Annotated in this window: 39 protein-coding genes and 1 pseudogene; 24 read left to right on the top strand and 16 right to left on the bottom strand. The window is 70.1% G+C overall.

Annotated features, from left to right (window positions below; all coding sequences use genetic code 11):
* From EJK15_RS36650 to EJK15_RS36695, 10 genes are all read left to right on the top strand, one after another.
* Window positions 1-365: hypothetical protein (locus tag EJK15_RS36650; RefSeq protein WP_138715069.1), on the top strand; the 365-nt coding region annotated here is incomplete at its 5' end.
* 184 nt (window positions 366-549) lie between these two features.
* Window positions 550-1,332, top strand: coding sequence for a hypothetical protein (locus tag EJK15_RS36655; RefSeq protein ID WP_138715070.1), 783 nt, complete (start codon window positions 550-552; stop codon window positions 1,330-1,332).
* 24 nt (window positions 1,333-1,356) lie between these two features.
* Window positions 1,357-2,034 carry a GntR family transcriptional regulator gene (locus tag EJK15_RS36660; protein WP_138715071.1) on the top strand — a complete coding sequence of 226 codons (678 nt, stop codon included), beginning with the start codon at window positions 1,357-1,359 and terminating at the stop codon, window positions 2,032-2,034.
* A 91-nt stretch (window positions 2,035-2,125) separates the two neighbouring features.
* A complete protein-coding gene (locus tag EJK15_RS36665; RefSeq protein ID WP_138715072.1) occupies window positions 2,126-3,745 on the top strand; it encodes an ABC transporter substrate-binding protein in 1,620 nt (539 codons plus the stop codon).
* Window positions 3,745-4,704, top strand: a complete 960-nt coding sequence (locus tag EJK15_RS36670) for an ABC transporter permease (RefSeq protein WP_138715073.1) — start codon at window positions 3,745-3,747, stop codon at window positions 4,702-4,704. Before EJK15_RS36665 ends, EJK15_RS36670 begins: the two co-directional genes overlap by 1 nt.
* On the top strand, window positions 4,697-5,554 hold the full coding sequence (locus EJK15_RS36675) for an ABC transporter permease (RefSeq protein ID WP_206061322.1): 858 nt from the start codon (window positions 4,697-4,699) through the stop codon (window positions 5,552-5,554). The genes EJK15_RS36670 and EJK15_RS36675 overlap by 8 nt, the downstream gene beginning before the upstream one ends.
* Entirely contained in the window at window positions 5,551-6,516 is a 966-nt protein-coding gene (locus tag EJK15_RS75055) for an ABC transporter ATP-binding protein (RefSeq protein ID WP_138715074.1), read from the top strand. Before EJK15_RS36675 ends, EJK15_RS75055 begins: the two co-directional genes overlap by 4 nt.
* Complete coding sequence (locus EJK15_RS75060) at window positions 6,513-7,481, top strand: ABC transporter ATP-binding protein (RefSeq protein ID WP_240777446.1); 969 nt, start codon at window positions 6,513-6,515, stop codon at window positions 7,479-7,481. Before EJK15_RS75055 ends, EJK15_RS75060 begins: the two co-directional genes overlap by 4 nt.
* 49 nt (window positions 7,482-7,530) lie before the next feature.
* The gene (locus tag EJK15_RS36690; RefSeq protein WP_206061323.1) at window positions 7,531-9,315 is read left to right on the top strand and encodes a gamma-glutamyltransferase family protein; all 1,785 of its coding nucleotides are present in this window, start codon (window positions 7,531-7,533) and stop codon (window positions 9,313-9,315) included.
* The gene (locus EJK15_RS36695) at window positions 9,312-10,055 is read left to right on the top strand and encodes a sulfite exporter TauE/SafE family protein (protein WP_138715076.1); all 744 of its coding nucleotides are present in this window, start codon (window positions 9,312-9,314) and stop codon (window positions 10,053-10,055) included. The genes EJK15_RS36690 and EJK15_RS36695 overlap by 4 nt, the downstream gene beginning before the upstream one ends.
* A 37-nt stretch (window positions 10,056-10,092) precedes the next feature.
* Here EJK15_RS36695 and EJK15_RS36700 read toward each other — a convergent pair whose 3' ends face one another.
* The 3 genes from EJK15_RS36700 to EJK15_RS36710 form a co-directional block, all read right to left on the bottom strand.
* Complete coding sequence (locus tag EJK15_RS36700) at window positions 10,093-11,178, bottom strand: carboxylate-amine ligase (RefSeq protein WP_138715077.1); 1,086 nt, start codon at window positions 11,176-11,178, stop codon at window positions 10,093-10,095.
* Window positions 11,179-11,266: 88 nt separating this feature from the next.
* Complete coding sequence (locus tag EJK15_RS36705; protein ID WP_138715078.1) at window positions 11,267-11,929, bottom strand: M15 family metallopeptidase; 663 nt, start codon at window positions 11,927-11,929, stop codon at window positions 11,267-11,269.
* Between the two features lie 12 nt (window positions 11,930-11,941).
* The gene (locus EJK15_RS36710) at window positions 11,942-13,090 is read right to left on the bottom strand and encodes an ROK family transcriptional regulator (RefSeq protein ID WP_138715079.1); all 1,149 of its coding nucleotides are present in this window, start codon (window positions 13,088-13,090) and stop codon (window positions 11,942-11,944) included.
* A gap of 136 nt (window positions 13,091-13,226) precedes the next feature.
* Between EJK15_RS36710 and EJK15_RS36715 the strand changes: the two genes are divergently transcribed.
* From EJK15_RS36715 to EJK15_RS36730, 4 genes are all read left to right on the top strand, one after another.
* A complete protein-coding gene (locus EJK15_RS36715) occupies window positions 13,227-14,543 on the top strand; it encodes an extracellular solute-binding protein (protein ID WP_138715080.1) in 1,317 nt (438 codons plus the stop codon).
* Window positions 14,544-14,545: 2 nt separating this feature from the next.
* The gene (locus tag EJK15_RS36720; protein WP_138715081.1) at window positions 14,546-15,559 is read left to right on the top strand and encodes a carbohydrate ABC transporter permease; all 1,014 of its coding nucleotides are present in this window, start codon (window positions 14,546-14,548) and stop codon (window positions 15,557-15,559) included.
* Window positions 15,556-16,407: a carbohydrate ABC transporter permease gene (locus EJK15_RS36725; RefSeq protein ID WP_138715082.1), complete on the top strand. Its 852-nt coding sequence runs from the start codon at window positions 15,556-15,558 to the stop codon at window positions 16,405-16,407. The genes EJK15_RS36720 and EJK15_RS36725 overlap by 4 nt, the downstream gene beginning before the upstream one ends.
* 69 nt (window positions 16,408-16,476) lie before the next feature.
* A complete protein-coding gene (locus EJK15_RS36730) occupies window positions 16,477-17,916 on the top strand; it encodes a glycoside hydrolase family 3 protein (protein ID WP_138715083.1) in 1,440 nt (479 codons plus the stop codon).
* 22 nt (window positions 17,917-17,938) lie between these two features.
* Here the strand turns inward: EJK15_RS36730 and EJK15_RS36735 are convergent, their stop codons facing one another.
* Window positions 17,939-19,120 (bottom strand): ROK family transcriptional regulator, encoded by a 1,182-nt coding sequence (locus EJK15_RS36735; RefSeq protein WP_138715084.1) that lies wholly within the window; start codon window positions 19,118-19,120, stop codon window positions 17,939-17,941.
* 224 nt (window positions 19,121-19,344) lie between these two features.
* On the opposite strand from EJK15_RS36735, the gene EJK15_RS36740 reads away from it, so the two are divergent.
* Window positions 19,345-19,794: an RrF2 family transcriptional regulator gene (locus tag EJK15_RS36740; RefSeq protein WP_138715085.1), complete on the top strand. Its 450-nt coding sequence runs from the start codon at window positions 19,345-19,347 to the stop codon at window positions 19,792-19,794.
* Between the two features lie 45 nt (window positions 19,795-19,839).
* Window positions 19,840-20,619, top strand: coding sequence for a DNA-formamidopyrimidine glycosylase family protein (locus EJK15_RS36745; protein WP_138715086.1), 780 nt, complete (start codon window positions 19,840-19,842; stop codon window positions 20,617-20,619).
* Here the strand turns inward: EJK15_RS36745 and EJK15_RS36750 are convergent.
* From EJK15_RS36750 to EJK15_RS36785, 8 genes are all read right to left on the bottom strand, one after another.
* Entirely contained in the window at window positions 20,616-20,972 is a 357-nt protein-coding gene (locus EJK15_RS36750) for a helix-turn-helix domain-containing protein (RefSeq protein WP_138715105.1), read from the bottom strand. The genes EJK15_RS36745 and EJK15_RS36750 overlap by 4 nt on opposite strands.
* Before the next feature lie 286 nt (window positions 20,973-21,258).
* Window positions 21,259-21,750 carry a CinA family protein gene (locus tag EJK15_RS36755; RefSeq protein ID WP_138715087.1) on the bottom strand — a complete coding sequence of 164 codons (492 nt, stop codon included), beginning with the start codon at window positions 21,748-21,750 and terminating at the stop codon, window positions 21,259-21,261.
* 3 nt (window positions 21,751-21,753) lie between these two features.
* Window positions 21,754-22,326, bottom strand: a complete 573-nt coding sequence (gene pgsA / locus EJK15_RS36760; RefSeq protein WP_138715088.1) for a CDP-diacylglycerol--glycerol-3-phosphate 3-phosphatidyltransferase — start codon at window positions 22,324-22,326, stop codon at window positions 21,754-21,756.
* The gene (gene rimO / locus EJK15_RS36765; RefSeq protein ID WP_138715089.1) at window positions 22,323-23,732 is read right to left on the bottom strand and encodes a 30S ribosomal protein S12 methylthiotransferase RimO; all 1,410 of its coding nucleotides are present in this window, start codon (window positions 23,730-23,732) and stop codon (window positions 22,323-22,325) included. The genes pgsA and rimO overlap by 4 nt, the downstream gene beginning before the upstream one ends.
* Before the next feature lie 300 nt (window positions 23,733-24,032).
* Window positions 24,033-24,839 (bottom strand): helix-turn-helix domain-containing protein, encoded by an 807-nt coding sequence (locus tag EJK15_RS36770; RefSeq protein WP_138715090.1) that lies wholly within the window; start codon window positions 24,837-24,839, stop codon window positions 24,033-24,035.
* A 60-nt stretch (window positions 24,840-24,899) separates the two neighbouring features.
* Window positions 24,900-27,410, bottom strand: a complete 2,511-nt coding sequence (locus EJK15_RS36775; RefSeq protein WP_138715091.1) for a DNA translocase FtsK — start codon at window positions 27,408-27,410, stop codon at window positions 24,900-24,902.
* A 56-nt stretch (window positions 27,411-27,466) separates the two neighbouring features.
* Window positions 27,467-28,108 (bottom strand): response regulator, encoded by a 642-nt coding sequence (locus tag EJK15_RS36780; protein WP_138715092.1) that lies wholly within the window; start codon window positions 28,106-28,108, stop codon window positions 27,467-27,469.
* The gene (locus EJK15_RS36785; RefSeq protein ID WP_171074725.1) at window positions 28,105-31,572 is read right to left on the bottom strand and encodes a HAMP domain-containing protein; all 3,468 of its coding nucleotides are present in this window, start codon (window positions 31,570-31,572) and stop codon (window positions 28,105-28,107) included. Before EJK15_RS36785 ends, EJK15_RS36780 begins: the two co-directional genes overlap by 4 nt.
* Before the next feature lie 314 nt (window positions 31,573-31,886).
* Between EJK15_RS36785 and EJK15_RS36790 the strand changes: the two genes are divergently transcribed.
* Window positions 31,887-34,340: a SpoIIE family protein phosphatase gene (locus EJK15_RS36790; protein WP_171074726.1), complete on the top strand. Its 2,454-nt coding sequence runs from the start codon at window positions 31,887-31,889 to the stop codon at window positions 34,338-34,340.
* On the opposite strand, the gene EJK15_RS36795 is transcribed toward EJK15_RS36790, so the two are convergent.
* From EJK15_RS36795 to EJK15_RS36805, 3 genes are all read right to left on the bottom strand, one after another.
* Complete coding sequence (locus tag EJK15_RS36795; protein ID WP_138715094.1) at window positions 34,330-35,265, bottom strand: aldose epimerase family protein; 936 nt, start codon at window positions 35,263-35,265, stop codon at window positions 34,330-34,332. The genes EJK15_RS36790 and EJK15_RS36795 overlap by 11 nt on opposite strands.
* A gap of 12 nt (window positions 35,266-35,277) precedes the next feature.
* Window positions 35,278-36,237 carry a LacI family DNA-binding transcriptional regulator gene (locus tag EJK15_RS36800; RefSeq protein WP_138715095.1) on the bottom strand — a complete coding sequence of 320 codons (960 nt, stop codon included), beginning with the start codon at window positions 36,235-36,237 and terminating at the stop codon, window positions 35,278-35,280.
* A 219-nt stretch (window positions 36,238-36,456) separates the two neighbouring features.
* Complete coding sequence (locus EJK15_RS36805) at window positions 36,457-37,251, bottom strand: NAD-dependent epimerase/dehydratase family protein (protein WP_240777448.1); 795 nt, start codon at window positions 37,249-37,251, stop codon at window positions 36,457-36,459.
* A gap of 231 nt (window positions 37,252-37,482) precedes the next feature.
* On the opposite strand from EJK15_RS36805, the gene EJK15_RS36810 reads away from it, so the two are divergent.
* From EJK15_RS36810 to EJK15_RS36830, 5 genes are all read left to right on the top strand, one after another.
* Window positions 37,483-38,697, top strand: coding sequence for an ABC transporter substrate-binding protein (locus tag EJK15_RS36810; protein WP_240777449.1), 1,215 nt, complete (start codon window positions 37,483-37,485; stop codon window positions 38,695-38,697).
* Window positions 38,694-39,620, top strand: a complete 927-nt coding sequence (locus EJK15_RS36815) for a carbohydrate ABC transporter permease (protein ID WP_138715097.1) — start codon at window positions 38,694-38,696, stop codon at window positions 39,618-39,620. The genes EJK15_RS36810 and EJK15_RS36815 overlap by 4 nt, the downstream gene beginning before the upstream one ends.
* On the top strand, window positions 39,617-40,477 hold the full coding sequence (locus tag EJK15_RS36820) for a carbohydrate ABC transporter permease (protein ID WP_138715098.1): 861 nt from the start codon (window positions 39,617-39,619) through the stop codon (window positions 40,475-40,477). The genes EJK15_RS36815 and EJK15_RS36820 overlap by 4 nt, the downstream gene beginning before the upstream one ends.
* A gap of 73 nt (window positions 40,478-40,550) precedes the next feature.
* Window positions 40,551-41,312 (top strand): IclR family transcriptional regulator, encoded by a 762-nt coding sequence (locus EJK15_RS36825; protein ID WP_138715099.1) that lies wholly within the window; start codon window positions 40,551-40,553, stop codon window positions 41,310-41,312.
* A gap of 12 nt (window positions 41,313-41,324) precedes the next feature.
* Window positions 41,325-42,230 (top strand): 5-dehydro-4-deoxyglucarate dehydratase, encoded by a 906-nt coding sequence (locus EJK15_RS36830; protein ID WP_138715100.1) that lies wholly within the window; start codon window positions 41,325-41,327, stop codon window positions 42,228-42,230.
* Between the two features lie 78 nt (window positions 42,231-42,308).
* Here the strand turns inward: EJK15_RS36830 and EJK15_RS36835 are convergent, their stop codons facing one another.
* Window positions 42,309-43,790, bottom strand: coding sequence for an aldehyde dehydrogenase (NADP(+)) (locus EJK15_RS36835; protein WP_138715101.1), 1,482 nt, complete (start codon window positions 43,788-43,790; stop codon window positions 42,309-42,311).
* Between the two features lie 104 nt (window positions 43,791-43,894).
* On the opposite strand from EJK15_RS36835, the gene EJK15_RS36840 reads away from it, so the two are divergent.
* Together EJK15_RS36840 and EJK15_RS36845 are read left to right on the top strand one after the other, a co-directional pair.
* Complete coding sequence (locus tag EJK15_RS36840) at window positions 43,895-45,151, top strand: glucarate dehydratase family protein (protein ID WP_138715102.1); 1,257 nt, start codon at window positions 43,895-43,897, stop codon at window positions 45,149-45,151.
* Between the two features lie 144 nt (window positions 45,152-45,295).
* Window positions 45,296-45,527, top strand: a pseudogene (locus EJK15_RS36845) (hypothetical protein); the annotation flags it as partial.

A 45,527-nucleotide genomic window follows, 5' to 3' on the forward strand; every position in this document is an offset into this window, starting at 1 on the left:
GGCGGGCCGTGGTGCTGGCCGCGGCCGACCCGGCCAACCCGTACGGCGCCGCACTCCCGTGGCCGCAGCACCCCGGTGACGTCGGCCACAAGCCGGGCAGGAAGGCCGGATCGCTGGTCGTGCTGGTCGACGGCCATCTGGTGCTCTACGTCGAACGGGGCGGCAAGACGCTGCTGTCGTTCGCCGACGACGAGCGGCTGCAGCCGGCCGTGGACGCGCTGGCCCTCGCCGTACGAGACGGAGCACTCGGAAAGCTGACCGTGGAGCGGGCCGACGGCGCTTCGATCATCGAGTCGCCCCTGGCGGCGGCTCTGGAGGCGGCCGGGTTCCATCCGACCCCCCGGGGCTTGCGCCTGCGGGCCTGACCAGCGCCTTCCCCAGTCGGTGCCGCGGATGAGGCCGCCGCCCACGACGTGAAGCGCGGCCACGTTGTCCCGGAGGCGCCCGGGCGCCTCCGCCCGTGGTGAATGCGGCAGGTGGAGGGGCCTCGGCCGTGTCCGGACGCGGTGGGTCGTGTACAGCTCCGGAGGGGGTGGAGACTTGAGTGCCATGGGGCCTCTGCAGCGCTTACGCGCCGACTTCAGCACCGGCAAGAATCTCGAGATCTATCTGACCGCGCTCATCGCGCTGGCGGTGGGCGTGCTCGGCGTCTTCGGCACCGTGGACTCGAAGGTCGTGGGCGCCGCCACGCTCGCCACTCTGGCCCTGGTTGCCGTGAACGCGCTCGGCCCCAGGCACCAGGTCGCCGACCTCGAGTCGCGGGTCGCCGCCCTCAACCGCCTGGTGGAGGAGAGGCTCGCCGGTGAGGCCTTCCTGACCACCGTGAAGAAGGGGCTCGACGAGCGCGTCGCCCGGGCCGACGACATCCGCTTCGCCGGGGTGACGCTGAGCCGCACGGTCCGCGCCCATGTCGACGACCTGCGGAAGAGCCTCGGGCGCGGGGCCTCGGTCAAGGTGTTGCTGATCGATCCGAACGGCACGGTGCCGGAAGAGGCCGCGAGGAGGAGCACGATCCCCGGCCACTCCGACGTTTTCGAGCACCGGGTCAAGTCCACGATCTACTTCTTGCGGGATCTGGAGGGCTCCATCGAGGTGCGGTTCCTGCCGTTCGTCCCCGCGTTCGGGCTGGTCCTGCTGGATGCCGGCGACGACGACGGCGTGATCCACGTCGAGCTGGGCACACACCGCTCGGCGGGCCGGGACCCGGTCTTCACCGTCACCCCGGGCCGCGACCACTTCTGGTTCGAGCACTTCAAGGCGGAGTTCGACCGCATGTGGGAGGTCGGCAGGGAGCCGACCGAGGCCGACTGGTATCCCGACCGGAAGAGCTGACCTCTCTGTATACGATTGCCCGATATGACTGATGTGACGCTGGGCGCGGCCCATCGGACCTTGCGCGACGAGGTCACCAGGGAGCTGCGGCGCCGCATCCTCTCCGGCGAGCTGGCCCAGGGCGAGCGGCTGGTGGAGGACCGGCTGGCCGCGCTGCTCGGCGTTTCGCGCAACCCGGTGCGCGAGTCCATCCGGGTGCTGGCCGCCGAGGGGTTCATCGAGGTCGTCCCCCGCCTGGGCGCCACGGTCGCGCGGCTGTCCGCCGAGGAGGGCGAGGAGCTCTTCGACGTGCGCATGGCGATCGAGGGGCTCGCGGCCCGGCTGGCCGCGCGCAAGCGGACCCCGGCCTCGGCCGAGCGGTTGCGGCGGGTGCTGGAGCAGGCCAAGGAGGCGGTGGAGGACGGGCGGCTGGCAGAGGTGGCCGACCTCAACACCGCCTTCCACTTGGCGGTGGGCGAGGCGACGGGCAACTCGTACCTCAGCCTGATGATGAAGCCGATGCTGCAGCGGGCGCAGTGGATCTTCAGTCAGACGGCCTCCGCACGCGGCCCGCACTCCTGGTCGGAGCACCTCAGCCTGTGCGAGGCGATCGCGGCGGGAGACGAGGACGAGGCGCAGGCCAGGGCCGTCGCGCACGTGGCGGCGGCCAGGCGGTCGTTCCTGGCGGCGGTCGGCCGCACAGCAAAACACCCGAACGATTAGAAAAAGCCTAGATAACAACACAGTGTCATGAAACACCACTGAAATGTAAGGTCTTGTATACAGTCTCCTAACCCTTTTCACGGAGGCCCCCATGAGACCGTCCCCCAGGCTCGTCGCGGCACTCGCCGCCCTCCCCCTGGCCTTGGTGGCCTGCGGTGGAGGCGGCGGCGGGAGCAGCACGCCCGCGGCGCCTCCCTCGATAGCCGACGCCTCGGCCGACAACCGGCCGGTCAAGGGCGGCGGCACGCTGAACGTGGCGCTCAACGCCGACCCCGACGCGCTCGACCCGAGCACCGCGACCACGCTGGTGGGCCGCGAGGTGTTCGCGAACATGTGCGAGAAGCTCTACGACATCGACGCGACGGCCACCCTGATCCCGCAGCTGGCCAGTGCCCTGCCTGAGGTCTCCGGAGACGGCAAGGAGGTGACGATCAAGCTCCGCGAGGGCGTGAAGTTCAACGACGGCACGGCGTTCGACGCCGAGGCGGTCAAGAAGTCGCTGGACCGCCATCGCACCTGGGAGAAGTCCGCGCGCCAGGCTGACCTGGCGGCGGTGTCCAAGGTCACCGTGGTCGACCCCTCGACCGTGAGGCTCACGCTGACGCAGGCGTTCACCCCGTTGACCGCGCAGCTCGCCGACCGCGCCGGGATGATCATGTCGCCCAAGGCGCTGGACGCCAACGAAGACAACTTCGGGGCGAGCCCGGTGTGCGTCGGGCCGTTCACGTTCGTGAGCCGCACCTCGGGCAGCCAGATCGTGCTGGAGAGGTCCGCGGACTACTACGACGCGGCCAAGGTCAAGCTCGACCAGCTCGTATACAAAATCATCGTGGACCCGAACGTACGGGCCGCGAACCTGAAGTCCGGCGACGTGCAAGTGGCCGACCAGCTCGCCACGACCACGGTCAAGGGCGTGCAGGCCGACCCGAACCTCACCGTCGTCGCCGGAGGCGGCCTCGGCTACTACGGCATCACGATCAACATCGCGAACGCCGAGGGCTCCACCGAGCAGCCCGGCGCGGTCAGCACGGCGCTCGGCAAGAGCCCCCAGCTGCGCGAGGCGTTCGAGCTGGCGCTCGACCGCGACCTCATCAACAAGACCGTCTACAACGGCCTGTACGAGCCGGACTGCTTCCCCGCGCCCCTGGACAGTCCCTTCCGGGCCAAGGACCTGCAGTGCCCGAAGCGCGACGTGGCCAAGGCCAAGCAGCTCGTGCAGGCCAGCGGCGTGCCGACGCCGATCCCTGTCACGCTCACCAGCCCCAACGACGCCACCAACGTACGCCTGGCGCAGGTCATCCAGCAGATGACCAAGGAGGCGGGCTTCAACGTGAGCGTGCAGACCGCCGAGTTCGTCAGCACGCTGGAGCAGGGCAAGTCCGGCAAGTTCGACGCCCTGCTGAACGGCTGGTCGGGCCGCGTGGACCTGGACGGCAACCTGACGAACCTCGTCACCAGCCGCGGCAGCAACAACTACAGCGGCATGTCCGACCCGGGCATCGACGACCCGATCAAGCAGGCCGCCGCCGAGTCCGACCCCGCCAAGCGCGCCGAACTCTACGCCGCCGCCATGAAGAAGGCCGCCGAGCTGCGCGGCGTCGTGTACCTGTACCACAGCAAGTACTACCTGGGCATGAGCAAGACCGTCGCCGGCGTCCAGTACTTCCAGGACGGCCTGCCGCGCTTCGTCACCGCCGGGATCGCCGCCTGATGCTCTGGTTCATCCTCCGGCGCTGCGGCTCGGCGGTGATCGTGCTGTTCCTGGCCAGCGTCCTGATCTTCCTGGGGATCAGGGCGCTGCCCGGCGACCCGGCCACGGTCATGGCGGGCGAGGAGGCCTCGCCCGCCGTCGTCGCGGCCATCCGGCACGAGTTCGGCCTGGACAAGCCGCTGCCCGCCCAGTACGTCGACTATGTCGCCCAGACCCTCACCGGCAACCTCGGCCGCTCGACGCAGGACCAGCTCCCGGTGCTCGACATCATCGTCGAGCGGCTGCCCGTGACGCTGGAGCTGTCGGCGCTGGCCATGCTCGTCGCCATCGTCGTCGGCGTGGGCGCCGGCATCGTGGCGGCCGTCCGCCGCGGCCGGATCGCCGACTACGTGGCCACCGGATTCGGCCTGGCCGGGCTGTCGGTGCCGCACTTCTGGCTGGGCCTGCTCGGCATCCTGCTGTTCGCGGTCACCTGGCGGGTGCTGCCCGCCTCCGGATACGTCCCGTTCACCCAGGACCCCGCCGCGAACCTGCAGCGCATGATCCTGCCCGCGCTCGTCCTCGGCACCGGCTTCGCGGCGATCCTGATGCGGCAGACCCGCTCGGCCATGCTGGGCGCGCTGTCCGCCGACTACGTCAGGACCGCCAGGTCGAAGGGCCTGTCCGAGGTCAAGGTCGTGGGCGCGCACGCGCTGCGCAACAGCCTGACGACCGTGGTCACCGTGCTCGGCCTGCAGCTCGGCGCGCTGATCAGCGGCGCCGTCGTGACCGAGCAGATCTTCGTGATCCCCGGGTTCGGCAAGCTGACCGTGGACGCGGTGCTGACCAGGAACTACCCGGTCATCCAGGCCGTCGTGCTGATCACCGTACTCGGGTACGTCCTGGTCAACCTGCTGGTCGACATCGCCTACGCGTTCCTCAACCCCCGGATCAGGCTGTCGGGAGCCCGCCATGACTGACACGCTCGCGGTGTCCATGAGGCGCGGCCGGATGTGGCGGCGCTTCCGTCGGCGGCCGATGCCGATGGCCGGACTGGTGCTGGTGGCCGCGTTCATCCTGCTGGCGCTCGTGGGCCCGTTGGTGACCGGCGATCCGGCCGCGCAGGACTACCTGGCCACGCTGGCGCCGCCGTCGGCCGCGCACCCGATGGGCACCGACGACCTGGGCAGGGACGCCTTCGCCAGGATCACGCACGGCGCCCAGGTGTCGCTGCAGGCCGGCGTGCTGTCCACGCTGCTGGCGATGGTCGCGGGCATCCCGATCGGGCTGGTCGCCGGGTTCTACCGGCGCTGGCTGGATCCGGTCGTGATGCGGCTGGTGGACGTGACGCTGGCGTTCCCGTTCCTCGTGTTCGCCGTGGGACTGGCGGCGATCATCGGGCCGTCGCTGAAGGGCGTGGTGCTGGCGCTGGGCTTCGCGCAACTCCCGGCCGTCATCCGGATCACCCGCGGCGAGGTGCTGGCGGTCAGGGAGATGGACTACGTGGCCGCGGCCATCGCCGACGGCGCGAGCGACGCGTACCTCATCTTCCGTTACGTGCTCCCGAACTGCGCCAGCCCGCTCATCGTGCAGGCCACGGTGGCGATCCCGGCGGCGATCATCGGCGAGTCCACCCTGTCGTTCCTGGGGCTCGGCGTGCAGCCGCCGACGGCGTCGTGGGGCGTGATGCTGACGACCGCGCAGCAATACCTGGGCGATGCGCCCTGGCTGGCCATCTGGCCCGGGCTGATGATCGCGCTGGCCACACTCGGCTTCAACCTGCTCGGCGACGGGCTGCGCGACGTCCTGGACCCGAGGAGCGGCCGATGAGCCTGCTGGAGATCACCGACCTGACCGTCGGCTTCGACACCGAGGACGGCCTGGTGCAGGCGGTCAGGGACATCTCGCTGACCCTGGACGAGGGCGAGATCCTGGCGCTGTGCGGCGAGTCCGGCTGCGGCAAGTCGGTCACCGCGATGTCGGTGCCCCGGCTGCTGCCGCCCGACACGACCCGGCTCTCCGGATCGGTCACGCTGGACGGGCGCGAGCTGACCACGCTGCCCGAGGCCGACATGCGGCACGTGCGCGGCAAGGAGGTCTCCGTCGTCTTCCAGGAGCCGATGACCTCGCTCAACCCGTCGTTCGCCGTCGGATACCAGATCGCCGAGGTGCTGCGCAGGCACGAGCGCCTCTCACGCCGGGCGGCCCGGAGCCGGGCCGTCGAACTGCTGGAACTCGTCGGCATTCCGGCGCCCCTGCGCAGGATGAAGGAGTACCCGCACCAGCTGTCCGGCGGCATGCGGCAGCGCGTGATGATCGCGATCGCGGTGGCCTGCTCGCCCCGGGTGCTGATCGCCGACGAGCCCACGACGGCGCTCGACGTGACGATCCAGGCGGGGGTGCTGGACGTGTTCCGCGACCTGCGCGACCGGCTCGGCACGGCGATCATCCTGATCACGCACGACCTGGGCGTGGTGGCCGACATCGCCGACCGGGCCGTGGTCATGTACGCCGGCCGCGCCGTCGAGCAGGCCCCGGTGACCGAGCTGTTCGCGAACCCGCGGCACCCGTACACGCTGGGGCTGATGAAGGCCCTGCCGTCCGCCGCCGTCAACGGCCGCCTGTCGGAGATCCCCGGCATGGTGCCCTCGCCGCTGACCGACCCGGACGAGTGCACCTTCCAGGCCCGCTGCCCGCGCGCGCAGGCCGACTGCCGCACGCTGAGGCCCCCGCTCGAACGGCACGCGCCCGATCATCTGGCGGCCTGTTTCCACCCTGGAGGCGAGCAGTGATCCTGCGGATCGACAACCTGGTCAAGCACTACGGCCCCGTGCGCGCCGTGGACGGCCTGTCGCTGGAGATCGGCCAGGGCGAGGTGCTCGGGCTGGTCGGCGAGTCGGGCAGCGGCAAGTCCACGGTCGGCAAGTGCGTGCTGCGGCTGACCGAGCCCACCGGCGGCAGGATCGAACTGGACGGGCGCGACATCACGCACCTGTCACGCCGGGCCATGCGCCCGCTGCGCAAGGACGTCCACATGGTCTTCCAGGACCCGTACTCCTCGCTCAACCCGCGCTTCACCATCGAGCGGATCGTCGGCGAGCCGCTGCTCAGGCACAAGGTCGCCGACCGCCGCGAGACCTCCGGGCGCGTGGCGGCCATGCTGGAGAAGGTCGGGCTACGCGCGGAGATGCGCTCGCGGTTCCCGCACGAGCTGTCCGGCGGGCAGCGGCAGCGGGTGGGGCTGGCCAGGGCGCTGATCCTGGAGCCCAAGCTGGTGGTGGCCGACGAGCCGGTGTCGGCGCTGGACGTGTCGGTGCAGGCATCGGTGCTCAACCTGATCACGGATCTGCAGCGGGACATGGGGTTTTCGTGCCTGTTCATCACGCATGACCTGTCGGTCGTGGAGTTCCTGGCCGACCGGGTCGCCGTCATGTATCTGGGCAAGATCGTGGAGTCAGGGCCGACGGCGGAGATCTTCGCCGGGGCGCGGCACCCGTACACGCAGGCGCTGCTGTCGGCGGCCCCGGTGGCCGACCCGGTCAGGCAGCGGGAACGGCACAGGATCGTGCTCGGCGGGGACGTGCCGAGCCCGGTCGATCCGCCCGCGGGGTGCCGGTTCCACACGCGGTGCCCGCTCGCGTACGACGCCTGCCGTACCGACGAGCCCCCGTTGGACGATCCCCGTGGGAACGGCCATCCGGCCGCATGCCATCTTGTAACCGCGGACCGCGTCCCCGACGCGGCCGCGATCGGATAGAGGAGAGAGTTTGTTCACCACCAGGCCCGAGCTGACGGGCGACTTCGGCATGGTCGCCAGCACGCATTGGCTGGCCTCGGCCACCGGCATGGGAGTGCTGGAACGCGGCGGGAACGCCTTCGACGCGGCGGTGAGCGCCGGATTCGTGCTGCAGGTCGCCGAGCCGCACCTGAACGGCCCCGGCGGCGAGGTGCCGATCCTGCTGTGGAGCGAGGCGGAGCAGAAGGTGTCCGTGGTGTGCGGGCAGGGCGTGGCGCCCGCCGCGGCCACCATCGAGCGCTTCACGGAGCTGGGCCTGGACATCGTGCCCGGCACGGGGCTGCTGGCGGCCACCGTGCCGGGGGCGTTCGGCGGGTGGCTGCTCATGCTGGAGCGCTGGGGCACCTGGACGCTCGCCGACGTGCTGACGCCCGCGATCCACTACGCCGAGCACGGCGTGCCGGTGCTGGAGCGCATCGCCGCCACGATCGAGTCGGTCGAGGGATTGTTCACCGATGACTGGCCCACGTCGGCGGCGACGTGGCTGCCCGGCGGCAACGTGCCCACGCCCGGGTCGAGGCTGGCCAACCCCGTGCTGGCCGCAACCTACCGGCGGCTGGTCGCCGAGGCCGAGTCCGCGTCCAGCACCCGTGAGGGACAGCTCGCCGCCGCCCGCCGGGCCTGGTACGAGGGCTTCGTGGCGGAGGCGATCGCCGGCTTCAGCGCCAAGACGGCCTGGCGGGACAGCTCGGGCGGGGTGCACGGCGGGCTGCTCACCGGCGACGACCTGGCGGGCTGGTCGGCGTCGGTCGAGGAGCCGGTCACCTTCGGCTACCGCGGCCACACCGTGTGCAAGACCGGGCCGTGGGGGCAGGGGCCGGTGTTCCTGCAGCAGCTCGCGCTGCTGGACGGGTTCGACCTGGATGCGATGGGCCACCTCAGCGCGGACTACGTGCACACGGTGACGGAGGCCGCCAAGCTGGCCTTCGCCGACCGCGAGGCCTGGTACGGCGACGCCGACGTGCCCATGCTCGACCTGCTGGACGAGACGTACAACGTCGGGCGGCGACGGCTGATCGGCGCCGAGGCCAGCCTGGAGCTGCGGCCCGGCGCTCCGGGCGGGCGCGCGCCCAGACTGCCCGACTACCCCGCCGCCGGCACGGCGAGCAGCGCTCCCGGCATCTCCGGAGCACGCTCCCCACAGGGCGTCGGCGAGCCGACGGTCGGCGCGAGCGCAGGCGGCGAGCAGACGGTCTCCCCCGACGGGTCGGTACGCGGCGACACCTGCCACATCGACGTCGTGGACCGCCACGGCAACATGGTCTCGGCCACTCCGAGCGGCGGCTGGCTGCAGAGCTCCCCTACCATTCCCGAGCTGGGCTTCTGCCTGGGGACGCGGGCGCAGATGTTCTGGCTGCAGGACGGGCTGCCCGCGTCGCTGCGTCCCGGGAGGCGGCCGCGTACCACGCTGTCGCCGTCGTTCGCGCTCAGGGACGGCCGGCCGTGGCTGGCGTTCGGCACCCCGGGCGGCGACCAGCAGGACCAGTGGAGCCTGAACTTCTTCCTGGCCGTCGTCCACGGCGGGCTGAACCTGCAGGAGGCCATCGACGCCCCCATGTTCCACTCCGAGCACTTCCCCAGCTCGTTCTTCCCGCGCGGCTCCCGCCCCGGCGTCCTGCACGTCGAGGAGCGCGTGGACCCGGGCGTCATCGCGGAGCTGCGGCGGCGCGGACACGAGGTCGAGGTCCAGGGCCCGTGGACGCTGGGCAGGCTCAGCGCGGTCGCCCGTGACGGCGGATTCCTGAAGGCCGCCGCCAACCCGCGTGGCGCCCAGGGCTACGCCGCCGGCCGATGACACCTGACCTGTTCTTCCTGGTGGGTGCAGGTCTGCTGGCCGGGATGGTGAACGCACTGGCCGGTGGCGGCACGCTCATCTCGTTCCCCGCCCTGCTGGCGCTCGGCTATCCGAGCCTGACCGCGTCCGTGACGAACGCGGTGGCGCTGTGGCCCGGCTACCTGGGCGGCGTGCTCGGCTACCGGGCCGAGCTGCGCGGGCAGCGGCGCCGGGCGGCGGCGCTGGGCGCCACGGCCGTGCTGGGCGCGGGCGCGGGGAGTGCGCTGCTGCTGCTCACGCCGGGCCGGCTGTTCGAGTCGATCGTGCCGTGGCTGGTGGCGTTCGCCAGCCTCGCGTTGCTGGCGCAGCCGTGGCTGCGCCGGTGGTTCGGCGGGGAGAGCGACGAGCCGCCGAGCAGGCTCGTGTACGCCGGGGTGTTCCTGGGCGGGTGCTACGGCGCGTACTTCAACGGCGGCATGGGTGTGCTGCTGCTGACCGTGCTCGGCATGTTCCTGCACGACGGCCTGCATCGCGTCAACGCCGTGCGGGCCGTGCTCGCGCTGGTCGTCAGCACGGTGTCGGTGGTGGCGTTCTCGCTGTTCGGGGCCGTGCAGTGGCAGGCGGTGGTGGCGATCGCGCCGGCCAGTCTGGCGGGCGGGTTCATCGGCGCGCGGCTGGCCAGGCTCATGTCGGCCAAGGTCCTGCGGGGCGTGGTCGTCGCCTTCGGCCTGGGCGTGGCCGTCGCGCTGGCCCTGCGTTGAGCGACCTGGCCCTGCGGTGGGCGGACCTGACCGTGCGTCAGGCGACCGTCGCCTCGATGAGGTCGTCGACCACCTCGGCCAGGTCGTTGCCCCGGGCGTGCACCCGGCGCTGGCGCATCGCCCCCGAGCCTTGGCGCAGCAGCCGGTCCAGGCCCTCCTGGACGAACGCCAGGTCGCCGGCCTCGGCCAGCGCCGGGCGTACGTGCTCCAGGAGGCGCCCCGCCATCACCGGCGCCGGCACGAGCGTCCCGTGCCGCACGTCCAGGCTGTCGCCCAGCAGCCCGTCCCGGGCCGCACGCCAGTACGCGGCGCGCAGCACCTCGGACGAGACGGGCAACCCCAGGTCGCCCCGCCGCACCGCGGCCAGCGCGGTCACCACCAGGGCACGGACCAGGCCGATCAGGGTGAGGCTGTCGCTCACGTCGAGCGGCACGTCCGCCACCCTGATCTCCACGGTGGGCAGGCTGGGCGACGGGCGGGTGTCCCAGTAGACCGTCTTCGGGTCCATCAGCGCGCCCGACTCCCCCAGCGCGCGCACGGCCAGCTCGTAGTCGGCGTACGACGGGAAGTACGGCGGCGCGCCCGAGACCGGCCACCGCCCCCAACTGATCACCCGCCACGACGCGTACCCGGTGTCGCGGCCGGCGAAGAACGGCGAGTTGGCGGCCAGCGCGATCAGCGTCGGCAGCCAGGGCCGCAGGTGGTTGCCGACATAGACCGCGTGCTCCCGGTCGGGCACGTCCACGTGCACGTGCAGGGCGCAGATGGTGATCTCGTCCTGCAACGCGCGGTAGAGCACCCTGCCCCGCAGGTAGCGGGTCTCGTCGGTGAGCGGTGGCGACGCGACGTCCCCCAGCACGGGGATGCCGCTCGCGACGACCGCCAGCCCGCACGAGCGCGCCGCGCCCGCCACCTCCTTGCGCACGGCGCGCAGCTGCGACCCCAGCTCGCTGAGATCGGTGGAGGGCGGTGTGCGGGCCTCCACCTGGAATCTGGTGATTTCGTGCACCACGTCGAGCATGCCCGTCGTCGCGGCCAGGACCTCGGCCGCCCGGGGAGCCACGTGGCGGGTGCGGGGATCTACGACGAGGTATTCCTCTTCGATCCCGATCAGCGGAACCATGCCTGCACCTCGCTGGGGAGTCCACACGTCTCCGCATGAGGTTGTGCCCATACCACAGGACGCGGAAAACTCTCCCAACAAAGGGTTGTCAACCAGGAAAGCCTACGGGTCCGTAGAGGGCGTGGGAGGAGCCGGTGGACATGGCCCAGTAGCGGTCGCCGTACGACCAGTGCCACCACTCGGTCGGATAGTTGACCAGGCCGGTGGACTCCAGGGCGTCGGCGAGGAGCTTGCGGTGGGCGCGAGCGTCGGCGGAGATGTTCGGGGCTGCCATGTAGCAGGCGCCGTCGCTCTCCTCCGGGTTGTCGTTGACCTGGGTGCCCATGTCGTACTCGACGCCATCGGGGCCGCACAGGGTCAGGTCCACGGCGGCGCCGGCGGTGTGCGGGGCGACCTCGACCGGGGAAACGTACCGGCTCGCGGCGACATATGACTCGTCAGGCGACATTTCCGGAAATGCGGTCTGGAGCTCGGCCCGGTACGCGTCGAAGATCCGCCGCTGCGTCTCGATCGGCCGATAGCCCTCGACGATCAGCAGGTGGAAGCCCTCCGGCAGCCGGCGCCCGGCCCGCTCCAGCCGGTCGAGGAAGCCGGAGCGCAGGTGCGCGTACGCGCCTTCGCCGTCGGCGAGCCGCCGGTCCACGCGCAGCCGCCCGCGCATGTCCGCCAGCGGCTCGCCGCACTCCCGCACAGGGATCGCGCTCACCCTGGGGTCCGAGATGAGCACGACATCGTTCGAGGTCTGCCACATGGGCAGAAATTCTCACACAGTGTCGGAGAAAACCTGCTCTCGGGCTTGCTCCAGAGCCGCCACCAGGGCGCCGCGCAGCACCGGGTTGCCGGCCACCTTGGTCGTCACGACGGTGGGCTGGCTCGGGCACACCCGGGCCACGGCCTCCTGCACCTTGGCGGCCAGCCGCTCGCCGCCCGCCCGGCCGACGTCGCCGCTGAGCACGATCAACCCAGGGTCGAGCACCACGGTCACGGCCGCCGCGCCCACGGCCAGGCGTGCCGCCACCGCGTCCAGGTAGCCCTCGTTGCCGTTGCGGACCAGGTCGGGCACCGTGGCGCCGGACACTCCGTGCTCGCGGGCCAGGCCGCGCAGCGCGTCGTGGCCCACCAGGCGCTGGAACGAGCCCGACTGGGGCTGAGCGACGTCGGCGGGCAGCGGCTCCCCGGGGACCGGCAGCCAGCCGATCTCGCCGGCGCCCCCGGTGATGCCGCGGTGCAGCTTGCCGTCCAGCATGACGCCGAGGCCCTGGCCGATGCCCGCCCAGATGACCACGAAGTCGTCGTGGCCGACGGCGGCGCCGTACCTGTGCTCGGCGAGCGCGACGAGGTTGACGTCGTTCTCGATGGTGACGGAGGCGCCGAGGGTCTCGCGGAGGCTGGCCAGCACGCCGACGTGCCAGGCCGGCAGGTCGTACGACCAGCGCACGTCGCCGCTGCCCGGGTCCACGACGCCCCTGGTGCCGATGACGAACGCACGCAATCGCGACAGGCTGACGTTCGCCGCGTCGCAGGCGCGCCGCACGGCCGCGTGGACGGCCTTGACCGGGTCACCGCCGTCGGAGGGGTTGAGGGTGATCTCGACGACGATCCTCCCTGTGATGTCCGCCACACCTACCTTGAGGCTGTCGGGCAGCACCTCCAGGCCCGCGACGTACGCGCTGGAGGGAACCACGGCGTACAGGGCGGCGTGCGGCCCTCTGCCTCCCGCCCGCTCTCCGGCGACCTCGACCAGCCCTCTCTCCTCAAGGCGAGCAAGCAGCTGACCTGCGGTTACCTTGGAGAGCCCCGTCATTTCCCCCAGCTCGGCCCGGGTCAGCGGACCGTCCACGAGGAGGAGCTCGAGTGCCGCGCGATCGTTCAACCTGCGCAGCAGCCGGGGGATCCCCGGGCTTCGACTCATTACCGCACCCCTCTCGTCACGAATCCCTAACGAGCGTTTCTTTTAAGAAAGTTTCTTGTTAGTTTAACAGCATCGTTCGGCATTGACGATCAGCCTGGTGCGGACCCTAGGCCGGCACCCGGGAAGGGAGAACCCTGTGAGGATCGCGAAGATCACAGCCACTACGGTCACCACGGCCGCCCTGGCCCTGGGCCTGGCCGCCTGTGGCTCGAGTGAGGCGCCCTCGTCCTCACCCAGCGCGGCCGCCCCCGCCAGCGGCCCCAAGTACGCCGGCAAGACCCTCAGCGTGTGGCGCCTGGGCGACAGCAACCCGGCCGCGGCCAAGTACATGGAAGAGCTCAACGCCGAGTTCAAGACGCAGACCGGCGCTGAGGTCAAGCTCGAGTGGATCCCGTGGCAGCAGGTGGCCGACAAGTTCGCCGCCGCCGCGACCGGCACGGGCCCGGACGTCACCGAGATCGGCAACGACCAGGTGCCCATGTGGCAGAGCCAGGACGCGCTGACGCCGATCACCGACGTCGCCCGCGAGGGCGACCGGGCACAGATCCCCGAGAACCTCTACGGCTACGAGACCGTGGACGGCGAGATCTACGCCGTGCCGTGGGGAGCCGGCGCGCGGGCGGTGCTCTACCGCAAGGACTGGTTCAAGGAGCTCAAGATCGAGGTCCCGAAGTCCTGGGACGAGCTCGTCGCCGCCGGCAAGAAGCTCCAGAAGGAGAAGGGCGAGGGGGTGGACGGCTTCGCCTTCAACGGCGGCTCGGACGCCAACCACCTGCTGGCCGCGTTCGCCTGGTCCGAGGGCGGCGAGTACGCCGCCAAGGAAGGCGACAAGTGGGTCGGCAAGCTGACCGACCCCGGTTTCGCCAAGGGCTTCGAGACCTACACCGGCCTGGTCAGCGGCGGCCTGTCCAGCAAGGCGAACCTGACGCTCAACACCCTGGACATCCGCAAGCGCTTCGCCAACAACAAGGTCGCGATGTACCTCACCGCCGCCTGGGACCTGTCCGGCATCGAAGAGGACTCCAAGGGCAAGCTGAAGGGCGACAAGCTCGGCTTCTTCCCGCTGCCCGCCAAGACCGGCGGTGTGGCCCCGTCCTTCTTCGGCGGCAACGACATCGCGCTGTGGGGCGGCACCAAGGAGGCCGACCTCGGCAAGGAGTACATCAAGCTCGCCACCAGCAAGACCTGGGCCGACCGCTACGCCACGGAGGGCGGCCTGCTCCCGGTCTACCCGGACACCCTCGCCGCGCTGAACGAGGACCCGGCACAGGGCCCCTTCGCCCAGGCGTTCGCCAAGGCCAGGGCCTTCCCCGCGGACGCCAACTGGTCCGAGGCCGACGCGACCAAGGCCGTGCTGCAGAACGCCGCGCGGGCCGTCATCGAGGGCAAGAAGGACACCACCACGGCCCTCGCTGACGCCAACAAGGAACTCGAAGAGATCCTGAACCAGTAACGATGGCGGACACTACTACGGTCACCCGGGGCGGGGATTCCTCCCCCGCCCCGGGGCACCGGCGGAAGAAGAACGACGGGCGCGTGCGGGCCAGCGGGATGCCGGTCTGGAGCATCCCGTACGTCCTGCTCATCCCCGGCCTACTGGTCATCGCCGGACTGCTGCTGTACCCGATGTTCCAGCTGGGCGTCATGGCCTTCCAGAAGGTCGGCCTGGCGCAGATCAGGGGGACCAGGCCGGCCGAGTGGGTGGGCCTGGGGAACTTCGAGAAGGTCCTCGGCAACGACATCTTCTGGTCGGCCCTGCGCAACACCGTGGCGTTCGCCTTCGTCGCCGTCAGCCTCACGCTGATCGTGGGCACCGCGGTCGGCGTGCTGCTGCACCGGCTCGGCAGGAAGATGTCGCTGTTCGTGGTCATCGGATGCATGTTCGCCTGGGCCGTGCCGCCCGTGGCACAGGGCGTCATCTGGCGCTCCCTCTTCGACGCCGAGGCCGGCATCGTCAACTGGGCGCTGAACCTCCTCCCCGATGGTCTGTCGACGCTGGTGTTCGGCCGCTCCGACTGGACCGGCGAGCCCTGGCTCAACGACACCCTCCCCCTCTACGTCGCGCTGGTCGTGTGCGTGGTGTGGGCCGGGTTCCCGTTCATCGCGGTCTCGGTGCTGGCCGGGCTCAAGGGCATCCCCGCCGAGCTGTACGAGGCGGCCAGGGTGGACGGCTCCGGACCGTGGCGCACGTTCACGAAGATCACCGTGCCGATGCTCAAGCCCGTGTTCGCCGTCCTGACGATCCTGTCGATCATCTGGGACTTCAAGGTGTTCAGCCAGCTCTACGTGCTGATGAACGGTCCTACGAATCGCGATGGCTTCAACCTGTCGATGTACGCCGTCGCCGAGGCGTTCAAGCCTCCGCAGAAGCTGGGCACCGGCGCGGCGATCTCCGTCGTCCTGACGATCATCCTGCTCGTCATCACCGTCGTGTACGTCAGGCAGATCGTGAAGCAGGAGGAGATGTGACCCCCCTCGCACGCAAGAGGCTCGGCAAGATCCTCCTGAACACGGCCGGCGTCCTGGTCTTCCTCTACGCCGTGTTCCCCGTCTACTGGATGGTCTCCACCGGCTTCAAGGAGAACGACCAGATCTTCACCACGGAGTTCATCCCGTTCCCCACGCACTTCACCTTCGACCACTTCGCGCGGGTGCTGACCGAGGGCGTCGCGAACAACTCCATCTGGCTCTACATGCGCAACAGCGCCATCGTGGCGCTCGGCACCGTGCTCATCGGCTCGGCCTTCGCCCTGCTGTCAGCCACCGCCATCGCCCGCTTCCGGTTCAAGGGCCGCAGCACCTTCCTGGTCGTGCTGCTGATCGTGCAGATGCTGCCGTCGGAGGGTCTGCTCATCCCGCTGTACATGATGGTCAAGCGGGTCGGGCTCGGTGACCAGCTCATCGGGCTGATCGTCACCCAGGTCGCGCTGACGCTGCCGTTCGGCGTCTGGATGCTGCGGACGTTCGTCGCCGCGGTGCCCAAGTCGCTGGAGGAGGCGGCCTGGATCGACGGCGCGGGGCGTATGACGACCTTCTGGAAGGTGCTCTTCCCGCTGGTCGCGCCCGGTCTGGTGGCCACGAGCATCTTCTCGTTCATCACCGCGTGGAACGACCTGGTCTTCGCTCTCTATCTGATGTCGGGTTCGGAGGGGTACACGATGCCGGTGGCCCTGCAGTACTTCTTCGGTCAGAAGGGCGTCGACTGGGGCGCGATCATGGCCGGTTCCACCCTGATGACGATTCCGGTCGTCGTCTTCTTCCTTCTCGTGCAACGGCGCATGGTCTCCGGCCTGGTAGCCGGCGCCGTGAAGGGCTGACAAATCACGAAATGTCCGTACGGCACGTCGGTGCCGTACTCGATCCTGCCTGAAAACTGATGAGGAGCCATGAGTCAGAGTGATCGGGGGCTGCGCCGTCTCGCGGCCGGCACACTGCTCGTCGCCTTCCAGGGCACCACGGCGCCCGAATGGGTGCTGCGCGAGCTGGAGCACGGCCTGGGCGGCGTCACGCTCTTCGGGTTCAACGTGGCCGACCCCGGCCAGGTGAGCGAGCTGACCACCGCGCTGCGGGGAGCCGGTGAGCCCGTCATCTCGCTCGACGAGGAGGGCGGCGACGTCACGCGGCTGGCGTACCACGTCGGCAGCCCGTACCCGGGAAATGCGGCGCTGGGCGCGGTGGACGACGTCGAGCTGACCCGCCGGGTCTACCGGGCGATCGCCGCCGAGCTGGCCGCGTGCGGCATCAACCTGGACATGGCGCCGAGCGCCGACGTCAACACCGAGCCCGACAACCCGGTGATCGGCACCAGGTCGTTCGGCGCCGACGCGGAGCTGGTCGCCAGGCACACGGTGGCGGCCGTACAGGGCCTGCAGTCGGTGCACGTGGCGGCCTGCGTCAAGCACTTCCCCGGCCACGGCGCCACCCGCGTGGACTCCCACCTGGCCATCCCGGTCGTGGACGTCGACCTGGACGTGCTGCGGGCGCGGGAGCTGGCGCCGTTCCGGGCGGCGATCGGCGCGGGGGCCAAGTCGGTGATGACCGCGCACGTGGCGGTGCCGGTGGTGACGGGCGAGACCCCGGCGACCCTGTCCGGCGCCGCGCTGACCGGACTCCTGAGGGGCGAGCTCGGCTTCGACGGCGTGGTCGTCACCGACGCGCTGGACATGCACGCGATCACCAAGAGCGTCGGCCTGGCCGGAGGCGCCGTGCTGACGCTCGCGGCCGGGTCCGACCTGCTGTGCCTGGGCCCGATCCCCACGTACGACGACGTCCAGGTCATCATCGCGGAGATCGTCTCCGCGGTGCGCGAGGGCCGGCTGCCGCTGGAGCGGCTGGAGGAGGCGGCGGAGCGGGCGGCGGCGCTGCGGGCGTGGTTCGGCTCGGCGCGGGAGGTCCCCGCGGAGCAGAACGTCGTCGGCCTGCACGCCGCACGCCGCGCGGTGCGGCTGACCGGCGCGACGGAGCCCCTGGTCGAGCCGCTGGTGATCGAGGTGGACACCCCGCCGACGATCGCCGTGGGCGACGTGCCGTGGGGCGTGGGCCCGTGGCTGCCCGACGCGGAGATCGTCCGTGTCGAGCCCGCGGCCGCCGACGTCCCGGGCCTGCTGGCCAAGGCCGCGAACCGGTCCCTGGTCGTCGTGGTCAAGGACGCCCACCGCCACCGGGCGAGCCAGGAGCTGGTCTCCGCGCTGGTGACGGTCCGTCCGGACGCGACCGTGATCGAGATGGGCCTGCCCGTGTGGCGGCCGGCCAGCGCCGCCTACATCGCCACGTACGGCGCCGCCAGAGCCAACGCCCAGGCCGCCGTAGAGCTGCTCACCGCCTGAGCCGCCACGCCGCTCGCCCCGGTCATGGGGCGAGGAGCTCCTCGCGCGCCTGGTCCAGGGCCGCGAGTACGGCGCCGCGCAGCACCGGGTTCCCGACGGTCACCGTCGTGGCGACGACCTGGGGCCGCACCGGGCAGATCCGGGCCACGGCCTCCTCCACCCGGGACGCGAGCGCGGCGCCCCCGGCCTGGCCGACCTCACCGGCCAGCACCACCAGGCCAGGGTCGAGGATCACGCACACCGCGGCCACGCCCAGGGCGAGCCGGTCGGCGACCTCGTCGAGCAGCGGCTCGCCCTCGGCCCCGGCGGCCACCGCGACCTGCACGCACTCGCCGGCGCTGCCGGCCGCGAAGCCGTACCCCTGGGCCAGCTCCGACACCGCCTCGGCGCTGACCAGCGACTGCAGGCCGCCCGCCAGCGAGGGCAGCCGCCCCGGCAGGGTGCGGATGTCCTCGGGCAACGGCACGCCCGGCACCGGCAGGTAGCCGATCTCGCCCGCGCTGCCCGAACGCCCCCGGTGCAGCTTGCCACCGAGCATGACCGCCAGGCCGAGGCCGCGGCTCGACCACAGCAGCACGAAGTCGTCGAGCCCCTTGGCGGCGCCGTCGGCGCGCTCGGCGATGGCGGCGAGGTTGACGTCGTTCTCGATCGTCACCTCGCGCCTCAGATCGCCGGCCAGCGCCTCGTGGATGCCCTCGTGCCAGCCGGGCAGGTCGAAGGAGAAGCGCACGTCACCGCTGCGCGGATCGACCACGCCCGGGGTGCCGATCACGACGCCGCGCAGCTTGCCGAGGCCGACCTTGGCGCTGCGGCAGGCCTTCACGATCGCGTCGTGCACCGCGGAGACCGGGTCCTCGTGGCCCTTGGGGTCGACGGTGACCTCGGCGATCGTGTGGCCGTGGATGTCGGCGACCGCGGACGAGATCAGCTCGGGGCCGACCTCGAGGCCAGCCACGTAGGCGCTGGAGGGGATCACGGAGTAGAGGGCCGCGTTGGGCCCGCGCCCGCCGGCCTGCGCGCCGACCACCTCGACCAGGCCGCGCTCCTCCAGCCTGGCCAGCGTCTGCGAGGCCGTGACCTTGGACAGGCCGGTCAGGTCTCCGATCTGGCCACGCGTCATGGGACCTGTGGCCAAGAGCAGCTCCAGCGCGGCCCGGTCATTGATCTCCCTGAGCAGTCTGGGCACACCAGGGCGTCGCTCCACGCTGAATCCCACCGTCAAAATCGAAAAGGTTGTTGAAAGTTTAGCGCTCCGGCCCGTGCGAGACGCCGCAGGTGAACACCAGGATGGTTGGTGATCGTCGCACCGGGCTCGCGCCGCCATGCTAGCGCCACGAGGTCGCGCGGGCCCCTCCCGGATTCTGATCTCCTGCCCGTTCTGACGACCTTGCGCCTAACCAGTGTTGACCAGGAGGGATAATCGAGAACATGCGCCTTTCCGCTCGAGTCGACTACGCCCTCCGAGCCGCCGCCGAACTCGCCGCAGCGGGTGCGGGCCCGACTACGGTGGGCGAGCTCGCCAAGGAGCAGGACATGCCGCCCAAATATCTGGAGAACATCCTGCTGCAGATGCGCCGCGCCGGGCTGGTGCGCGGGCAGCGGGGGCCGGAGGGCGGATATGTGCTGGCCAGGCCCGCCTCCGACATCTCGCTGGCCGACGTGATCAGGGCGGTGGACGGCCCGCTGGCCAACGTACGCGGCGAGCGGCCCGAGCACGTCGGCTACCGGGGGCCTGCGGAGTCGTTGCAGCAGGTGTGGATCGCGCTGCGGGCCACCGAGCGGGCCATCCTGGAGGAGGTCACGCTCGAGCAGGTCGCCTCCGGGGCGCTGCCCGAGCGCGTCCGCCAGCTCGCCGCCGACCCCGCCGCCTGGGACTGACCCAGCGACCGGCTCAGCCCGGCGGTCCCTTCCTAGACTGGAAGGATGCCTGAAGGAGACGCCGTCTACCGCACGGCCACGCGGCTGCGCTCCGCGCTGGACGGCCGCGTGCTCACCAGGTCGGACTTCCGCGTCCCCCGCCACGCCACCGCGGACCTGACCGGCCGCGCGGTCCTCACCACGCTCTCCCGGGGCAAGCACCTGCTCACCCGCGTCGAGGGCGACCTGACCGTGCACACCCACCTGCGCATGGACGGCAGCTGGCGGATCATGGCCGCGACCGGGCGCGCCCCGGCCGGCGACCAGGTCAGGCTGATCCTGGCCAACCAGCAGTGGCAGGCGATGGGGGTCAGGCTGGGAATGGTGGATCTCGTCAGGACCGGCGACGAGGCACGCCTGATCGGCCACCTGGGACCGGACCTGCTCGGCCCGGGCTGGGACCCGGACGAGGCCGTGCGAAGGCTGCGAGCGGCACCCGGCAGGACCATCGGGGAGGCGCTGCTCGATCAGCGCAACCTGGCGGGGATCGGCACGATCTATCGCGCCGAGACCCTGTTCCTGCGGGGGATCTGGCCGTGGAAGAAGGTCGGGGAGATCGAGGATCTCAACGGGCTCGTGTCATTGGCGCAGCGGCTCTTGGCGGCCAACAAGGATCATGCGGGCACGGTGACCACGGGTGATCGCCGCCCGGCGAACCAGACCTGGGTCTATGGCAGGGCAGGGAGGCCCTGTCGCCGTTGCGGCACCCGCGTCAGCCGCGGGGAGATGGGGACGCAGCCACAGGAACGGCTGATCCTGTGGTGTGCCGGCTGCCAGCCGCGTTAGGCAGCCACCATGTCCTTGACTTCGGGGAACACGGAGTCGGAGATCGACCCGGGAACCGTCTCAGCAAGGGGCAGTCGCTCGTGCTCAGGCGCATCGGCAAGCACAGGAGCGGCCTGGAGCTCCGCCAGCGCGAACTGGTCGGACACCTCACGCAACACCTGTGAAAGCGGCACTCCGAGCGCGCCGCAAATGGATGCGAGCAGCTCGGACGAGGCCTCCTTCTGGCCGCGCTCCACCTCGGACAGGTAACCGAGCGAAACACGGGCAAGCGTGGACACCTCACGTAGTGTGCGTCCCTGCCGCACCCGCAACCGCCTCAGCACGTCACCGAGCAGCTGACGCAGCAGAATCATCTGTCGCTCCCTCCCCGGCGTGGATGTCTTCACCACGCCCCGCGCGATCGGATCGTGCCGCACTTTGGTCTTCTTAGCTTCGTACATACTCCTCGCCGTCATCACTGGGGGCCGTCGCCCCTGGACCGCCACTCGTGCCTCGGTGCGCGACTTTTCAGGCCCGCCTGCCGGGCGCTCGGTGCTTGCAGTTGGCTCACGGACCTCACTCACAGCTCCACCGTACCCGTATCCACCGACACCGCGTCAGACCGCGCATCGCATGTTCGCTCGGGACGTAACACGGTAATCACCCGGAATGTTCCCCCATGTTCGCCTTCAGCACACCTGCCAGGAGATCAACGACCTCGTCCACCGTCTCTACCCTGATACGTTCGCGAGACCCCACAAGTCTCAATTCCCGGGCCGAAATCTCCCCGCCTGGCCCGGAAACGGCCACATATACGGTGCCGACCGGTTTGCCGTCCTGGGGCTCAGGCCCGGCCACACCGGTCACGGCCAACCCGTACGTGGCCCCGCACAGCTTCGCGACGCCCGTCGCCATGGCGGCCGCCACCTCGGGGTGCACGGCCCCCTCGCGCCGCAGCAGCTCCTCTGGCACGCCCAGCAACTCCTGCTTGAGATCGGTGGCGTAGGAGATCACCCCGCCCCTGAACGCCTTGGAGGACCCGGACACCGACGTGAACGCGGCCCCGATGAGCCCGCCGGTCAGCGACTCGGCCACCGCCACCGTGGCGGATCGGCGTACCAGCATGGACAGAACCTCGGCGACATCCACCATCGATCACTTCCCTCGCGCCTGCCTGGCCACCTTACGAAGTCTGAGGGCCCGGATCACGTAGTCGGCGCCCGTGCCGAGGGTGACGATCAGCGCGGCGCCCATCACCACCAGCCGGACCACCTCCGGCACGATCGGCACGAGATAGAGGACGATGGCGGCGATCTGCAGCACGGTCTTGACCTTGCCGCCGTAGCTGGCCGGGATGACCGCGTGCCGCAGCAGCAGGAACCTGAGCGCCGTGATGCCCAGCTCGCGCCCGAGGATCAGGATCGTGATCCACCACTGCAGCTCGCCCAGGATCGACAGGCACACCAGCGCCGCGCCGGTGAGCGCCTTGTCCGCGATCGGATCCGCGATCTTGCCGAAGTCGGTGATCAGGCCGTAGCGCCTGGCCAGCTCGCCGTCGAGGTGGTCGGTGATCGAGGCCACCACGAACACCGCGAGCGCGGCCACCCGCCAGCCGGTGCCCGGCAGGAAGAGGCAGAAGACGAAGAACGGGACGAGCGCCAATCGGAGGACCGTGAGAATGTTGGCGATGTTCCACGGGCTGACCACCCGGCGCTCGTCCCTTGTCATGGACCGGCCTTGATGCGCGCGATCAGATCGACGCCCTCGGCGTCGACCACCACCGCGCGCACGATCTGCCCCCTGACCAGGCCGATGCCCTGCACCGTGACCGAGCCGTCGACCTCGGGCCCCTGGTGCGCGGCCCGGCCCTCGTAGCCGCCGTCGCCCAGGTCGTCATCGATCAGCACGTCGACCTCCGTGCCGATGCGCTCCTCCGCCCGCTGGGCGGTGAGCTCCTCGGCCAGCTCGGTGAGCAGCCGCACGCGCTCGTCGATGACGTCCTGGCCGAGCTTGCCCGGCAGCCCGGCCGCCTCGGTGCCGTCCTCGTCGGAGTAGCCGAACACGCCGATGACGTCGAGCCTGGCCTCCTCCAGGAAGCTCGCCAGCTCGCCGAACTCCTCCTCGGTCTCGCCGGGGAAGCCCACGATGAAGTTGGAGCGCACGCCCGCCTCAGGGGCGCGCTCGCGCACGCTCTCCAGCAGCCCCAGGAAGCGCTCGGGGTCGCCGAAGCGGCGCATCCTGCGCAGCACGCCGCCGCTGGCGTGCTGGAAGGACAGGTCGAAGTAGGAGGCGATGCCCTCGGTGCCGGTGAGCACGTCGATCAGGCCCGGGCGCAGCTCGGCCGGCTGCAGGTAGCTGACCCGCACCCGCTCGATGCCCTCGACGGCGGCGAGCTCGGGCAGCAGCTTCTCCAGCGCCCGCAGGTCGCCCAGGTCCTTGCCGTAGGAGGTGGAGTTTTCGCTGACGAGGACCAGCTCGCGAACGCCCCGGTGGGCCAGCCAGTCAGCCTCGGCGAGCAGCTCCTCCGGGGTGCGCGAGACGTAGGAGCCGCGGAAGGCCGGGATGGCGCAGAACGTGCAGCGCCGATCGCAGCCCGAGGCCAGCTTGAGCGAGGCCACCGGGCTCTCGTCGAGCCGTTTGCGCAGCACCCGCGGCCCGCTGGCGGGACCCAGGCCGTCGGGCAGGTCGCCGTGGCCCGGGATGTGCGTCTTGGGGGCGCTGGCACGGTCCACCGGCGAGATGGGTAGCAGGGTGCGGCGGTCGCGCGGCGTGTGGGGCTTGAGCGGCCGGCCCTCGAGCACGTCGTCGAGGCGGCCGCCGATCTCGGCGTAGTCGTCGAAGGAGATGACCGCGCTGGCCTCGGGCAGGGCCTGGGCCAGCTCGTTGCCGTAGCGCTCGGCCATGCAGCCCGCGGCCACCACCTTCGCGCCGGAGTCGGCGGCGGCCAGCAGTGTGTCGATGGAGTCCTTCTTGGCCGAGTCAATGAAGCCACAGGTGTTGACGACGACGACATCGGGGTCGTCGTCGCCCAGCTGCCAGCCGGCAGCCTCGAGGCGCGCGGCCAGCTCCTCGGAGTCGACCTCGTTGCGCGCGCAGCCCAGAGTGATCAGCGATGCGGTTCGGCGGGATGACATGGTGAACACTACGGTATCGGGAGTTGGCCACCACCTGATGCACTACCCCCCGCCGGGTAAGGGCGCGAAGCGACCAGAGCGGGGGCCGCGAGGGAGTGCCGTCGCCTGGAGGAGCGGCGGGAGCGAAGCGACCAGAGCGGGGGAAGGCGGCGGCGTATGGCGACCGAGCTGCCGAACGGAGTGAGGCCATGAACAGGCGGCGGCATATGGCGACCGAGCCGCCGAACGGAGTGAGGCCATGAACAGGCGGCGGCATATGGCGACCGAACCCGCCTCACGAAGTGAGGCCATGAAACGTGACTACCGCGATCGCTGCCGGGGCTGCTGCTTCGGCGCCTCGAACGAGCGCCGCACCGTCTCCCCGCGACCCCCGAGCCGCTTCACCTTCTTGCCGTTGACCTGCAAAGACACCGCCCCAGCGTCGCTGAGCAGCAGGTTCAGCCTGCCGGGGGCCTGCCACGTCGAGGTCTTGCCCGCCTTCAGATTCCCCGAGAACAAGCTGCGCCCCTCCGCGTCGTGCACATTCACGTACGACGTCCGCTTCGCTCTGATCCGCACCGTCACGATGCCCTTGCCGGTCCCGCTCCGTGACGCCTCGGGCGTCTCAGTGATGGGTGTGTTGGGCGGCACGCTCGGCCGGGCGGAAACCTGCTGCACGCCGGCGGTCTTCACCTGGTCGCCGGACCCGCCCAGCACCCGGATCATGCCGAAGACCACCACGATCGTCAGCGCCACCCCGAGCGCCATCGTCCAGTTGGGTCCGCGCCGGTCCGGCACATGGAACTTGCGATCGGCCTGGAACACGGCCGCCGCCCGCACCGGCACGGGCGCCCCGCCGTGCTCCTGGTCGTACAGATGGACCGTGGCCTCGGGATCGAGCCCCACGGCCTTGGCCACGGCCTTGACGTGCCCCCTGGCGTAGAACTGGCCGCCGCATTGGCGGTATTCGTCCTGCTCCATGCCCTGGATGATCGACTCGCGGATCCGGGTGGCCGCGCTGACCTGCGCGACCGTCAGTCCGGCCGACTGCCTGGCTGACGCCAGCATGGCTCCGATGCTCTGCTCCTGCACAGCGAACGCCTCCCCGATGGCGCCTGGACTCTCCACCACGACATTGCGTAGTTGTCTATATTCAACCAGTTACCGTCAGGGAGGCATGCATCGGGGTCATTCGCCACGCAGGTCGGCCAGCAAACCCGGGAGGTCGTCGGGCTTCACGAGCACCTCGCGGGCCTTGGACCCCTCGCTCGGGCCGACCACGTTGCGGCTCTCGAGCAGGTCCATCAGCCGCCCGGCCTTGGCGAAGCCGACCCGCAGCTTGCGCTGCAGCATCGAGGTCGAGCCGAACTGGGTGGTCACGATCAGCTCGGCGGCCTGGATCAGCAGCTCGAGGTCGTCGCCGATGTCCTCGTCGATCTCCCGCTTGACCGTTGCGGCCGCCACGTCCTCGCGGTATTCGGCCTGCATCTGCGCTTTGCAGTACGCGACGATCTCGGCGATCTCCTTCTCCGAGACGAACGCGTTCTGCAGGCGGATGGGCTTGCTCGCACCCATCGGCAGGAACAGCGCGTCGCCCTGGCCGATCAGCTTGTCGGCGCCGGGCTGGTCGAGGATGACCCGCGAGTCGGTGAGCGAGGAGACCGCGAAGGCCAGCCTGGAGGGCACGTTCGCCTTGATCAGGCCGGTGACCACGTCCACGCTCGGCCGCTGGGTGGCGATCACGAGATGGATGCCGGCCGCGCGGGCCAGCTGCGTGATGCGCACGATCGAGTCCTCGACGTCACGCGGGGCCACCATCATCAGGTCGGACAGCTCGTCCACGATCACCAGCAGGTACGGGTACGGCTGGTAAACCCGCTCGCTGCCGGGCGGCGGCACCAGCTTGCCCGCCCGCACGGCCTTGTTGAACTCGTCCACGTGCCGGAACCCCGACGCGGCCAGGTCGTCGTAGCGCCGGTCCATCTCGCCCACCACCCATTCGAGGGCCTCGGCGGCCTTCTTCGGGTTGGTGATGATCGGCGTGATGAGGTGAGGGATGCCCTCGTACACGCTCAGCTCGACCCGTTTGGGGTCGACCAGCACCATGCGGACCTCGTCCGGCGTGGCGCGCATGAGGATGCTGGTGATCAGGCCGTTGACGCAGACCGACTTACCGGCGCCGGTGGCGCCCGCGATGAGCAGGTGGGGCATCTTGGCAAGGTTCGCGACGATGGTGCGGCCCTCGACGTCCTTGCCCAGGCCGACGATCATCGGGTGGTGGTCGGCCTGCGCCACCTGGGCGCGCAGCACGTCGCCCAGCGCCACCAGGTCCTTGTCGGCGTTCGGGATCTCCACCCCGATCGCCGACTTACCCGGAATGGGCGACAAAATCCTGACATCCGCGGATTTGACCGCATATGCGATGTTCTTGGTGAGCGCCGTGACCTTCTCCACCTTCACGGCCGGGCCCAGCTCGATCTCGTAGCGGGTCACCGTCGGCCCCCGGGTGAACCCGATCACCTGCGCGTCGATGGTGAACTGCTCCAGCACGCTGCTCAACGCGTTCACCACGGTGGTGTTGGCCTTGGTCTGCGGCTTGGGCGGCGTGCCCTGCTTGAGGAACTGCAGGTCGGGCAGGCTGTACGGCCCCGCCTGCGGCGACAGCACGAGCTGCTCGACCTTGCGCGGCGCGGGCGACGGCTGCGGCGGCTCCGGCTTCCGCTCCAGGTCGACCGCCGGCGGCACATCCTCGTCGGTGAGCCCGGGCACGATCTCCGGAGAGTGATCGGCCCGCTTGCTCTCCTTTTCCGTCAATACAGGCGTGTCAAAGGGCTTGATCGTTTCGCCGGAATCGCCGCTCTCGGGCTTCTTGGCCCTGACCCGCTTCTTGCCCGGCTCGCGCGGCTGCGGATCGGCGTGCCGCTCGAACAGCAGGTGCTTGAGCTCGGACAGCCGCTCGGGGATCCGGTGCACGGGGGTGGCGGTGATCACCAGCACGCCGAACCCGGACAGGAGCAGCAGCAGCGGGATCGTGATCCACGGCGGCAGGATGCTCATCGGCGGCGCCGACACGATGAACCCGATCATGCCGCCGGCCGCCGACACCTTGTCCATGCCCTGGCCCTCGCCGGCCGGGTAGGGCGTGCCGTTGGCCACGTGGATCACGCCGAGCACACCGACCAGCAGCGCGGCCCAGCCGATCCCCATGCGGCCGGTGTCGGCGTTCTGGTCGGGATGGCGCAGGTAGCGCCAGGCCAGCAGGCCCAGCAGCAGCGGCAGCGCCCAGGCCAGCGACCCGAACACGCCGTGCACGGTCGCGTTCACCACGCCGGAGACCGCCGCGTCGGTGGTGCGCCACGTCATGGACGCCAGCACGATCGCGCCCGCGAGCACCGTCAGCCCCACCCCGTCGCGCCGGTGCGCGGGATCCAGCTCGCGGGCGTTCTTGCCCAGCGCGCGAGCCGCGCTGCCGATGCCGTTGGCGAGCAGCATCCACAGCCCGACGACCAGCTTGCCGATCATCGTGAAGACCCAGCTGATCGGATCCTGGTGGGTCGCGGGGGGCTTGCGGCCAGAGGCGGTTCCCCTCGCCCTGGACCGCCCCGCCGACGTTCCTGTCCGCTTCGCGGGGGTCGAGCGAGACGAGGTCGACCGCTTCGCCGGCCCCTTCGATGCGCCTTTCGGCGTACGGGTGGCCATGATGCCAAAGGTACGTCGGAGACACCGCGGAGCGCGCGTAGGCTCGCCGAACACTCTCAGATCAGCGGCCCCGCAGAGCGCTCACTCCCTGAGCCGCCCATGGACGAGACCGCGTCGAAGGCGGCCCGCATGGCCGCCACCTGGTCGGCCAGCTCCTTGACCGCGTCCCGCAGCCCCTCGTCGCCGGAGGCGGTGCCGACCAGGCTCTCCAGCCGTGACTCGACCGCGCCGAGTCGCAGCGCGAAGTCCGACAGCGCCTCGTGGTCGTCGACGAGCTGGGTGAGCAGCGTGGCCTGCTCCACCAGCACCGCGGTCTTGCGGAACAGCTCGATGAAGACCGCGACCTTGGACCTGAGCACCCACGGGTCGAAGGGCTTGGTGAGGTAGTCGACCGCGCCGACCGCGTAGCCGCGGAAGGCGGCGCCGGAGCTGGGCTCGGTGCCGGTCAGGAAGATGATGGGCACGTCGCGGGTCTGGTCGAGCCGCTTGATGTGGGTGGCGGTCTCGAAGCCGTCCATGCCGGGCATGAGCACGTCGAGCAGCACGACCGCGAAGTCGTGGCGCAGCATCAGCTTCATGGCCTCCTGCCCCGACCTGGCCTTGAACAACCGCTGCTGGAGCGGGCGCAGGATGGCCTCCAGCGCGACCAGGCTCTCCTCGTTGTCGTCGACCAGCAGGATCTTGACCTGACGGTTCATCCCCTACCTCTCCCCTCCCCTGCGAGCCAGCCCCGCATCACGTCCAGCAGATGGTCGAGGTCCACGGGCTTGGGAACGTAGTCGGAGGCGCCGCAGGAGATCGTCTTCTCCCGGTCGCCCGGCATCGCCTTCGCGGTGAGCGCGATGATCGGCAGCTTGGCGAACCTCGGCATCTGGCGTACGGCGGCGAGCGTCTCGTACCCGTCCATCTCCGGCATCATCACGTCCATGAGCACGAGCGCGATGCCCTCGTCGCGCTCCAGCGCCTCGATGCCCTCCCGGCCGTTCTCGGCGTAGACGACCTCCATGCCGAGGCGGCCGAGCACATGTGTCAGGGCGTAGACGTTGCGGATGTCGTCGTCCACGATCAGCACCCGGCGGCCCGAGAACACCTCGCCCGGCGGGCCGCCCTTGAGCCGGGTGAGCTTGGCGGCGGCCTGCCACAGGTCGTCGTTCTCCACCACAGTGCGGGGCTCGACGCTCTTGGGCAGGGGCTGCGGCTGCCGCTCGGGCTCGCCCGTGACGGGCGGGGCAGGGCACCTGGCGGGCACGTACAGCGTGAACGTGCTGCCCTCGCCTGGGGCGCTGCTGGCGTGGATCTCGCCGCCGAGGAGGCGGGCGATCTCGCTGCTGATCGACAGGCCCAGCCCTGTGCCGCCGTACTTGCGGCTCGTGGTGCCGTCGGCCTGCTGGAACGCGCCGAAGATGGCGGGCAGCTTGTCGGCGGCGATGCCGATGCCGGTGTCGCTGACGGCGAACGCGATCACGTCGCCGTCCGGCGTCCGCCTGCCGGGATCGACCGACACCTCCAGGCGCACCTCGCCGGTGGCGGTGAACTTGACGGCGTTCGACAGCAGGTTGCGCAGGATCTGCTGGAGGCGGCGCTCGTCGTTGTAGAGCTCGCACGGCGTGCCCGGGCGTACCTCGATCTCGAACGTGAGCCCGCGGTCGACGGTGAGCGGACGGAACGTGGCGTCGACGTAGTCGAGCAGCTTGCTCAGCGGCAGCTTCTCCGGGCGCACGTCCATCCGCCCCGCCTCGATCTTGGACAGGTCGAGGATGTCGTTGATGAGCTGGAGCAGGTCGCTGCCCGCGTTGTGGATCGTGGTGGCGAACTCGACCTCCTGCGCCGACAGGTTCCCCTCGGGGTTGTCGGCCAGCAGCCTGGCCAGGATGAGCAGGCTGTTGAGCGGGGTGCGCAGCTCGTGGGACATGTTGGCCAGGAACTCCGACTTGTAGCGGGAGGAGGTGGCCAGCAGGTGGGCCTTCTCCTCCAGTGCCGCGTTGGACCTGCGTAGCTCGGCCTGCTGGCGCTGCAGCTCGTCCGAGCGGCCCTGGAGCTGCTGGGCCAGCCGCTGCGACTCCGACAGCAGCACCTCGGTGCGGGCGTTGGCGATGATCGTGTTGATCGCGACGCCGATGGTCACCACGAACTGGTCGAAGAAGGCCAGGTGCACGTCGCTGAACCGGCTGAACGAGGCCAGCTCGATCACACCGAGGACCTTGTCCTCGAACACGATCGGCAGTACCACCACACTCGCCGGCGCGGCCTCGCCGAGCCCCGAGTGGACCTTGATGTACCCGGCCGGCACGTCCTCCAGCAGGATCCGCTTGCGCTCCAGCGCCGCCTGCCTGATCAGCCCGGACCCGGGGGTGCCCGGTCCGGGGAGCACGTCGTGGGCGGCGCCGTAACCGGCGATGTAGGCCGGGCCGCCGTCGAGCGAGTCGGGGTCGGCCAGGAAGAACGCGCCGTACTGGGCGCTGACCAGCGGCGTCAGCTCGCGCAGGATGAGGTCGGCCACCTCGACGAGGTCGCGGTGCCCCTGCATGAGCCCGGCGATGCGGGCCAGGTTGCTCTCCAGCCAGTCCTTGGCGCGGGTGGTCTCGCGCAGGTTGGCGACCATGAGGTTGACGTTGTTCTTCAGCTCGGCGACCTCGCCCTTGGCCTCGACGCTGATGGAGCGGCTCATGTCTCCCTGGGCGACGGCGCTGGCCACCTCGGCGATGGCGCGTACCTGGGTGGTGAGGTTGCCGGCCAGCTCGTTGACGTTCTTGGTGAGGCGCTCCCAGGTGCCGTAGACGCCCTCGACCTCGGCCTGCCCTCCGAGCCTGCCCTCCGAGCCGACCTCGCGCGCCACCCGGGTCACCTCGGAGGAGAACGACGACAGCGTGTCGACCATGGTGTTGATCGTCGTCTTCAGCTCGAGGATCTCGCCGCGGGCGTCCACGTCGATCTTCTTCGACAGGTCGCCGTTGGCGACGGCGGTGGCCACCTGGGCGATGTTCCTGACCTGGCTGGTGAGGTTGGAGGCCATGAAGTTCACGTTGTCCGTCAGGTCCTTCCACACCCCGCTCACCCCCCGAACCTGCGCCTGACCGCCCAGCCGCCCCTCCGTGCCCACCTCGCGCGCCACCCGCGTCACCTCGTCCGCGAACGCGGACAGCTGGTCCACCATCGTGTTGACGGTGTCCTTGAGCTGGAGCATCTCCCCCTTCACGTCCACGCTGATCTTGCGGCCGAGATCGCCCTTCGCGACGGAGGTGGCCACCTGCGCGATGTCGCGCACCTGCTCGGTGAGGTTGGCGGCCATGAAGTTGACGTTGTCGGTGAGGTCCTTCCAGACGCCCCTGACGCCGCGCACGTGGGCCTGGCCGCCGAGCCGCCCCTCGGTCCCCACCTCGCGCGCCACCCGGGTCACCTCGCTGGCGAACGCCGACAGCTGGTCCACCATCGTGTTGACGGTCAGCTTCAGCTCCAGCAGCTCGCCGGTGGCCTCGACCGTCACCTGCCGGGTCAGGTCGCCCCTGGCCACGGCCGTGGTGACCACCGCGATGTCGCGGACCTGGGCGGTCAGCCGCCCGGCCATGGCGTTGACCGCCTCGGTCACGTCGCGCCAGCTGCCCGACATGCCCTGCACCTTGGCCCGGCCGCCCAGCCTGCCCTCGGTGCCCACCTCCCGCGCGACCCTGGTCACCTCGCTGGAGAACAGCGCCAGCTGATCGACCATGCGGTTGACGGCCTTGCCCATCAGCCGCAGCCCGCCGCGCAGCGGCCGGTTGTCCTCCTGTAGATCCACCCGCTGCGACAGGTCGCCGTCCGCGACCGCGTTGAGCACCCGTGTGGCCTTGGCCGCGGGGATGACCAGCGCGTCGATCAGGGAGTTGACCGCGATGACGTTGACCGCCCAGCCGCCCGTGCCCGGGCTCGGGCTCAACCGCTCGTCGAGCCGCCCCCGCCTGGCCACCTCGCCGCGCACCCTGGTCAGCTCGGCGGTCAGGTGCTCGTTGCGCTCGACGACCTGGTTGAACGCGGTCGCCAGCTCGGCGAGGACCGGATCGTCCGGCACGTCGAGACGCTGCCGGAAGTTCCCGTCACGCAGCCCCTGCAGGGCTGTGAGCAGTGGCCGGAGGTCCGACGGGTGGAGCGATCCACGGACGTACGGAGATTCCAACTGCGCGATCATCGAGTCACCGCCGTAAGCGCTCTGACTTCCAAGCCCGGAAGGAAGCGGCGTAAAACCAGCATGATTCCTCCTGGAAGCTGCAGGCGCGCAGGAGGCACTCCTGAGTGGGTCCGCTGTCTTCCGTCATAGGCAGCCACCTGGACGCACCTCCCTAAGCGGCAGCTCGGGCTGGGGATGTCAGCAGAGCCGCACCTCGAGCCCCCTCCGTCAGAAGTGGGGTCGTTGACTCAATGTGGCAGTTCGGTCACTCTCAGAGTGGCAGACTGATGCCGTTGATACCTCCGATTCCCAAAGACCCTCTCGTAGGACGCACAGTGGACACGACCAGAGTGTCGAGCACGGCCTTCGACGGGACTCCCCACGCTCCGGCGCACGCCCGCAGGTTCGTCCGCCAGGTGCTCGGCGAATGGCGGCTGAGCCATCTGGCGGAGGACGCCGTGCTGCTGACCAGCGAACTCGTCACCAACGCCGTGGTGCACGCCGGCACCGGCATCGAGCTGACCTGCCGCCTGGACGTGGAGGCCACCCCGGCGAAGCTGGAGATCGAGGTCGACGACCACCACCCCACCCGGGCCATCGTGGCGGCCGAGGCCATGCCGGCCGACGCGATGCGCACCTCGGGGCGTGGCCTGGCGCTCGCGGGCATGCTGGCCGACGCCTGGGGCGTCACCTACACCAGGACCGCCAAGCGCGTCTGGGTGCGCATGGAGCTCACCGACGGCTGCGACCACCACGAGGCGGCGGCCGGCGCGCCGGGCCTGGCCCCGGCCGCCATCGCGGCGCCCGTCGAGGCCCTCCACGTCGGCGTCGTCGTCTGCGACCGCGAGGGGATCGTGCAGTCGTGGAACTCGGAGGCGGAGAAGCTGCTCGGCTGGCGGGCGGAGCAGGTCATCGGCATGTCGCTGGAGGAGCTGGTCGCCTGGCGCGGCCATGGCCCCTACGCACTGACCCTCGCCGACACGATCGGCCTGGGCCGATGGCGGGGCGAGGCGCGCATGCGGCACCACGACGGCAGGCTGGTGCCCGTCTACATCTCCCATCTGCACGCCAGGGGGCAGCGGTCCGCCATCTGGATGGTGGTGGGTGACGACCACCGCTACGTCCTGACGCCGCCGCCCCCGCCGATGCGCAGGGAGGCCGGGCGGCGCATCAAGGACCTGCTCGACCAGGACATGCCGTTCGCGGAGCTGCTCGACACCATCGCGCAGATCGTCCAGGTGTCCAGCGGCGGCGACGCCGCGTACGTGCTGCTCGGCGCCGAGTGCGGCGACAAGTTCGGCGTGGCGGCGGGCGCCGGCGCGACGGCGGGGCTGGTCGGGGTGCTGGCCACCGGCGTCTTCGGCGCCGACCGCAAGACGCCCATGATGATCGACGACCTGCTGGCCGAGGACGTCGAGCTGGCCGAGCAGCTGCGCGCCAGGTCGCTGGCGTGCGCGCCGCTGCTCGTGTCCGGTGAGGTGACCGGCTACATCGTGGTGACGGCCGCGCAGCCGGGACGCTTCGACCAGGAGCTGACGGTCAGCCTGCAGCACATCGCCGACCAGGTGGCCGTGCCGGTGCAGCGCGAGCGGCTGGCCGAGCACGACCGGGCGCACCGGGGGCGGCTGTCGTTCCTGGCCGAGGCGGGCGAGCTGCTGGCAGGCGTGCACGACGAGGAGCTGATCGCGGCGCTGACCGCGCAGCTCGTCGTACCGAAGATCGCTAACTGGGCGGCGGTCTACCTGACCGACCTGGCGGGGATGACCAGGCTCGCCCACGTGTGGCACAGCGAGGAGCGCCACAACGCCGACCTGCGCAAGTCGTTGCCCACCATCCCCCGCAGCGCGCTCCACGAGGTGAGCTGGCCCGTCGGCCCGGAGACCGTGCTGTCGTTCCCGCTGCTCACCCAGGGCAGGTCGCACGGCGCGCTGGTGATCGGCCGCGCCGAGCCGACCCTGCCGCTGGAGCTGGCCGACCTGCTGGCGGACCTGTGCCGCCTGGTGGCGCTCAACCTGCACACGGCCATGCTGTACGCCCGGCAGGCGACCACGTCCCGGGTGCTGCAGCGCAGCCTGCTGCCCATGCGCGTGGCCCCCATGCCGGGCCTGGAGTCGGCGGTCGTCTACGAGCCGGCTGAGGAGGGCGCGGACGTGGGCGGCGACTTCTACGACCTGTTCACGGTGGGCGACCACTGGTGCTTCGCACTGGGCGACGTGTGCGGCAGCGGACCCGAGGCGGCGGCGGTCACCGGGCTGGCCAGGCACGCCGTACGCCTGCTGGCCAAGGAGAACTACACGGTGGCCGACATCTTCGACCGGCTCAACCAGGCGCTGCTGGAGGAGGGCGATGACGGCCGGTTCCTCAGCCTGCTGTGCGGCGAGCTGACCCCCCTTCCGCAGGGCGGCGCGCTGTGCACGATCGCCTCGGCCGGCCACCCGCCGCCCCTGCTGCTGCGGGCGGACGGCGCGGTCGAGGCGGTGGCGACGCCCCAGCTGCTGCTGGGCATCGAGGCCGGCGCCAGGTTCTACGTCGAGACGTTCGAGCTGGCGCCGGAGGAGGTGCTGTTGTGCGTCACCGATGGCGTGACGGAGCGGCGCAACGGCGACCGCCTCCTCGACGACGGCGACGGGCTGGGCAGGCTGCTGTCCGGCTGCGCGGGGCTGAGCGCCCACGCGGTGGCCGAACGGGTGCGGCACGCGGTCGAGACGTTCGCCGCCGAGCCGTCGCAGGACGACGTGGCCCTGCTGGTGATCAAGGCCGCCGCCGCCCTGCGCCAGGTCAGGACGTGAACGTGTAGGTGGTCGTGGAGGTGCGGCGCTCGCCCGGCCTGAGCACGGTGGAGGGGAACTGCGGCTGGTTGGGCGAGTCGGGGAAGTGCTGCGTCTCCAGGCACAATCCGGCGAAGGCCCCGTACGGCGTCGCGACCCCGTCCAGCATGCTCCCCGAGTAGAACTGCACGCCCGGCTCGGTGGTCGTGACCTCCATGGTCAGGCCGCCGGCGGTCACCTGGATGCCGCCGTCGAGGACGAAGCAGTGGTCGTAGGCGCCGTCGTACCGCTCGCCCACGGTGTGCGGCTCGGTGAAGTCGAACACCGTGCCCTTGACCGGCGCCGGCTCCCCGGTCGGGATCTTGTCGGCGTCCACCGGCAGGTAGTGCTCGGCCTCGATCCGCACCACGTGGTCCAGCACGTCGCCGCCGCCGGTCAGGTTGAAGTAGGAGTGGTTGGTCAGGTTGACCACGGTCGGCGCGTCGGTCTCGGTGAGGTAGTCGATGCGGAGCGCGTCGTCCCCGAGCGTGTACGTGACCGACGCGGTCAGCGTGCCCGGGTAGCCCTGGTCGCCGTCGGGGCTGGTCAGCGTGAGCGTCACCGACGAGTCCGTGCGGTCGCTGATCGTCCACACCTTGCTGTCGAAGCCCTCGGTGCCGCCGTGCAGGCTGTTGGGGCCGTTGTTGACGGGGAGCCGGTATTCGACGCCGTCGAGGGTGAAGCGGCCGCCCGCGATGCGGTTGCCGTACCTGCCGACGACCGCGCCGAAGTAGCGGCTGCGGGTCAGGTAGTCCTCCAGCGTGTCCAGCCCGAGCACGACGTTGACGCCCGACACCTCCAGCGAGCGCACGATGGCGCCGAGGGTGAGCACCTCGGCGCGCAGCCGTCCCGATGACAGCTCCACGCGTTCGACCTGCTCCCCCGACGGCAGCGTTCCGAAGATCATTGCGGCGCTCATTTATTGTGCCCTTCCCGTGGACTCGCGGACGATGAGGGCGGTGTCGAGGGTCACTGTCGCGCCCTCGCCCCCCGACTGCAGCAGCAGGTCGACGGCCATTCTCCCAGCGGCGACCGCGGGCATGGCCACCGTGGTCAGCTTGGGCCGGTTGAGCCGGCCGGGCAGGATGTCGTCGAACCCGATGACACTGATCTGGGCTGGTACCCCGATGTCCATCGCGGCCAGCCCTTCGATGAGGCCGAGCGCGACGAGGTCGTTGTAGGCCAGCACGGCGGTGGCCCCGCAGGCCGCCACGTCGGCGGCCACGGCCAGGCCGCCGGCCTCCGTGGGCTGGTTGGGACCGAAGAAGACGAGGTCGAGCCCTGGCGCCTCGGCGGCGACGCCCTGCATCTCGTTGCTGGTCCACGAGCCGATCGGGCCGGACACGAGGGCGATCCTGTGGTGGCCGAGCCCGGACAGGTGCTCCAGGGCGAGCTTGGCGCCCTGGGCGACGTTCATCAGCACGGAGGGCATGCCCTTGATCCGGCGGTTGATCACCACGAACGGCACGTCCTCGGCCAGGCGCTCGATCATCCGGTTCGACAGACGAGGGCTACACAGCAGGACGCCGTCCACCTGTTTGGTCAACGTCCTGATCAGCTCCTCCTCGACCCGCGGGTCCTCGTCGGTGTCGGCCACGAACACGTGGTAGTCGCGGCCCCTGGCCTGCGCCTGAGCGGCCTTGATGAGCGGCGGGAAGAACGGGTTGGCGATGTCCGCGACGATCAGGCCCATGTTGAACGTGCGTCCGGTGGTGAGCGCCCTGGCCGCCCGGTTGGGCCGGTAGCCGAGGTCGTCCGCGGCGGCCAGCACGCGGCTTCTGGTGGCAGGATTGACCAGGTGCGGTGCGGAGAAGGTGCGGGACACGGTGGACACGTGCACGCCGCAGGCGCGCGCCACGTCCTTGATCGTCGCCGCCATCGCCGTCCTCCCTTGCAAACGGTTGCCAGACTAAACCTTGACCTTCACCGGTCCGGCCGTCAAGGTTCTTGCAACCGGTTGCCATGACAGCCCGCCACCTCGCGCCCGGCCGCGGCGACGCGGACGCCGTGCCGTGCTGGGGCCGGAAGCCAGGAGGGATCCAGGCTCGGTGCGATCCCGGCGCGGGCTGGGAGGCGGCGCGGGCCGGGGTGGCAGCGGCTACCAGGAGCCGCCTAGTTCCTTGAGGGTGAAGACGCCGCCCGCGCGGTGGTGCAACGGGTCCGTCAGGTCCGGCTCGCCGTGCTCGGCGATGAGCGCGGCGGCCTGGGACTCGGAGTTGTCGCGGGAGACGTACCCGATGGACTTGGCCTCCTCCAGCGACCACCACCGGCGCGTGTTGTCCGAGACGCCCCAGACGACGTGGTAGCCGGGCGCGGTCAGCGCGGCCTCGACGAGACGGGTCAGGTCGTCGGGTGAGATCCAGGTGGCCAGTCCACGCGTGTCGAGCGAGCCCTCGTTGCAGGTGCCGAGCCGGACCACGGTCACGTTCATGCCGAACCGGTCGTGATAGAGGCTGCCCAGGGCCTCCATGACGACCTTGCTCACGCCGTAGAAGGTGTCGGGGCGCGGGAAGGCGTAGTCGGGCAGGTCCTCACCGCTGTCCGGTCTGGTGTGGAAGCCGGCCGCGTGGTGGCTGCCCATGAGCACGACGTGCTGGACACCTTCGTTGCGCGCCGCCTCCATCAGCACCTGCATTCCGTTGATGTTGGCGTGCACGATGTCGGCCCAGGGGCGCTCCCTGCTCTGGCCGCCCAGGTGGAGCACCGCGTCCACGCCCTTCATCGCCTCCGCCATGGCGGCGGGGTCGGCGAGGTCGGCCGTCACCCACTCCTCACCCGGGCCGGTCTCGACCGCGTGGAGATCGGAGAGCCGCAACGTACGGCCGTCCCGGGCGAGCCGTGGGCGGAGCAGCGTGCCGACTTTCCCCGCGGCACCGGTCATGAGAATGCGCATGGATCCATGGTGTACACGATTCTGGCCGAAATTCACATCCTTGAATATTGACCGTGATGCGTGAAGTGATTACGGTCACACCCACGAGTTCAAGTGTGCGACTCATGTCCACGTATGTGAACGGGAGGCGGTCTGATGTCACGTCGTCTGCTTGGGGGTGCGATCGTCGCATCTCTAGCCGTAACGCTGACAGGCTGCGGTTCCGGGGGATCGTCAGGTTCTGACGACAGTTTGGAGATCTGGATCAGGCAGGCGCCCGATTCGGACTCCGCCAAGACGGCGCAGAAGCTCGCCGACGCATTTACCAAGGCCAGCGGGGTCAAGACCAAGGTCGTCGCGCTCTTCGACGACTTCGAGACCAAGCTGAACCAGCAGGCGGCGCAGAAGGCGCTACCTGACATCGTCATCAACGACACCGCCCAGCTCGGCAACATGCAGTCGCAGGGCTGGCTCCGCGAGATCGACAAGGCCTCCCTGGCCGGCGGCGACAAGCTGTCGGACAGGGCCTGGGGTGCCGCCACCGGCAGCGACGGCAAGTTCTACGCCGCCCCGTTCTCCGCCCAGGCGTTCGCGCTGATCGTGCGCAAGGACTGGCGCGAGAAGGTGGGCATGGAGCCGCCGCAGAGCTGGGAGGACCTGACCAAGCTGGCCACCGCGTTCACCGAGAAGGACCCCGACGGCAACGGCCAGGCCGACACCGCCGGGTTCGTCGTCCCGGCGGGCACCAAGCGCGGCTACGCCTCCTGGTACGCCTCCTCCATGATCTACGCCAACGGCGGCGACTTCCTCAAGGCCAGCGGCCCCGGCAAGTACACGGCCACCGCCAACGACCCCAAGTTCGTGGAGGCCGTCCAGTACCTCCAGGACCAGTTCTGCAAGACCAAGACCGTCAACCCCGGAGCGGTCAGCAACGACACGACCGTCACGCACGAGGTGTTCGAGAAGGGCCAGGGCGGCATCTACCTGGTCGGCCCTTACGTGCTGGCCAGGTTCGTCAAGAGCCTCGGCACCGACAAGATCGAGGTCCTGCCCGTGCCCAAGGGCCCGTCCGGTGGCCCCGGCACCCTCGGCGAGGGCGAGAACGTCTACATGATGGTCGGCTCGGACAACGAGGAGGGCCAGAAGAAGTTCGCCGAATACGCCATCTCCCCTGAGGGCCAGCGGATCGGCATGAACAAGGACGCCAACGGCGCCATCGTCCGCCTGCCGGTCAACACCGGCGTCGACATGAGCGCCGAACGGCAGGATCCGCGCTGGAAGGTGTTCCAGGACTCCTACGAGTTCGCCGTCTACGCACCGCCGGTGCCGAACTGGGCGCCGGTCCGGCAGACCTCCGCCGACGCCATCAACACCGTCTGGGCCGACTGCTCGGCGGACGTCAAGACGGCGATGGACGGACTGAACACCAAGCTCACCCAGGAACTGCAGAGCCAGAAAGCATCATGACGTCCACCCTCACCCGGGCGGGGACCGGGACGGCGCACCCTCGCCGCCGCACCAAGTCGGTGCGGTGGCGGGGGCCGCTGATCGCCTGGCTGTTCCTGGCGCCTGCGCTGCTGCTGTTTCTGTACTTCAAGTTCATCCCGATGGGCCTGGGCCTGTGGAAGAGCTTCCATGAGGTCAAGTACCTGTCCGACACGTGGGTGGGCTGGGAGAACTACGAGACGATCATCTCCGACGACGAGTTCGCCGCCGCGATCTGGCACAGCGTCGTGCTGGCGCTCGGCACCACCGTCGGCTCGATCGTTTTAGGGCTGGGATTCGCGCTGCTCATCGAGGGTCCGGCCCGGTACCTGTGGTTCGTCAGGACGGCGGCCTTCCTGCCGGTCGTCACCACGATGGCGGCCGTGGCCGAGGTGTGGCGGATCATGTTCCACCCGGCCGACAACGGGATGCTCAACGTCATCATCGGCTGGGTCGGCATCGATACGCAGCCCTGGCTGGCCAGCGAGGACTCCTCGCTGGGGTCGATCATGCTGATGAGCATCTGGCGCGGCACCCCGTACGACATGATGATCTTCTTGGCCGGGCTGGTCGGCGTGGATCGCACGCTCTACGAGGCGGCGGCGGTGGACGGGGCCTCCACGTGGCACCGGCTGCGGCACATCACGCTGCCGGCGCTGCGGCCGGTGTTCTGGATCCTGTTCACGCTGGCCGCCATCCGCGGGCTGCGGGTGTTCGTCGAGGTGTACGTGCTGACGAACGGAGGCCCGAACGGCTCCTCCGAGGTGCTGATGACCTTGATCTACAAGCTCGGCTTCCAGAAGAACGAGCTGGGCGTCGCCTCCGCGGGCGGGATCGTGCTCTTCGTGGCCACGCTGACGCTCACCGTGGTCGTGCAGATGATGCGCAGGAGGCAGACGAAATGAGGTTCGACAGCGCCCTGGGGCTGGAGTCGCGCAAGGGACCTTTGGCAACAACCGGAAAAGTCCTGATATATGGGCTCATGGTGGTGGTTTTCACCGGGCCCCTGGTCGGGCTGCTGATGAGTGCGTTCAGCAAGACCCTCGACCCGACGTCGTTCACCCTGTGGCCCGACGAGTTCACCCTGGAGAACTTCATCCAGGCCAAGGACAAGAACGTCTACCGCTACCTGCTCAACTCGTTCATCGTCGTGGGCTTCGGGCTGCTGCTGCAGATGCTGGTGAGCGTCTTCGCCGCGTACTCACTGGCCCGCAAGAAGTTCCGCGGCATGACGTTCGTCATGTTGATCATGCTCGCCACGATGATGCTCCCCGAGGAGATCATCGCGATTCCCCTCTCACTCGTGCTGGCCGACCTGCCAGGGCTGAACATCAACCTCATCGGCACGTACGCGGGAATGATCCTCCCCGTCGGCGCCTGGGGCTTCTCGATCCTGGTCATGACCGAGTTCATGAAGGAGGTGCCGGTCGAGCTGGAGGAGGCCGCGCGTATCGACGGCGCGGGCGAGCTGCGGATCTTCGCCACGATCATCGTGCCCTTGTGCCGTCCCGCGCTCGGCGTGATCGGCGTCTTCGGGTTCACGATGATCTGGGACCAGTACCTGCTGCCGTTGATCGTCGCGCCCACCTCAGAGATATGGACGCTGCCCATCGCGCTGCGCTCGCTCCGCTCCGACGAGGAGGTCGGAATCGGCGTGCTGCTGGCGGCCTCGCTGCTGGCGCTGCTGCCGTCGATCATCGCGTTCCTGGCCTTCCAGCGCCAGTTCATGCGTGGTCTGACAAGCGGCGCGGTCAAGGGTTAAGTGTCCATGTATCTGGACGGCATCCCATATCCTGGATGTCCTAAGCCTCTGAGGGATACGAGATGGGATGAGTATGGAGCCCCAGCTAGTCAAGTCCGCCGAGCGGACGGTGCGCATCCTGGAAGTCCTGGCCGAGTCGCACGACACCCTGACGCTGTCGGAGCTCCAGCAGCGCACCGGGTTCCCGCGCAGCAGCCTGCACGCCCTCATGCGGACGCTGGTCGAGCTCAACTGGGTCGAGACGGACTCGGGCAGGTCCGCGTTCGGGATCGGGCCGCACGCGCTGCTCACCGGCACCGCGTACCTGGACAAGGATCCCGCGCTGCCGTTCGCGCAGGAGACGCTGGAGGACCTCCGCGACGAGATCGGGCAGACCGTGCACTTCGCCCGCCGGGACGGCGGGCACGTGCTCTACCTGGCGACCAGGGAGTCGCGCGAGGCCGAGCACGTGATCCCCAGGGTGGGCCGGCGGCTGCCCGCCCACGTGACGGCGCTCGGCCAGGCGCTCCTCGCCCAGCTCACCGACGACGAGGTCGGGGCCCTGCTGCCCGACCCGCTGACGGGGATGACCGAGCACTCGATCATCGACCTGACCAAGCTGACCGGCGAGCTGGACCAGGTCCGCACCAGGGGCTGGGCCTACGAGCGCGAACAGGGCACGCCTGGCGTCGCCTGCGTGGCCGTGGCGGTCGACTACCGCATCCCGGCCACGGACGCGATCAGCTGCTCGATGCCGGCCGGTCTCGCCCCCGCCGGGGTCGAGCGGATCATCGAAGCGGTGATCAAACACACCCGCAAGCTGGCTGCCACTCTTCGCAGGGAGGGCATCCGCTAGAAAGGATTGTCGATGCGGCTAGATGGTGTTCTCTTCTTTCCGGTGACCCCCTTCGGGGCCGATGGCGAGCTCGCGGAAGCGGTGCTCGCCCGGCACGTCGCCGACGGGGTCGCAGCCGGGGCGGGAGGAGTGTTCACCGCGTGCGGCACGGGTGAGTTCAACGCCCTCGATCTCGACGAATACACCAGGGCGGTGGCCACCTCCGTCGCCGCCGCCGCGGGGCGCGTACCCGTCTTCTCCGGGGCCGGCGGCACGCTGCCCGCGGCCAAGGCGATCGCCCGCGCGGCCGCCGCGCAGGGGGCAGACGGGCTGCTGCTGATGCCGCCCTACCTGGTCAGCGGCCCGATGCCCGGCCTCGTCCGGTACGTGCGCGAGGTGGCGGAGGCCGGTGGGCTGCCCGTCATCATCTACCAGCGGGGCACGGCGCGCTTCACGCCCGCGGCCGTGGCGGAGCTGGCCCAGGTGCCCAACGTGGTCGGCTTCAAGGACGGGCTGGGGGACTTCGACCTGCTGCAGCGGATCATCCTGACCGTCCGGCGGTCGACCGGCAAGGAGTTCACGTTCTTCAACGGGCTGCCGACCGCCGAGCTCACCGTGTCGGCCTATCGGGGGATCGGGGTGAGCCTGTACTCGAGTGCGGTGTTCGCGTTCGCACCCGAGATCGCGCTGGCCTTCCACAAGGCCGTCACGGGCGGGGACGAGGTGCTGGTGCAGCGGCTGCTCACCGATTTCTACCTGCCGCTGGTGGACTTGCGGGACCTCGTGCCCGGCTATGCCGTTTCACTGGTCAAGGCCGGGGTGCGGCTGCGGGGGCTGGACGTGGGGGGTGTGCGGGCGCCGCTGATGGATCCGGCGCCCGAGCACTTGGCGGCGCTGGAGCGGCTCATCGCCACCGGGCTGGACATCGCCGGGGCGTGATCTGTACGGGTACGGAGGCGAGTGTGCGGAGGCGGCCGCCGCCATGGTCATTGGCCGGCGACCGCCGCCTCCGGATCATCAGCCCCCGCTCACAAATGCGAACGCCCCATCGACCCTTCGCGGAATGGACAGCGGATTGTCGTCCTTGAGCTCGTCCGGCAGCAGCGCCTCCGGCCAGTCCTGGTACGCGGTCGGCGCCAGCCACCGATCGATGGCCGTGGCCCCGACGGAGGTGGACGTCGTGGTGGCGGCGGGCCAGGGGCCGCCGTGATGCATCGCCCAGCACACGGCCACACCGGTCGGCCAGCCGTTCCAGATGAGCCGCCCGGCCTTCCTGCCGAGCACGTCGACGATCTCGCCGGCCTCGTCGGGGTCGGTTCCGTGAACGGTGGCGGTCAGCGAGCCGTCCAGCCGTTCGAGCACGGGCCGCAGCTCGGAAATTTCCCGATATGTCACCACGATCGAGGCAGGGCCGAAGCACTCCTCGCCGATGTGCGGGAGCTTCTCGGCGAACGTACCGAGATCCGTGGTGAACACCTTCGGCGTGACCGCCCAGCCGCCCTCGCCCGGCTTGCCCTCGGCCAGCAGCTGCAGCTCGCCGAGCCGCTCGACGCCGCCGAGATACCCGTCCCTGATCCGCTCGGCCAGCATCGGCCCGCCGCTGGTCCCCTCGACGGCCTCGGCCAGGGCCTTGCGCAGCTCGTCGCCCTCGGGCACGAACATGAGGCCGGGATTCGTACAGAACTGCCCGACCCCCAGCGTCAGCGACCCCGCGAACCCGCCAGCCACGCTCTCCACGGGCGCGGAGGGCAGCACGACCACGGGGTTGACGCTGCCCAGCTCGCCGAAGAACGGGATCGGCACCTCCCGCTCGTCGATCAGCTTCTGGATCGCCTTGCCCCCGGCCACGGACCCGGTGAACCCTGCCGCGACCACCCCGGGGTGCTTCACCAGGTCGATCCCCGCCTGCATGCCCTGCACGAGACCCAGCAGGTCCGGGTACGGCAGCGCCTCCCGTACGATCTTCGCCACCCGCTCGGAGGTGTTCGGATGCCCGGGATGCGCCTTGACGACCACCGGGCACCCCGCGGCCAGCGCGGAGGCGGTGTCACCGCCGGCCACGGAGAAAGCGAACGGGAAGTTGCTGGCCGCGAACACGGCGACCACGCCCTTCAGCGGGTGCTTCATCCGCCGCACATCGGGCCTGGGCGGCGTCAGCGACGGGTCGGCGTGATCGATGATGGCCTCCAGATAACCGCCATCCCTGATCACCTGGGCGAAGAGCCTGAACTGCCCGGCCGTACGCGCCACCTCGCCGCGCAGGCGTACCTCGCCGAGCGCGGTCTCCTGGTCGGCGAGCTGCCACAGCTCGTCCACGTGCGCGGCGAGGGCGTCGGCGACCGCCTCCAGCGCGAGCGCCCGCTCGGCCGCGGGCGTCGCCCGCCAGGCCGAGCCGGCCGCCGCCGCGGCGGAAACGATCAAGTCGACCCCGGCGCTGTCGGTCTCTGGCAGGGCGGCGCCCACGGTTTCGCCGGTCCTGGGGTCGTGTCCGTAGATCATCGAATGGCCCTTCGGAGTCTTGACACTTCTTCATCCCGATTCTTACAGTTTTGGCAACTTGTCCACAAATCTGGCTATTGTTCACATATATGGACGGCGGTCGTATGACTATCAGGGAGATCCGCGTAACACCTGTCGCCTTCCGGGATCCGCCCCTCCTGAACGCCGCCGGGGTCCACGAGCCGTGGGCCCTTCGTACCATTGTCGAGGTCGTCACGGACGAGGGCCTGACGGGGTTGGGCGAGACGTACGGCGATCTCGGGCACCTCGGCAAGGTGCGCGAGTGCGCGAAGTCCCTGATCGGGCTCGACGTACATGACATGAACACGATGTACGCCCGGATCGGCGCGATCGTCGGCGGCGTGGTGAGCGACTTGCACGGTCTGACCGGCGCCGCCACCAAGGAGAAGAGCGTCGACCGGGTGTTCGCCGCCTTCGAGGTGGCCTGCCTGGACATTCGGGGCAAGGCGGCCGGAGTGCCGGTCGTCGACCTGCTCGGCGGCAAGGCCAGGGACGCGGTGCCGTACAGCGCATACCTCTTCTACAAGTGGGCCGGCCACCCGGGCGAGGAGCCGGACCGGTTCGGCGCGGCGCTGGACGAGGCGGGCATCGTGGAGCAGGCCGCGCTTCTGATCAAGGAGTACGGCTTCCAGTCGATCAAGCTCAAGGGCGGCGTGTTCCCGCCCGACCAGGAGATCGCCGCGATCAAGGCGCTGCGCGAGGCGTTCCCCGGGATGCCGCTGCGCCTGGACCCGAACGCCGTCTGGAGCGTCGAGACCTCGATTCGCGTGGGTCGCGAACTGGAGGGCACCCTCCAGTACCTGGAAGACCCGACGGCCGAAATTTCCGGCATGTCGGAGGTGGCTGCGGCGGTCCCCATGCCGCTCGCCACGAACATGTGCGTGGTCACCCCCGAACACCTGCCGCCCGCCATCGCATCCCGCGCGATCGGCGTACTCCTCCTTGACCACCACTACTGGGGCGGCCTCGTACGCTCCTCGCACATCGCCACCCTGTGCGACACGTTCGGCTTGTCGCTGTCCATGCACTCCAACTCCCACCTCGGCATCAGCCTGGCCGCGATGACCCATCTGGCCGCCGCCACCCCGAACCTCACCTTCGCCTGCGACACTCACACCCCCTGGCAGGACGGCCAGGACGTGGTCGTGCCGGGCAGCCTGCGTTTCGTGGACGGCGCCGTCCCCGTGCCCGCCGGCCCCGGCCTGGGCGTCGAACTGGACCGCGACGCACTGGCCCGCATGAACGAGCAGTACGAGAAGTGCGGGATCGTCGCCCGCGACGACACGACGTACATGCAGCGGTTCGAGCCCGGCTTCACGGCGAGGAAGCCACGCTGGTGAACACCGCCGACGTCCGCCCATGCACCCTGCCCGGATCCTCGGCCAGGAGGCCGCTCGCATGACCATCGCCCACGTCTCTCCTTGCCATCATGTCCGGCTCCTCCGCTGGGAGGCTCCGCGCATGAACGTCACCAACGTCTACCCGTGCACCATGTCCGGGTCCTCCACCGGAAGGCCGCTCTCATGAACATCGCCTACGTCTACCCCTGGGACGTGGTCGGCGACCCCGCCGCGCCCGAGCGCCTGGCCGCGCTGGGCGTGGACGCGGTCGCGCTGGCGGCCAGCTACCACTCGACCCGTGCCGCCACCCCGTACCATCCGTCCCATCGCGTCCTCGACGTCCCCTATCCAGCCTTCTATCTCCCCATCCGCCCCT

Origin of the sequence: Nonomuraea basaltis, assembly GCF_005893125.1 — a bacterium.
Classification (GTDB): Bacteria; Actinomycetota; Actinomycetes; order Streptosporangiales; family Streptosporangiaceae; genus Nonomuraea; species Nonomuraea basaltis.

Excerpts from the sequence above, each read along its gene's own strand:
- EJK15_RS36655 (WP_138715070.1), top strand. The coding sequence starts at position 550 with ATGGGGCCTCTGCAGCGCTTACGCGCCGACTTCAGCACCGGCAAGAAT.
- EJK15_RS36660 (WP_138715071.1), top strand. The coding sequence starts at position 1,357 with ATGACTGATGTGACGCTGGGCGCGGCCCATCGGACCTTGCGCGACGAG.
- EJK15_RS36665 (WP_138715072.1), top strand. The coding sequence starts at position 2,126 with ATGAGACCGTCCCCCAGGCTCGTCGCGGCACTCGCCGCCCTCCCCCTG.
- EJK15_RS36670 (WP_138715073.1), top strand. The coding sequence starts at position 3,745 with ATGCTCTGGTTCATCCTCCGGCGCTGCGGCTCGGCGGTGATCGTGCTG.
- EJK15_RS36675 (WP_206061322.1), top strand. The coding sequence starts at position 4,697 with ATGACTGACACGCTCGCGGTGTCCATGAGGCGCGGCCGGATGTGGCGG.
- EJK15_RS75055 (WP_138715074.1), top strand. The coding sequence starts at position 5,551 with ATGAGCCTGCTGGAGATCACCGACCTGACCGTCGGCTTCGACACCGAG.
- EJK15_RS36690 (WP_206061323.1), top strand. The coding sequence starts at position 7,531 with ATGGTCGCCAGCACGCATTGGCTGGCCTCGGCCACCGGCATGGGAGTG.
- EJK15_RS36695 (WP_138715076.1), top strand. The coding sequence starts at position 9,312 with ATGACACCTGACCTGTTCTTCCTGGTGGGTGCAGGTCTGCTGGCCGGG.
- EJK15_RS36700 (WP_138715077.1), bottom strand. The coding sequence starts at position 11,178 with ATGGTTCCGCTGATCGGGATCGAAGAGGAATACCTCGTCGTAGATCCC.
- EJK15_RS36705 (WP_138715078.1), bottom strand. The coding sequence starts at position 11,929 with ATGTGGCAGACCTCGAACGATGTCGTGCTCATCTCGGACCCCAGGGTG.
- EJK15_RS36710 (WP_138715079.1), bottom strand. The coding sequence starts at position 13,090 with ATGAGTCGAAGCCCGGGGATCCCCCGGCTGCTGCGCAGGTTGAACGAT.
- EJK15_RS36720 (WP_138715081.1), top strand. The coding sequence starts at position 14,546 with ATGGCGGACACTACTACGGTCACCCGGGGCGGGGATTCCTCCCCCGCC.
- EJK15_RS36730 (WP_138715083.1), top strand. The coding sequence starts at position 16,477 with ATGAGTCAGAGTGATCGGGGGCTGCGCCGTCTCGCGGCCGGCACACTG.
- EJK15_RS36740 (WP_138715085.1), top strand. The coding sequence starts at position 19,345 with ATGCGCCTTTCCGCTCGAGTCGACTACGCCCTCCGAGCCGCCGCCGAA.
- EJK15_RS36745 (WP_138715086.1), top strand. The coding sequence starts at position 19,840 with ATGCCTGAAGGAGACGCCGTCTACCGCACGGCCACGCGGCTGCGCTCC.
- EJK15_RS36750 (WP_138715105.1), bottom strand. The coding sequence starts at position 20,972 with ATGATTCTGCTGCGTCAGCTGCTCGGTGACGTGCTGAGGCGGTTGCGG.
- EJK15_RS36755 (WP_138715087.1), bottom strand. The coding sequence starts at position 21,750 with ATGGTGGATGTCGCCGAGGTTCTGTCCATGCTGGTACGCCGATCCGCC.
- pgsA (WP_138715088.1), bottom strand. The coding sequence starts at position 22,326 with ATGACAAGGGACGAGCGCCGGGTGGTCAGCCCGTGGAACATCGCCAAC.
- rimO (WP_138715089.1), bottom strand. The coding sequence starts at position 23,732 with ATGTCATCCCGCCGAACCGCATCGCTGATCACTCTGGGCTGCGCGCGC.
- EJK15_RS36775 (WP_138715091.1), bottom strand. The coding sequence starts at position 27,410 with ATGGCCACCCGTACGCCGAAAGGCGCATCGAAGGGGCCGGCGAAGCGG.
- EJK15_RS36780 (WP_138715092.1), bottom strand. The coding sequence starts at position 28,108 with ATGAACCGTCAGGTCAAGATCCTGCTGGTCGACGACAACGAGGAGAGC.
- EJK15_RS36785 (WP_171074725.1), bottom strand. The coding sequence starts at position 31,572 with ATGATCGCGCAGTTGGAATCTCCGTACGTCCGTGGATCGCTCCACCCG.
- EJK15_RS36795 (WP_138715094.1), bottom strand. The coding sequence starts at position 35,265 with ATGATCTTCGGAACGCTGCCGTCGGGGGAGCAGGTCGAACGCGTGGAG.
- EJK15_RS36800 (WP_138715095.1), bottom strand. The coding sequence starts at position 36,237 with ATGGCGGCGACGATCAAGGACGTGGCGCGCGCCTGCGGCGTGCACGTG.
- EJK15_RS36805 (WP_240777448.1), bottom strand. The coding sequence starts at position 37,251 with ATGCGCATTCTCATGACCGGTGCCGCGGGGAAAGTCGGCACGCTGCTC.
- EJK15_RS36815 (WP_138715097.1), top strand. The coding sequence starts at position 38,694 with ATGACGTCCACCCTCACCCGGGCGGGGACCGGGACGGCGCACCCTCGC.
- EJK15_RS36820 (WP_138715098.1), top strand. The coding sequence starts at position 39,617 with ATGAGGTTCGACAGCGCCCTGGGGCTGGAGTCGCGCAAGGGACCTTTG.
- EJK15_RS36825 (WP_138715099.1), top strand. The coding sequence starts at position 40,551 with ATGGAGCCCCAGCTAGTCAAGTCCGCCGAGCGGACGGTGCGCATCCTG.
- EJK15_RS36830 (WP_138715100.1), top strand. The coding sequence starts at position 41,325 with ATGCGGCTAGATGGTGTTCTCTTCTTTCCGGTGACCCCCTTCGGGGCC.
- EJK15_RS36835 (WP_138715101.1), bottom strand. The coding sequence starts at position 43,790 with ATGATCTACGGACACGACCCCAGGACCGGCGAAACCGTGGGCGCCGCC.
- EJK15_RS36840 (WP_138715102.1), top strand. The coding sequence starts at position 43,895 with ATGACTATCAGGGAGATCCGCGTAACACCTGTCGCCTTCCGGGATCCG.